Source organism: Paenibacillus agricola (assembly GCF_011440305.1).
Classification (GTDB): Bacteria; Bacillota; Bacilli; order Paenibacillales; family NBRC-103111; genus Paenibacillus_S; species Paenibacillus_S agricola.
This window is the reverse complement of sequence record NZ_JAAOIW010000007.1, coordinates 57,672-115,342: the sequence shown is the minus strand read 5'-3', so window position 1 is coordinate 115,342 and position 57,671 is coordinate 57,672. Positions and strand designations below refer to the sequence as shown.

Sequence of the window (57,671 nt, the reverse complement as noted above, 5' to 3'; positions counted from 1 at the left end):
TTGCGCTCTTCCAAACGAGACAGCAACTGCTCACGCTCCTGCTGCCATTCGGTGCGCTGAAAATAATGGTTAACGCTTAGCAGCAGTGTACAGTGGATTTCCAACGCGCTCATACTAGGCCCCATGAGGCCATCGATGCCTGGATCCATCTTGCACTCATTGCTGGGAAACGTATCCTGGTCACACCACCAAAGCACAGGCAAGCTGCGGACCGCCAGCACCCGCTTGCGCCAGCCCTCTACTTGATCAGGACCTACACATAACAATGCGGCATCGGCTTTACCAATAAGCAGCCCCATTTCTTTTGCGGAAGAGGTGGTTTGGACACGAAAGCCCATATCCATAAGAATTTGTTCAGGCACAGACTCTTTTCGTGCAAGCGCTAGGCCAGGTTTGGTGCCAGAGCGCAGTGGCAAGTTTGATGTGGAACGTACTTTATCAAACTCATCAATAATTAGAAATGATTGTAGCATACAATTCCCCCCATCAAGGAAATGTCATTGACATTATGGCAACTTGTTCAAAACGTGTGAATATATGTAACAACGAATATAGCATAAAGGCGTCGATATTGTCGATATACTAAATTTTTGAATGCTAATAAAATTTCGTGTTATATTTGTTGACATGTAACTCATTTGCATTTACAATAAGCGTATTAGTAATCAAATATATCTCCGACACAATGGTGTGTCAACCTCATGGCAACGATGCCTATCCTTACAGTGATGTAGACGGATAGGCTTTTTATGTTCATTTTTAGAAGAAGTTAGGCAATTTAGTCATAAGCAAGAGATTCAGCAAGTGAAACAAGTGAAATGTAGGGGTTCAGCCACGATGGCGTGGCTGGCAACGGCAATGGGGCCGACTAACTGTTCCGCTTAAGTAGCGGTCTGTTCGTCGGCTTCTTTTTATTCAACCATTATTTGATATGAAGAGGGGAATTAATGTGGTGGATACGAAAAGTTTTTTGCAAAGCGGGCATAAGGGGTCATTATTCAGTTCATTTCTTTATTTTGACATCAGCTTTATGGTGTGGGTATTGCTTGGACCGCTTGCCGTTATTATCAGCAAGGACTTCAATCTGAATGCCGCCCAAATAGCTAATTTAGTCGCTCTTCCTGTATTAGGGGGCTCCATTCTGCGGTTGGTGTTAGGTTTTATGACAGATCGAATCGGTCCCAAGCTAACAGGGCAAATCGGATTAGGCTTAACCTTAGTCCCTTTGTTTGTAGGCTGGCAGTTCGCTACCTCGATGACGGAAATTTACTTCGTTGCTTTAATGCTGGGGATTGCAGGAGCAAGCTTTGCAGCGGCACTTCCACTAGCAAGCCGTTGGTATCCGCCGCAGCATCAAGGGCTCGCCATGGGTATAGCTGGAGCGGGGAATAGCGGCACGATCTTCGCTACCTTGTTCGCTAACCGGCTCGCCCAGCATTACGGAGATTGGCATGTGGTATTCGGCATAGCGATGATTCCTATTGTTATTACGTTTATCGTATTCAGCATTATGGCTAAGGATAGCCCTAACCAGCCTGCGCCCAAGAAACTGGTCGATTACGGCAATGTATTGAAGCAAAAGGATTCGTGGTTGTTCTGTATTTTGTACAGCGTCACCTTCGGGGGCTTTGTGGGGATGTCTACCTACCTAACGATTTTCTTCAACTCCCAGTATGGATTAGCGCCTATACAAGCGGCGGATTTTACAACTATCTGTGTAATTGGCGGCAGCTTCTTCCGTCCGGTGGGTGGATGGCTTGCTGATAAAATTGGTGGCATCCGCATGCTGATGGTTCTATATTCGGTAGTTGCTGTGATGATGGTAGGTATCTCTACATTACCAAGCCTTACCATGACAACTATCATGTTATTCATAGCGATGATGTGCCTAGGGGCAGGGAATGGCTCGGTATTCCAGTTGATTCCCCAACGGTTTGGTGCAGAAATTGGAATTATTACCGGAATCGTGGGTGCAGCAGGTGGCTTAGGTGGGTTCTTCCTTCCCAAAATCCTAGGCAATTTGAAGCTTTCCACAGGCTCCTTCACATCAGGCTTCATGGTTCTAAGCGTGATCGCCATCGCCTCCGTTATTTTGGTAGCCGTCGTTCAAACACAATGGAAACGCACTTGGATTGGTGAGGGTGGAAAAGCGAAAATAGCTTCTGGTGAAGGTTTAAGAGCTGAAGCTTAATGGATGTCTATCTAATGGATGCTTGCAGGTAACTTGTTGCTAAATAGAGGCTTGAACAGGTTCAAATAAGGAAGGATGATCTTGCATGACAAACACAAACAAACAAAAGCTGGTATTAGTAGGAAATGGTATGGCGGGTGTGAATACACTCGAGCATTTGCTCAAGCTGGCTCCTGATAAATACGAAATTACGATTTTCGGCAGCGAACCGCATCCCAACTATAATCGTATTTTGTTATCTTATGTATTAGCCGGTGATTCCACTGTTGATGATATTGTGATCCATCCTTATGACTGGTACAAAGCCAATAACATTACCTTATATACAGGCCAAACCATCACAGATATTGACACCGAAGCACGAACAATAACCAGTGACCAAGGCATCACCGTTTCTTATGATAAATTGCTGTTAGCAACAGGCTCTAACCCGTTTATGCTTCCATTGCCGGGTGCCGACAAGGATGGTGTCATGGCCTACCGGACGATTCGCGATTGCGAGATTATGATAGACGCCGCGAAGAAGTATAAGAAAGCCGTCGTTATTGGCGGCGGGCTTCTGGGGCTTGAAGCTGCAAGGGGCTTCCTTAACTTAGGCATGCAGGTAGATGTTGTGCATATCGTGGATGCGATCATGGAGCGCCAGCTAGACCGCACCGCCTCGAAGATGCTGCAGGAATCATTAGAAGCCCAAGGGATGAATTTCCTGCTGGGCAAGCAATCGGCGGAGATTGTTGGCGGTAAGCGGGTAACGGGTTTGAAATTCAAGGATGGTACCGTAGCCGAGGCTGACCTGGTCGTTATGGCCGTTGGGATTCGCCCCAATGTCGATATTGCCCGCAAAGCAGGGCTGGAGCTGAATCCTGGCATCGTGGTCAACGATTATTTGCAAACGAGCATGCCCGATATTTATGCGGTTGGCGAATGCGCGATGCATCGGGGTGTCGCCTATGGCCTCGTAGCTCCACTGTATGAGCAAGGTGCCGTGCTGGCCAAACATTTGGCAGATGTGGAAACAGGACCGTATGAGGGCTCGCTTGTATATACGAAGCTCAAAGTAGCTGGGGTTGATGTGTTCTCAGGCGGAAAATTTATGGAAGCCGAAGGCACCAAAACGATTCGTGTACATGATGAATTTTCCGGGATTTACAAGAAGGTAGTGATTAAGGACAATAAAATTGTAGGTGCCGTATTATTCGGGGATACAGCAGACGGCACTCGGTTGATGCAAATGATTCGCAGTGGAACCGATATTGCGACTATGGAGAAAACCTCGATCTTAAAGGATTCATCCGATAAAGCCGATGCGGGCATTGGCGAAATGAGTGACGATACGATTATTTGCGGCTGTAACGGCGTGACGAAAGGGACGATTTGCTCCGCTATTAGGGACCAGGGCCTTACTTCTATAGATGAAGTGAAAAACTGTACGACGGCATCTCGCTCCTGTGGAGGCTGTAAGCCGCTTGTGAGTGACCTGCTAGCTTATACCTTGGGCGATTCCTATGATAAAACGGCTGTCAAAGAAACGATGTGCGGCTGTACAGATCATTCCCGGGAGGAAATTGTAGAGGCGATTCGCTCCAAAAATTTAAGCCATGTACGCGAGGTTATGAATGTTCTTGGGTGGAAGAATGAGGAAGGCTGCTCCAAGTGCCGACCAGCGCTTAATTATTATTTGGGGATGGTAACGCCTGCTTCGTATAAAGATGACCCAAGCTCGCGTTTCGTGAATGAACGGATGCATGCTAATATCCAGAAGGATGGAACCTATTCTGTGGTGCCTCGCATATATGGGGGCGTGACCAGCCCAGCTGAATTGAAACGGATCGCTGAGGTGGCGGAGAAATTTAATGTACCTACATTGAAATTTACAGGTGGGCAACGGATCGATTTATTCGGAGTCAAGAAAGAGGATCTTACCAGTATATGGGCAGAGCTGGATATGCCATCGGGTTATGCTTACGGAAAATCACTTCGGACGGTCAAAACCTGCGTAGGCTCCGACTACTGCCGATTCGGCACAGCGGATGCGATGGGAATGGGGATTCAGCTGGAAAAAAGATTCGAACGCCTGAACACACCTGCAAAAGTGAAAATGGCGGTTTCCGGCTGCCCGAGAAATTGCGCAGAATCTGTGATCAAAGACCTTGGTGTTGTAGCGATTGATGGTGGATGGGAGCTTTATGCTGGCGGAAATGGCGGTGTGAAGGTTCGAGCAGGTGATTTGCTGGTAACCATCAAGACGGAGGAAGAGGTTATTGAGTACACTGAAGCCTATCTGCAGTATTACCGCGAAAATGCCAAGTATGGAGAGCGTACAAGTGAATGGGTCAATCGTATTGGCATCGAGCCTATACGTCAGGTTGTTAGGAATGAAGAAATGCGCAAGGAATTATGTGAACGGATGAATCTTGCACTGTCTGTCACATCAGACCCTTGGAAGCAAGCGATCGAAAGTGAAAAGATTCAAAAGGATCTATATGAAGTGGTCGAATTAACATAGAGTGTACTGAAGTGGTTAGGGTGAATCAATTGATCGATCGAAGGTGATGAATACAAGGATGCCAAAAGGAGTGAGGGAAATGGGAATGGATAACCATGTAACCTGGGTAAGTGCGGTTGCGTACGACGGGCTTACTGTTGCCACAGGAAAAACCATACGTTACCAGGGCGAGGAAGTGGCGTTGTTCAAACTAAGCAGCGGCAAGATCAAGGCAATCCAGAATCGGTGTCCACATAAAGAGGGTGTATTGGCGGAAGGGATCGTCTGCGACGACCACGTCTTTTGCCCGATGCATGACCGCAAGATCGACCTTTCCACAGGACTAGTACAAGCGCCAGATACAGGCTGTGTACGCACTTACAGCACCAAGATTGAGAATGGAATCGTGTTTATTGGATTTCCAAAGGCTGAAGAGCTGGCCAGCTAATGAGAATTCAAGCAGGAGTGTGATGAGGGATGGCCGCGATTGTACCTATAGCTGTGACCACAACGAATGTAGCGAATAAAACTTTAACATCCCACTGCTGCTTTTGTAGTATGCAATGTAGCTTGATGCTGCTTCCTAGTGAAAAAAGTCCGGGCCTCGTAGTGAAACCGAGCCCGGACTTTCCGGTAGCAACCGGGCGGCTATGCCAAAAAGGGCTGCTATCCTTGGAGCATGTGCTCCATTCAGAGCGAATATTGGAGCCTCTATATAAGGCTGATCGCTCCCGTCCGCAGGCAGGCGCTTGGCAGCAGGCATCCTGGAAGGACGCCTACAAGGATATCGCCAGCCGAATCCAAGAGATCCAAGCTAAGTATGGCAACGACGCAGTATCCGTCTATGGAGGCGGATCGCTTACGAACGAGGTCAGCTATTTGCTGGGCAAATTTACACGCGTTGCGCTTCGCTCCAAATATATCGATTATAACGGCCGGTATTGCATGTCGTCCGCAGCCGCAGCCAGCAACCAGGCCTTTGGGATTGACCGCGGGATGCCGATGCCGCTTTCGGAAATTCCTCATGCCAAATATATTATATTAGCCGGCACGAATATCGCGGAATGCCAGCCGACGATGATGCCCTATTTAATGGAAGCGAAGAAAAACGGGGCTATCATCGTTACGATAGATCCACGCAATACGATGACCTCCAAGCTGGCTGATATCCATGTTCGGCTGCAGCCTGGTTTTGATTCGGTCTTCATCAATGGACTGCTGAACGTCATCCTGACCGAGCGGCTTCATGCGGAAAGCTTCGTTAGAGAGCGCACTGTTGGACTGGACCAGCTTTCCGAAACCGTAAAGCCGTATACAGCAGCGAGGGTGGAAGCGCTGACTGGTGTTCTGGAAGGTGTTGTCCGTACGATTGCGCGAGGCTTTGCTAAAGCCGAGACAGGTATCGTCTTAACCGCACGCGGGCTGGAGCAGCAGGTCAACGGTGTAGAAAACACCTTGAACTATATCAATCTTGCACTCATTACCGGAAAAATTGGCAGAAAAGGCTGTGGGTTTGGCACGATTACCGGCCAAGCTAATGGTCAAGGCGGCCGTGAGCACGGGCAAAAGGCTGACCAATTGCCAGGGTACCGGCTGATCGAAGATCCGGCGGCACGCGAATATGTGGCGAAGGTATGGGGGATTGAGCCGGAGGAGCTTCCCGGTAAAGGCGTATCAGCATATGAAATGCTGCAAAAGATCGACGAGGGCGAAATTAAAGCGATGATTGTGCTGGGCTCGAATCCAATTGTATCCAGCCCTAACAGCTCCTTGGTCGAAAGGGCTTTGAAAAAGCTGGAGCTGCTGGTTGTCGTAGACCTCTTCGAAAGCGAAACAGCGAAGTATGCGCATTGGCTGCTTCCCGGCTCCTCCTTCCTCGAAGGGGAAGGCACGTTGACCAACCTGGAGGGCCGCGTGTTCCACAGAGCGCAGGTGCTCGAGTCGCCGGGCAACAGCAAGCTGGATTATCGCTTCATCTCTGAGCTTGCCGACGCGCTAGGCCGCGGCCGCTATTTTCAATATGAGGGTATCGAGGATGTATTCAACGAGCTGGCTCTGGCAACAGCAGGCGGCAAGGCCGATTATAGCGGGATCACCTATGAACGATTAATCCAGGAAAAAGGGATCTTTTGGCCATGCCCCGCCAAGGGCCATCCAGGAACCCCCTACATGTTCAAGGATCGATTTAACCATCCAGATGGTAAAGCCCGATTGTTCGGGATCACACCGAAGATGCCGGCTGAGCCGATCGACAAAGACTACCCTTTCGTGCTGACTACAGGGCGGGTGGGCGGCCACTATTTAAGCGGGGTGCAGACGCGCCGCACCGAAGGGCTTAATAAGAAAGCACCCGTTCCGATTGCCGAAATCCATCCTTGGTTAGCCGGTAAGATTGGTCTGGGAACCGACAGCAAGATTCGGATCACGAGCCGCCGTGGGTCACTTGTATTCCAAGTGAAGGTTACCGAGGGCATTCAGCCTCGTACTGTGTTTGTTCCTTTCCATTGGGGCGAGGAGCTATCGATCAACCGGATTACGAATGATGCTTTGGATCCCACAAGCCGGATGCCGGAATTCAAAATTTGCGCTGTACGAATCGAGCGAGTGGATTAAAAGGTTAAAACTGAAGTTATATAAGGAGCACTGTCCAGCGATCTGGGCGGTGCTTTTGTTCTGCATGTAAAAATCCATCTGAGGCTGTGCTGGGATTAGGGTATACTAATGGAAAACCAGATAAGGCGGGTGAAATAATGAAGGTAGAGCAGATTATGGTCAAGCTGGAGCAGCTTGGCTCAGAGCAGACCAAACGGACGTTCATTCGGCACGGAGCTCAGGAGCCCTTATTTGGAGTGAAAGTCGGAGATTTGAAGAAGCTAGTCAAGGAGGTTAAGAAAGACCAAGAATTGGCGGAGGCCTTGTATGCAACGGGAAATAGCGATGCTATGTATTTGGCTGGACTGTCGGTCAACCCTGCCCGGATGTCTAAAGAACTGCTCCAAGCGTGGGCGGTCCAAGCAAATTGGTATATGCTTTCCGAATATACGGTAGGGGGAGTGGCGGCGGAAAGTTATTTTGCAAGGGAGCTGGCTGAGGTATGGATACAGGAAAAAGAGGAAAGAATAGTTTCGAGTGGATGGTGTACATATGCGAACTACATCTCGATAACGGCCGATGCTAAGCTGGATCTACAAGAAATCAGGCACTACCTCCAGCAGGTGAAGGCAACAATCCATGGAGAACGAAACCGTGTGCGTTATTGTATGAACAGCTTTGTAATTGTTGCTGGTACATCCGTCGCTGCTTTATATGAGGAAGCTCTTGAAATTGCCGATCGAATGGGTAAGGTTGAGGTGAACATGGGGCAAACCGCCTGCAAGGTTCCGTTGGCAACGGCTTATATGGAGAAAATGAAAGCAGCAGGAAAGCTCGGGGTGAAGAAAAAGACTTGTATTTGTTAGGATGCTTGACTTAACTTGCCTTCAGCGAATATGTGTGGTATGATGTAATTAATCGTGAAGCCGACACAATATTCGCATATTGCAAAGGGTTAGCATTACAGAATGGAACCTTTTCCAATGTGTGAATTTTTTATTTGTTTAAACAATAAAAACAGCATGTTAATAAAATTTGGAGGTAATACAATAATGGCACAAACAGGTACAGTAAAATGGTTTAACGCAGAAAAAGGCTTTGGTTTTATCGAAATCGAAGGTGGAAATGACGTATTCGTACATTTCTCCGCAATCACTGGCGACGGATTCAAATCTTTAGACGAAGGTCAACAAGTAGAATTCAACGTAGTTCAAGGCAACCGTGGACCCCAAGCTGAGAACGTTGTAAAGCTATAATTTAAAAAGTACCAGAGCTGCCCTTAACTCGTGTTGGGGGCAGATTTTTTTTGAAACCATGGAGGAGGCTAATCATGTATTTTCGGAAAAAGTCGTTAGAGGATATTCCTGAAGAAAATACCGCGATTTGGTCTTGTGAAAATGAAGGCTGTATGGGTTGGATGAGAGATAACTTTGCATTTGCATCGGTACCGATCTGTAGCTCGTGCCAGGCACCTATGGTTAGTAGCATGAGAATGCTGCCCATGTTGTCCAATACGAACAACAATTTTAAGTCCCTCAAAAAAGGTGTTCAGATTTCCTAGCACCCAAAAGGCTGCTATTCGAAATGTTTCTTCATACCGTGAAAAAGGACCGCCCATATGGGCGGTCCTTTTTCGTAGTGCGCCTAGCTTGGGGACTAGCTAGCCCCCAAGCTAGGCGGATCGGCTTACACCGACCGGAGAACCGTCTCACGGTTCTGGATCTGGCGTTTAGGGGCAAGCAGGGCATCCATCGGATGGTCAAGCCCCAAGATGCGGTTACGCAGCATTTCTGCCGCGATCATGCCGTAGACCGTGCCATTGCCACCACATGAAAGAGCGTGGAAGATTCCCGGCTGTTCAGGCGTTTCGCCTAGGAAGGGAAGGTCATCCTCCGATTCGCCGAAGGTGCCACACCAAGCATGCTCGGCTTCCCAATGGTTTCCTGGGAATAGCTTGCGAAGCTCTGCTAATAGCAATTGGGTTCGCTTAACAAGATAATCGGTGTCAGTGACCGGATCGGCTTGGTTTTCATCCATACCCCCGGCAATTAGCCGGCCGTCAGGGGTTGTACGGAAATAGAAGTAAGGACGGGCGGTTTCCCACATCATGCAATCATAGGGCCAGGCATCAGGCAATGAATTAGCAGGGGTGACCAAAGCGTAAGAGCGCTTGAGAATCGGCTTAAGCTGGGTGGAATTAGATACGCCGGGCACATAACCTACTGCGCGGACAACACGATTGGCTATAATTTCACCAAAATCGGTTGTAATCACGAATTTTTCGCCCACACGCTTTACTTCCTGCACCTTTGTATGTTCATAAATAAGTGCACCTTTCTGTGCAGCCTCAGCAATTAATCCATGGGCAAACTTGACTGGATTGATTTCTGCATCCCCGTGTGTGACCAATGCAGCAGGCTTCCGGATCGGCAGGTGGTGTCCCACGTTATGCGGCGAACCCCATTCGACAGGAAACCCATGCTTACGCAGCATTGAATATTCTTTGAATAACTTCGGTACATCACTGGATGTACTGGCACAGTATAGGCTGCTGCGAACGTGGAAGCCGGTCTCGAAAGGGATATCTTCATCCAGCTGGGCTAGGCTCACCAATGCTTTACGGCATTCTCCGTAAAACCGGACGGCTTCAGCCTCTCCAATTTTTTCGGCTAGCTCATTTAGCATAATATCATTGGAAAACTGCAGCAGCCCTGTATTGGCCGCTGTGCTTCCAGAAGCTACACGGTTCCCCTCGACTAATACCGTTTTAATTCCGGATCTCGCCATAACGGCTGCACATAACGCCCCGGTTATACCGCCTCCGATAATCGCCACCTCCGCAGTGATTTGCCCTTCCAACGAAGGGTAGCTGGGGATCTGGGATGGAGGTAAAGTTGTTGGCCAATATAAGCTGCCATGGTGCAATTTTTGGGATTCGATGCCTTCCATAATAAGCCCCCCTTTTCCTATTACAATCCAATTCTAAAAATATGAAAACTATCTATGTTTGGCTCTGGACGATTTACATGAACAAGTAGTTAAATTAGTAGTTACATACAACTTTTAACCATAAGGGTGTCCTGCTGAAACCTTTGAAATAAAAACACTTGACAAATAAGTTCGAATCCGCTATATATTCCACCCGAAAATGATTGTGATATAGTCATGGAAACGTGGACGGGATTGTCGTAATATAGAGGGGAAGTGTCGGCAAGATCAATCGAAAATCCCCACAAAGGAGGAGCATACAATAATGGAGCTTCAAAGAATGGCGTACCCCAAAAGATCAGCTGTCAAAGGAGCCGGATCCCCTAAAATGAGCCTTGCCAAATTGCTAGTTTTTCCAGTTTTGCTGTCTATTGCCGCTGCAATTTTATGGTTTGTTTATTATAGCAATGCCCCAGGTATCACAAGTGCGATAACGGGCAATGGAGCTGGTGTAACCGCTCCCATCACTGCCGCTTCTAAAAGAGAGCTGCTTGATTTCCATATGGCAAATTTCAATCAAGGCTGGGCTCGATACAGCGATGGTGTAGTAGCGACAGAGGATGGTGGCGTGACCTGGTTGCCAGCACCCGCTGAGGCTGCAAGTGTGCCCCAAGCAAACGGCGACGAAGAAACAGCAGCCGTAAGCTGGCTGAGCGGCAAGGATCTAAGCCCGCCTTCGATCCAGGTCCAAGCCCAGGAGTATGCGGTGCATAAGTCACAGTTTCTAAGCCGCAATGTTGGCTGGGCGATGCTTGTGAGCGGGACGGCTGCCGAAGCGCCGCTTTGGGTTACGGTGGATGGAGGCACGAACTGGAGCAGCAAGGTTACGGCCGACATCGCGGTTCAAATACAAGCCGAGCATGGACAGATCCTGGCAGCCGTGAAGGAGACCTCCTTCTATGCAGAGCAAGCGGCAGCCCAAAAAGCGATGGAGGCCAGTTGGACGCTAATGCCAGATACCGCATCCCCTGGGGATGTAGTTCTGGTGCGCCACCAGCAGCCGGGAGAGGTAGAATGGGAAGGCAAAACGTATACGCTTGAGCCGTTCGGGACAGGTTATTTTACTTATTTGCCCATCTCCATTGGACTGAAGGCAGGCAGCTATCCGATCGGGGATACGGTACTTACGATCACAGCCAAGAAGTTCCAAACCCAATATTTGCAGGTGACTAAGCAGATGGAAAGTATGAAGCAGGATACAAGCCGTATCCAAGCGGATCAGAAAAAAATCGATTTGGCGCGCAGCCAATCGCAGGCGGAATTTCTGGGCGTCTCCAATTACATCATTCCAGTTGAAGGGAGATTAACGACCCCTTATGGCTATACCCGTTACGTAAATGGGAAGTTCGACAGCAGCCATCGTGCACTGGATTTGGCGGCTAAGGAAGGTACGCCTATCAAAGCAACCAATGACGGGATCGTTGCATTGTCGGATATGCTTTATTTGACAGGCAACTCGATCTATATCGACCATGGTATGGGGTTATTCTCCCAATATGCCCATATGTCGGAGCTTCTTGTTAGTGCTGGAGACTATGTTAAGCAAGGCGATATTATAGGGCTAGTGGGTACGACGGGTTTTTCCACGGGGCCACATCTTCATTTTACATTCTGGGCCCATAATGTACCGGTCAACCCGAACCTGTTTTTTGATACAACACCTTTCCAATGGACAACACCGGCAGAAGGCCAGTAGACAGGTCGGCATGCGCGTTGGCTTCCGCGACCAAGCGGCATTTGATGCTTATTTATCCAGCGAGCAGCATCAATCTACGGTGAACCGGATCAAGCAGCATTTTGCTGATGTAATCGTCTTCAATTAAACGTGGGGAATAGGCTGATTATCAGCCATCCTCAGCTATCCAGCTATCCTATGCACCCACTTTAGCTAACGAAAGGAGAACACATGACTTCGGCAACGGCTCCAAGCTCCTACCGCATTCCTTTATTTTGTATCGTTACACTATTGTTTTGGTTTTCGATGTATACGTGCGTGCCCATTCTGACAGCCTATGTAGAAAGCCTTGGTGCCTCGCATAAAATGGCCGGCCTAATTGTGGGCATGTATGGTTTCAGCCAAATGCTTCTACGTATTCCTGTAGGTATCATATCCGACCGCTTTCATAAAAGAAAGCTGTTCATCACCTTTGGCCTGGCGTTCTCAGTGCTGGCAGGCGCGGGTATCCTGGTAACAGATAGCCTGACCTGGATCCTCATCTTGCGTGCATTGGCAGGAGCTGCTGCGGCGACTTGGGTCGATTTTACGATCTTGTTTACGAGCTATTACAAGAAGGATGAGACGACCAAGGCGATCGGTACGATCACCGTATACAATACGTTAGGCCAGATGCTGGGCATACTGAGTGGTGGCTGGTTTGCCGATATGTATGGATGGGAATCTTCATTCCTGCTTGGTGCCTGTGTAGGCATGATAGGGATGGCGGCTTCGTTTTTCCTGGTCGAGAAGTTCGATGATAATGCACAGAAGATTACCGCTCGCGGAGTGCTCGAAGTGGCCAGCGACCGCACCTTGATGGTAGTTTCGGTACTGGCGATTTTATTCCAAATTTTAACCTTTGCAACCGTTTTCGGCTTTACTCCGGTATATGCGTTATCGCTTCATGCGACGAAGCTGGATATGGGGCTATTGACGTTTTTCTCGACCTTTCCGACGGCAGTGGCCGCTTGGGTAGGGGGAAGGCATTTGGCGAATCGCTTCGGCGAGAAGTCGATTATTATTTTTGGGTTTATTTTGTGCGGGCTCTTTAGCATGGTCATCCCCTTTACGACGGGATTAGGCTGGCTGATCTTCACACAGGCAATCGCAGGCTTCGGGCGCGGGCTGGCTACGCCGATTCTCATGTCGCTCAGCATCAAGCATATGCATCCTGATAAACGTGCGACAGCGATGGGTTTTTACCAGGCGATTTATGGATTAGGGATGTTCGTCGGACCGTTTTTTATGGGAGTGGCAGGCGACATGCTAACGTTAAAAGAAGGCTTTATTATTATCGGAGCCCTCGGCTGTGCATCGGCGGTACTAACTCACTATATGCTGCGGCAGAAGCCGGCCGCTCCGGTTGCCGTTCACAAAGCGTAAACTATTTTATATGGAAAAAATATGCATTTTAAAAGGATTGAAGATCAAAAGAGTCTCGCTTTGCGGACTCTTTTTTTGTTTTATTTTGACCATAGTGGGTATAGGAAAAATGAATTTTTACAAAAAATGGAAGGTTTAGCCTGCTTCAAATCGGGTAACTCTACTACTAGCAATAGCAAATTATGTGCAGAAGCTATTGCTAGAGAGCTTAAGGTCTATGCTTGCGAATAGATTTTTTGCGAAAAATTGCAGGAGGATTACTAAATATGCTTCAAAAAATACTTGAACACATGCAACAAAACTTGCAACAAAACGTGTTTCAAACGAATGCAAGAGTATTCGGAATGTTTGTGCTTTTTTTGGCACTTGGATTCAATTTAAACCTGCATACCTATGCAATAAGCTTTGATGGAGAATTAAAGGTGGGTTCGTTCGCCTTCAATGAAGACAAGGTACATGGCTCCAATCCTGAAACGGGGAAGGCACAGGTGGAAACCAGGATGGCGCAAGCAGAGGTGGAGCAGTCGCGCGCCATGGAAGTCCCAGCTGCGGAGCAGAGTGCACAGACTGAACAGAGTGCACAGACGGAACAGGCTGCGCAGCCGCAGCCCTTTTCCTATCAAATCAATCCTGGCGATACCCTTGAGCATATATCGCAGACCTTTGGCGTATCCGAAGCTTCGCTTACCGTGGAAAACGAGATTGAAGATCCTTACCGGCTGATTGCGGGCGAGCAGCTGGTTATTCCTGCGGAAGAAGCAGCTATCCAGCTGCCTGATGGCCAGAATAAAATCATCAGGCAGGTGATGAAATCAACCTTGACTGCTTATACAGCTGGGGAAGAGTCTACCGGCAAAACCAAAGAACACGCTGCCTACGGTATCACCTACAGCGGCAGCAGGGCCGAGGAAGGGCGAACCATTGCCGTGGATCCTGCAATTATTCCGATTGGCACCGATGTCTTCATTGACGGCATCGGTGTTCGTACTGCTGAGGATACCGGTTCGGCTGTGCGCGGCGCAAGAATCGACGTATTCATGGAGGACTTAAACCAAGCCGTCCACTTTGGTGTAAAACGGGATGTAAAAGTCTATGTATTATCCACAGAGACTGCTGCTGAATAAGCGGGCTTGCGCAAGCAAAATATAGATTGGCTAAATACTGAGACAAGCGGTTCAATAGACCATCCTAGCCGAACTGGCTGGATGGCCTATTGGTTTTCCGCGTTTTATAGGTATAATGAATTTAGTCAGCATTAACACGGAATACATTCTTTTACGAATCAGGTGGAGACATGAGGATAGCTTTTTTTGATTCGGGACTAGGCGGCATTACGGTTCTGCACGAAGGCATAAGGCGCTTTCCGCAGGAGGACTTTTTGTATTATGCAGATACGCTTCATGTCCCTTACGGAACAAAGCCCAAGGATGAGGTCAAGCAATACATTTTTGACGCTGTGGATACGATGATGAAGTTAGACATTAAAGCGCTGGTCGTCGCCTGTAACACGGCCACAAGCATTGCCATCGCAGAACTGAGGCTCAAGCATCCCTCCATACCGATTATCGGCATGGAGCCAGCAGTCAAGCCAGCGGTACAATTGAGTCGCTTGAACGGAAGGCGCGTGCTGGTGCTTGCCACGCCTTTAACGCTGCGCGAGTCCAAATACATCGAGCTAGTGAACCGCATAGACGATATGAGCATTGTGGATTCACTACCGCTTCCTGAGCTGGTTGAATACTGCGAATCTCTGCAGTTTGACCGTGCCTTGATGGTTGATTATTTCACAGCCAAGTTTGCGCCCTACAGGCTGGAGCATTACGGAACTGTAGTTTTAGGCTGTACACATTATCCCTTTTACAGACAGATTTTATCAGAGCTGCTGCCTAAGCATATTCAGATTATTGACGGCAGCATCGGGACGGTAAATCGCCTTGGTGAGCTGCTGAATGATCGCTCCTTGCGTGAAGGTTCAGGCAGCGGCATGGTGCAATTCGCCTGTTCGGACAACAGCGGAGAATATCGGCTGAGGATGAAGCGGGCGCTGGATATTTATCAAGCTGCTAATACCTGAACAGGAATGCATTTCAAGTGCATTTCAAGGAGTTTACAAGAAATTTCATAGATTCATAGATTCAAGCATTATATTTCGTGGCGTTTTTGTGTATGATAGGGTATAAACTACTGCATGAGAAAGGTTGATTGTAATTGGATAATCCGTCTGCATCCTCCCATTTTATTAAAAATATTGTAATTGACGATTTACAATCGGGCAAGGTTGACCAAATCATCACCCGCTTCCCTCCGGAACCCAACGGTTATTTGCACATTGGCCATGCCAAATCGATTTGCCTTAATTTTGAGCTGGCTGACGAATTCAAGGGGCGAACGAATCTGCGTTTTGACGATACGAATCCTCTTAAAGAGGATAACGAATATGTGGAAGCCATTAAAGAGGACGTCCGGTGGCTGGGCTTCGAGTGGGATGGTTTGTTTTTTGCCTCGGATTATTTCGAAGAAATGTACCAGAGAGCTGTGCTGCTAATTAAAAAAGGAAAAGCTTATATCGATGACCAATCTGCCGAGGAAATGCGCCTTACCCGAGGAACATTGACCCAACCCGGTCAGGATAGCCCTCACCGCAATCGCAGCATCGAGGAGAATTTGGATCTGTTTGCACGTATGCGTGCCGGTGAATTCAAGGATGGCGATAAAATATTGCGCGCCAAAATTGACATGAGCTCGCCCAATATCAACTTGCGGGACCCGGCCTTGTACCGCATTTCACATACGACGCATCACAATACTGGCGACCAATGGTGTATCTATCCCATGTATGCGTATGCCCATCCGTTAGAGGATGCAATTGAAGGCGTAACCCATTCGATTTGCACACTGGAATTTGAAGACCAACGCCCATTTTACGATTGGGTCGTCCAAGAATGCGAGATGGAGCACCAACCGAAGCAATACGAATTTGCACGCCTCAATATTACCAATACGGTAATGAGCAAACGGTTCCTCAAGCAGCTGGTCGATGAGAAAATCGTCGATGCTTGGGATGATCCACGCATGCCAACTATAAGTGGGCTGCGCCGCAAGGGCTTTACACCGGAAGCAATCCGAAGCTTTGTGCGTGAAGTAGGGGTTGCCAGAAGCAACAGCACGGTCGACGAGCGGCTGCTGGAGCATTTTATCCGCGAGGATTTGAAGCTGAAATCTTTGAGAACGATGGCTGTGCTTCGGCCGCTAAAGGTTGTAATCACGAATTATCCAGAAGGTCAGACAGAATTGCTAGAGGCCGAAAATAATTCCGAGAATCCAGAGCTGGGCAATCGTGAAATCCCGTTCTCTCGGGAAATTTATATTGAGCAAGATGATTTTATGGAAAATCCGCCCAACAAATATTTCCGTCTGTTTCCAGGCAACGAGGTACGCCTTAAAAATGCCTATTTTATAAAATGCAATGATTTTGTCAAGGATGAACAGGGGAATGTAATAGAAATCCACTGCACCTACGATATCGAAACGAAAAGTGGCAGCGGGTTTTCGGGACGCAAGGTGAAGGGGACGATCCATTGGGTGGAAGCAAGCCAAGCGCTGCCAGCTGAGTTCCGTTTGTACGAGCCTTTGATTCTGGATGAGGAAAAAGGCGACAGCGATTCATTTATGGAGCACATTAATCCGAATTCTTTGGAGGTCATTCAAGGCTTCGTGGAGCCCAATATGAGTTCAACCCAAGCACATGACAAGCTGCAATTTTTCCGCCATGGTTATTTTAACGTGGATCCTAAGCTTTCAGAGCCTAGCAAGCCCGTGTTTAATCGCATTGTATCTTTGAAAAGCTCGTTTGTTGTTTAAGGTGTGTAAAGGCTAATTGTCTGGGTGCTCATAAATCCATATGGCGATTTGCAGTGCTGCGGCGTCTTTAAAGCTTTGTGGATCGTAGCCAGTCAGCTCCTTGATGCGCTTCAGGCGATAAATTAAAGTATTTCTGTGCACGAACAAGGCCTGCGCCGCTTCCTGAATATTCAGATCGCAATTAAAGAAGGTTTGCAAAGTAAGTACGGATTGCTCTGATAAATCTGGGAAAATCCGTTTAACGAACCGTTGCTTTGTAGCTTCATCAGATTTTTGGACAATGGTTTGCGGCTCCAGCCCAGCATAGCTGCTCCAAGGCTTGTCCTTACTGCCATAACGAAGTGCCGCTTCAGCTTCCTGATAGGCTATAGCAACGGCATCAAGCCCTGTGACCTGCAAGGAGCATCCAATCTGAAACTGGAGACCAGATTGGTAAAGCTCTGCGGAGAGCCAATCCAGCCTGCTGCTCAGGCGGTCCTGGTCCATTTTAGAGAGCAGAATGAATAGCCGATGCGTATCTAATACTCCAACCAGCTCGTGCTTGCCCCCTAGCCAGAGCTCAATTTTGGCAGCAAGCGGATCATTGTAGGAAAAGCTGGATTCTGTTCGCACCATTATCACATAAAAAGGCGCTTGTAGCTGCAATCGAAGTAGCTGCAGGCGCTCTTCTATCTTACGGGCGTCCGAACCGGCTTTAAGCAGCTCCTCGATGACGATTTCTTTGGTGCGGTTGCGCCATTCCTTTTGGGATAAAAGGAAAGCTTGATTCAGCATTAGTTCTGTGGCCATCTTCACCAGTTCGCCAAGCTCTGACACCTCAGCCGGTTGTCCCGTTATACCGATTACACCAACAATTTGCTGGTGAAACAGCACAGGGATGTTAATCCCGCATTGGCATCCCTTCCATTCCTCCCGGTTCGCTTCGTCGATTAGGAGCGGCTGTCCCGTTCGGATCGCTTCGACCGCCCCTTCATGCTGCTCCCCTAGCCGGAAGCGGTCGCCGGAAGCGATGATGCGCCCAGAGGTGTCCATCATATTGATGTTCCTATGTAATCGTTCCATGGTTTCGCGGACAATATGCTCAGCCATTTCAACAGTTAGCATCATGCCAACCCCCCTGCCCTTTTAGCAATTTTCTCATAAATCTACGCTCCACTAACATACAAAAAACCACTCGGATTTCATCCTATTTTTATTGGTAATAACTGAATATTTTTCGATTGCAATCCCTTATACTTAATTATTATAACCAATGCATGTATAGGAAGGTGGATTTCTTATGAAAATTATTATAGCCCCCGATTCATTCAAAGGCAGCATTAGTGCCAATGACGCAACTAAAGCGATTGAACGAGGCATTAAAAGGTACATGCCGCAAGCACAAACCATTCTCGTACCGGTCGCAGATGGCGGGGAAGGCACGCTGGATTGCCTAATTGCCGCAGCTGGCGGCACAAAGGTGCCAGCGACGGTAACCGGGCCGCTCGGCGTCCTCGTTGCAGCCGAGTATGGGCTGCTGGAGCCGGATCAGACGGCTGTTATCGAGATGGCCAGCGCATCCGGCTTATACTTAATCCCTACGGAGAAGCGCAACCCGCTGGTCGCGACTACGTATGGAACTGGCGAGCTGATCCGCAAAGCACTGGATGCGGGCTGCCGCAGCTTTCTATTGGCGCTGGGTGGCAGCGCGACGAATGATGGCGGAGCGGGCATGCTGCAGGCTTTAGGTATGAAGCTGCTGGATGCCGAGGGAAACTCCGTAGGCTATGGGGGCGGTACATTAAGCCGCATTGCTGTGATTGATGATAGCGAGTGGGATCCGCGTATTGCTGAATCCCGCTTTCTAATCGCCTCTGACGTGCAGAATCCGTTCGTGGGTGCGCAAGGGGCATCCCATGTATTCGGTCCGCAAAAAGGTGCGACGCCTGAAATCGTAGAGAAACTAGAGCTGAATATGGTGGCATGGGCTGACCTGATTGCTGCGAAAACGGGTAAACGGGTGCATGAGCTTCCCGGAGCAGGAGCGGCAGGGGGGATCAGTGGAGCTTTTTTAGCATTTTTCGAGGCTTCAATCAAACGAGGGATTGATATCGTAATTGAATATTCGCGTTTGCAGGACCATCTGCAGGGTGCCGATTTGGTTATTACCGGTGAAGGGCAAATCGATTTCCAGACAGCCTCAGGCAAAACACCGATGGGCATCGCCCAAGAAGCCAAGAAATTCGGCGTACCGACGATTTGTTTAGCAGGATCTGTTGGCCGAGGTATTGAGGCCTTATACGAGGTTGGAATCACAAGCGTCCATAGCATAGTGACCGGTCCAATGACACTCCAGGAGGCCATGAGTAGGGCTGCTGAATTGCTGGAACAGACGGCCGAGCAGGTTATCCGTTCCTTTGATGCACAAGCTAAGCAGTAAGCTACAATACGCTATAAACCTACTTATCAATACTTGCATTCTTGTGAGCTATTTGTAGCTAGTTGGTATAAATGTTGATAAATTGTTGATAAGTGGGCTATTTTGTGGACAAATTGTGGATAACCTATGGATAGCTATTATCCTCAGGCTCAGAATCACTGTGATATAATGGGAATTATAAATTTTAACATCCTTTACAAAAGTGAGGAATGATTAAATGCGAGCTTATCAAATGGAATTTCATAATATAGCTGAGCTGGAGGAAAATCCACTTCGTTCGGGCTTAAAGCTGCAACGCTTTCCGCAGTCAATCCGCGCCAGCATGGGTGACCAAGGCCGCATGGCGGCGACTCAATCGAGCGGATGCGAGATCCGTTTTGTGACGGAAGCCGGGAAGATTCGCCTTACTATGGAAGCGCTTGAAACAACGGGTGACTTGATGGTGTTCAAGGGAGATTATGTCCACTCTCACCATAGGCTGCAACCTGGAGTAAGGCATACGATCCTCTTGGAAAAGCCAGAGCTGTTCGATAAAATCAAGCCGGAGCTCCTGCAAGCGGGCCGTTTTTCCACGGATGTATGGCGAATATTTACTTGCCGTTACAATGCCATTTTTCACGAGCTCGATACATTTGGCCATGCTGTACGACCTCCGCATGCAGATGAAGTGCCCAAGCTGCGATGGCTTGCTTACGGATCTTCGATCACACATGGGGGAGCAGCGCTTAATAATGTGAATACTTACATCCAGCAAGCTGCTAGGCTGCTGAAGGTGGACGTTCTAAACCAAGGTCTTAGCGGCGCCTGCTTGTGTGAAACCGAAGTGGTCGACTACTTAGTGGGGCGGGAAGATTGGGACTTGGCTACACTAGAGTTAGGCATCAATATGCGCAGGTGGTTTACACCGGAGGAATTTAAGATGCGAACGACTTATTTGATTGAACAAATCACACGTAAGCATCCAGATAAGCCCATTGTGGTAATTACCACCTATCCGAATTTTTCTAATTGGCTTAAAGAGCCCGATGAGACTTCATTGAGGGACGATGTCTATAGGCAAATTTTAAGGGAACTCGTTGCTGCACAATCCCGCCCGAATTTGCATCTGATCGAGGGAAGCGATATTTTATCGGATAAGGCAGGGCTTAGCTGCGATCTTCTCCATCCGTCTGAAGCGGGGCATATCCAGATGGGTTATAATTTAGCAGGCAAGCTGCAACCTATAATTGAGGCTCATCCTCATCTGTTATGAGCAAAAAGGACAATCATGTTCAGCGAGGGCAATAGTTAGTTTGAATCCTTATAGACAGTATCCCCTTTACACAGGTGGAGCTGTCTTTTCTTTTTTTAATCCCGTTTCTTATTAAAAAACAAACAATATTTGTAAATGGAACATATGTTTGGTATAATTAATGGATAAAGTATCTGGAAGATATGATCAGATGAGATTACTGAAGATGTGTAGTATTCCATAAAGGAGTGTGCATAACATTGACGGATGGGCTGATGATTTTGGAAAAGTTGCTTGATCATTATAGTACGGAGGCAGCATGCATAGAAGCACTGATGGCCACAAAATGGTCAAATGGGTTTACTTGTAGATACTGTGGGCATAACCGTGCTTATAAAATCACAACTCGTAAAATTCCACTATTTGAGTGCGCGGCTTGCCGTCATCAATCTTCACTTCTCGCTGGAACAGTGATGGAAGGCAGTAAAACCTCTCTGCAAAAATGGTTCCATGCTCTGCTCCTTGTCTCATTTCAGCCTACTGGCGTCAATGCTGTTCAGCTTCGTGCTGCTATTAGTGTAACTTATAAAACGGCTTGGTTGATGCTTCATAAAATACGCTACGCTATGAACCAGGATGCTGGAAAGTTGCTTTCAGGTATTGTAAGGATCAATAGTGCTATATATGGGAATCCACATAATGCTTCAGTATTACGGCATCCAAAGGAACAGCCTCTATTGATTGGTGCCTCCATCACCGATAAGGGAGAACCAGCCTGTATTAAAATCAAACTTGTTGCCAATGAGCATCTGCGTGAGCGTTTAGTAGTGCCTGATGGAACAAAAGTATTTATTAAATATCAGGTAGCGCCTGGCACTGTTGATGTACAATGTGTAACTGCCCGTTTTAGTCCGCTTCGCTTTAAAAAACTTGTGGACATTGTACATGAAGCTAGTTGCTGGATTAGCAACAAATTTAATGGGATCGGTCCCAAACATTTACAGGCTTATCTTGATGAGTTTAGTTATCGGATAAATATGAAGCTTGAAAACGCAGGTATTTCAATGTTCACTCATCTAACTCGTCAATGTGTCAGTATACCCACGCTTACTTACTCAGCTTTAATCGGTTAACTGGCACACAAAAATGGGCTGATAATAAGCATGTTTAGGTGACTATCCACGATCAGGTTCGTTACCAGCTAGAGGTATGACCAGTGCATGTAGTTAACGAGGCATAGTTAACATATTTAATAAATGGTTATTGAGTGGTGGAAGTTCCTGAATAATGGGGATAATGCTCATAAGGTAGTAAAGGTAGTAAAGGTAGTAAAGGTAGTAATAACAAGGTGAAATTTAATGGGATCACATCATACATAGTGCTACAATGCGCGTCCAGAATTCGCATGCTTTGGAAATGTTCTGTCTATAATGAATTTACTTGTATCAAATAGCCTTTCGGTAATAGGTTCAGTATGATTTATTTGCTATGATAGGGTCATGGAAATTTTTGCCTAAGCTTAACAAGGGGGTGGGAAGATTGTCGTATGTAGCTACGTTTATTCAAGTCGCTGCTGATTGCCCGGTTGAATATGGTGTTGTTCCAATTTCTAAAAAAGAAGCAAAGCCTGCACACATTATACAATACGAGCTTCTAAAGGAGCATCCTTATTTCTATAACCATGAGGAGTTGCTTTTTCAAGTGTATCTGCTCCACAAGGGTATTCCGCTTGATCAATCAGGGGATATTCTCCGGCAGATTCGAGAAGATCTATTCAAAAAATCACATCCCTGCCTAAGAGCCTCCCAACTTCCGAAGAAATATGGCTGGGGCGTTCACTACAATGAGGTTGGACGAATTGCTATTTATGGCAAAGAAACGCCAGAATATCGGGACTTTCTGGAGCAAGCAGGCAATAAACTGACACTCCTTAAGGCGATGCGTAACAAACGGGTTGCGACTTCGTAAAGCTGTATTTTTAAACTTCAATGTCAACTCCGCCTATAGCAGTTTACTGCTACGAAGGTTTATTATGATAGAAAGGGACTTAAGGATATTATGCCTTAAGTCCCTTTTTGCTGTTGCTGGTTATTTTTCTATGGTATCAAGCAGGCGTTTGATCAGTACTGCCGCTTGGGCGCGGCTGGCTGTATCTTGGGGCTTGAAGCTGCCATCTGGGAAACCGCCCAGCAAACCTACACCATTAGCAAGTCGCACACTATTTTGCGCCCAACTGCTGGTCTGCTCTCCATCGATGAAGTTCACTTCTTGTGTGATGATGATATCACTTTCTTGTTTTCCCGTTCCAAGGCTGTAGGCTCGCATAATCATGGCTGCCATCTGTTCACGCGAGATAAGCTGGCTAGGGGCGAAGGTAGAGGCATCTAACCCTTCAATGAGGCCTGCACCGTACGCTTGGTAGACGACATCATGGTACCAGTCAGTTGGCTGCACATCTTGGAAGGTACCCGTGCCCTTGACTGCTGTTATGCCAAGCGTCCGGACGAGCAATGCCGCGAATTCAGCGCGGGTTAGCTTCTGCTCAGGGGCAAACATGTTATCGGAAATGCCCGTTACGATAAATTTGGTTGCCAGTTGTTCAACCTCGGGTTTGGCCCAATGTGTGGTCATATCCGAAAAGGTTTTGTTGTATTCGAGCACAACGAATTGCGAAAAATGGTTGGTTGTAAATGTAATCATCCCATCGGCATCACTTTTTCCACCGACATAGTCCCAGCTTTGCTTGGACAAGTTAAAGGTGTATACACCCAGCTTCGCGGGCTGAACGTCTTGAGGAAGGTCAACTTTCCACTGGATCGTCAGCGGTTTGGCGAAGGCACTGATGGTATCGGTACCCACAGAAACGCTAAAGTCGAAGACGGAAGAAATGTCCCGTGATTGTCCGGGCTTTTTAATTAAAATGTCAGCTCCTGTGGTTGGGATTACACTGAATTTAACGATAGCACTGCTATCTTGTACTTCAATGGCTCCAGGAGGCAGTTCGAACACTTGCCGTCCCGTATCGATAAAGATTGATTTATTTTTGTCAGTGGCCAGTTGCAGGATGGAAGCACTGAATTGGACTTGGACTCCAGAGCCTGTATTACCCGTTTTGGCGTCTATTGTGATCTTGGTCTGGTCCAAAGCTTCCAGCTCATTCTTTAATTGCTCATTTGAAGCTGTGATAACGACTGCAACAGGAACAGAAATAGTGCCTGTTGTATTTTCGGTGGTCGTTGCGCCACCACCGCCACCACCACCGCCACCGCCGCCACCACCGCCACCACCACCGCCACCGCCGCCACCGCCGCCACCACCGCCGCCGGAAATTACTGCTGGGCGGCGTGTAATCGTGAAGGTGTAGGTTTTGGTAGCGCCATCGATTCCGATTGTAGTTGCCGTGAAGGTGTTATCTCCTACATTTAAAGAGACGTTTACCGGTGTATCGTCAGTCACAGCAATGTTATTTAGCTTAACTGAAGTGGATGGAAGGATAGGCATCAAGTACAAGGATAGATTGGTTATACTATAGTCGACTATTGCTTGATAGCTGTATAATTCTGGGTTGAACAAGGGTGAGGTTACTACCCCGCCACTATTTATTGTAACGTTTTTCAGCATACCTGTGCTTAGTTCTCCGAATAAGCGTACAATGTTGAATACATAATTTCGGGCGGAACCGTCTGGGGCGGTAACAATAACATAAAAAGGATTGCTACCCGTTTGTAACTGCCTTGAGATGTGTAAAGTTGCGTCGGGAGTGGCTGCACCATCGATGACCAGAGTAGCCTCTTTATTTTCTAATAAAGCTGCAAAGGCCAGGTTTTTCGTTGAATTGCTGACGTAAAGTGTATAATGTGATGTCTCTTTATTGAAGGGTGTAACCAATACACCTTCGTCATAGTAAATCTTGCTAATGTAATTGTTGGATGAAGCATATTTCTTGTAAATCAATAGAGTGTAGGTCTGCGTAGTGAAATTCTCCGCAATCACTGTAACCGTAATAAAGTTCTCTCCCTGATTAAGGCTGACGGTACGGGAGCCTGAGGCTGCTTGGAAGGCTTGCCCGTTAATAGTAATAGTAGCCTTGGCAGATGCAGCAGTAGCATTAATGACTACGGATGCAATGGGTGCATCCACTGTCGCCTCGTAATAGCTACGGTTGGGAGTTATCGCGATGGCGCTATTATTGATACTTATTGCCGATAAGGTCGTGTCGGATGCTGGCAAGAATTCTCTGGAATACAATGTGTTTGAGGGGATGTATAGCTTGTCCACAGCGTTAGACTCTGCTATGGCACTTACGCTGTACAATCCTGCGAGCGGAAGCTCGAGCCCTACGAACGCAGCTCCACCACTTAGAGCAACCACCTTGTCAGGTGCTGTATCGGTCGCTACCCATTGACCGCTTGCAGGTATATATTGGCTGACCTTCAATACTACATTTCCCGAAGTGGTAGATTGAAGGCTTGTATTTAAATCGCCATTAAAATCATTGGCATTGATGGTAATTGGCATATACGTATAGGTCGCTGTTGCCACTGTTGCAGGGCTAAGTGTGGGCTCCAGCAATAATCGCGGAGTTTCGAAAGCACGCGCTCCATCGATAAGGCCGTTTCCGTAATTGTTATCTCTGCCGACTGCGCCCAAATCGGTGGCAGTGGCCGTAATAATCGTTTGAAGTTGGCTGGCAGCAAGCGACGGGTCGGCAGCTTTCACCATTGCTGCCAAGCCGGTAACGAATGGTGCTGACATCGAGGTTCCGCTTTTGTTGCCATACGCTCCGCCTAATAATGTGCTATAAATTCTCACTCCTGGGGCGACCAGCTTAAGCTCTGGTCCGACATTCGAGAAATTGGCATAAGTATAGGACTCAGTCTGGTTATTGCTGATGTTTTCAGCGGTTGGCTCATTAATCGCCCCAACACTTATCACGCCGGGATAAGCAGCTGGATAGCTAATAGGAGCATCAAGACCAGCGGCATGGTTGCTTTCATTTCCTGCCGCTGCCACCACAAGCGATCCTAGCTTCTGAGCGTACTGAATCGTATCTTGTAGATAAGGATCCACGGTATCACCGCCTAAGCTTAAATTAATGACGGATGCGCCTTGGTCGGCCGCCCATATGATCCCTTGGCCAATTGTACGGGAATTGCCTGAGCCCTCAGCATTCGTTACTTTGACCGGTAGAATACGGACACCGCCAGCTACGCCAGCAATCCCGACATTATTATTCGTGATTGCTGCTGCGATGCCGGCCACGTGGGTGCCGTGGCCATTATCATCATTGGGTAGGGCAGATGGCGTAATAAAGTTAACGCCTTTGTCCAAGCTGCCTACAAGGTCAGGATGGTCGAAATCCACGCCGGAATCGATAATCGCGATCTTGACCAGCCCACGTTTGCTTGCCGGCACCTTTTCCCACAGGGAATCGAGGTGGGATGCCTTGATGCCCCACTGCTGTGGCTGTAAGTCATCGCCGTATACAACGGCGGAGACGCTAGGGGCAGACAGCTGGTACGTATAAACGGGCTGTGCGTACAGCACATCAGGATTGTTATTTAACTCTTTAATAGTATGGTATACGTCGGAGCCTGCAGACAATTCCAGTTTGATAGCACCAACATGGTCATCGGTTTCCATGGATTTAATGGAGACCATTGGGGATGCACTAAAGGGAGAAGCTGCCGAAGCTGTGCCTGGTTTATATTTCACCAGCACCTGGTTAGGGATAAATGCTTTATGGAAGCTGCTCACTGCGGTATTGTCAACGATTTGGGAAGAGCTGAATAAAGCCTCTGTTTCATTAAGCTGTGCTCCAGCAGTGCCGCTCCATAAGCCACATAAGAGTAAAGTAGATAGCAGAATATGGATGGTTTTTTTCACTAAAAGGCCTCCTTGGGAAATGTTGAAATGTATAATTTAAAAACAATATAGCTTGTTAGTTCGATAAAAAATAGCCAAATCCTTTCTATGCGCAAATAAGGTAGTTATTTGTCATATTTTAATCCATATCACTTCTTGGAGCAGCCTTAGTTTTACGACATCAGGTATGGTATCTTATAAGAATAAGAGTATGCTTAGTTGAGATGAATGATGGGGTGGGCAGAATGCCTTTTATGGAGGATTGGATTATTCCTGTATGGAAGTTTATTAATAACTGGATACCGCTTATTAATCTTTTATTTGCGGTAGTCATTATTTTTTTAGAAAGGCGCAATGTAGGGGTTACATGGGCATGGCTCATGCTGCTGCTGCTGTTGCCACTGATTGGATGTATTATTTATTTGTTCATTGGACAAAATCTCGCACGGCAAAAGGTGTACAGGCTAAAGCCAAGGATGGAGCGGTGGGTGCGAGAGGAGCTTGAAGACCAGCGGGTAGCTATTCATGATGAAACCTATGTGTACCATGATCCCGTAGTGCCCAATTTTCGGCATCTGATTTATATGAATTTGCTTAGCAGCATCTCGCCCTTAACACAAAATAATGAGGTCACCCTGCTTACAGACGGCAAACGTAAATTTGAAATGTTATTGGAGAAAATCGAGCAGGCACAGCAGCACATCCACTTGCTTTATTATAAAATTGGGAATGATGCTACAGGCCGTCGGTTGATTGAAGCATTGACTCGCAAAGCGAAGGCTGGGGTTGAGGTGCGGCTGTTGTACGACGATATCGGGTCATTAGATATCAGCAAAAAAATGCTGCTTCCGTTGCGGCAGGCCGGAGGAATGGTCCACTCCTTTTTTCCTGCCAAAATTCCTTACTTGAACTTTCGTTTCAATTACCGAAACCATCGAAAAATTGCTATTATGGATGGAAAGATTGGGTTTATTGGCGGATTCAATATCGGGGATGAATATCTGGGGCTCAACAAGAAGGTTGGCTATTGGCGGGATACGCACTTGATGATATATGGTGATGCGGTGCACAGGCTGCAAATTCAGTTTATGCGTGATTGGGATGTCGCTTCGAATGAGATGCTCTCTTTCGAGCCTGTGCTCTTTCCAGAGATGAAGGATGTAGCTCGGACTGCGGTGCAGGTCGTATCCAGCGGCCCGAATTCGGATAAGCAGCAGATTAAGAATGGCTACATTAAGATGATTTTTCAGGCCAAAAAAAATATATATGTGCAAACCCCGTATTTTGTTCCTGATGAAGGGGTACTAAATGCACTGCGAATAGCTGCCTTATCGGGCATTGATGTGCGGATTATGATCCCGACTAAAGGCGACCATAGGTTGGTCCATTGGGCCTCTTATGCACATATAGGTGACTTGTTACGCGCCGGAGCCAAATGCTATTTGTATGAAAAAGGATTCCTTCACGCGAAAACGATTGCAGTGGATGGAGAGGCAGCGGCTGTAGGGACGGCCAATATGGATCATCGCAGCTTTGAGCTTAATTTCGAAATCACCGCTTTTTTATACGGTTCCGATGTAGCCGCCAAGCTTGAAGCGACCTTTGAACAGGACATGCTGGACTGCCAAATCTTAACATGCGAGGGCTATGATTGTCGGAACCGGCTGATCCGGGCCACGGAATCCGTAGCGAGGCTGCTTTCTCCCCTTCTATGAGGTAAGGAAAGGAAATGTTAAGATCTTATGGGCTTTATCGGCGTGTTCGATAAGCTCTTTTTTGTCGATAAATGGTTTGGAATTGTGCTTGCGGTTCCGACATTGACTGTAATCTTGTGGTCAAATGGGGAATAGCGATGAGGCATACCGAGGTTTCAATAGCCATCCTTGCTTTCATAGCAAAGCTTAATGCATCGGCGGCAGGGATCCGCGGCAGAATGCAAATCCTAGGTTCGCATGCGGTTTTTTCATATGCTACAATATGCGTATGTGCAATAAAGGAAGCTATTTACAATTCGCTATCAGCCCAAGGCTGGCCATGCAGGGATATGGTGGTTAACAAGGTGGAGGAGCTTTGGCTATGAGTGAGGAACGAATTGAGAAACTAATTGATAAGGTAGAGAAAGAGCTACTGCCACATTTGCATATAGAAAGTGCCGACCCTCGCAACCCAGTCGTCCCACACCATGTCCCTTTTCCGTGGAAGCTGTTGGGTGCTGGTAATTATGCAGCGGTTATGACCCATCCTGAAATGGACGATTTCGTGGTCAAGGTGTATGCTCCAGGGCGTCCGGGAATCCAGGAGGAGGTAGAGGTCTACCGCAGGCTGGGCAACCATCCGGCTTATTCGGAATGCTTGTATGTAGGCTCGCATTATCTAATCCTTCGCCGGCTAAGGGGCCACACCTTTTATGCTTGCCTACTGCGTGGCATTTATATCCCACAGCAGGCCGTTGACGATATTGATGACGCGCTGGACTACGCCCGTGGGCGCGGCTTGTTCCCACATGATGTGCACGGCAAAAATGTAATGCTCCAGAACGAGCGCGGCGTTGTGGTAGATGTCTCAGATTTTCTCAAAGAGGACCCTTGCTCCATGTGGGATGATGTGAAAACGGCGTATAACCGGTTTTATTTTCCGGTTTTCCATAAGCTGCCGATCCCTGAGCATGTTTTGGATTTGGTAAGAAAAAGCTACCGCTGGCTGGACAAGCGGAGCCGCTCACGGGAGGATTCTTAGAGTGACGCATGACTTTCCTGAATTTGGGTATACTTAGCTATAGTTGTTTCAAGTTAGCGCTGGAAGGTTATTTAATAGAGGTAGATTCATTTCAGAAACCTATAAAACCATTCAAGGAGAGTGTCCATTATGGCTAATGCAGTTAAAAACTCAACTGACCAATTACATCAAATTTTGAATCATCAGGTAGCTAACTTTGGTGTTCTATACATTAAGCTGCACAATTTCCATTGGTACGTCAAGGGACCTAATTTCTTCACGCTTCATATTAAGCTTGAGGAATTGTACAACGAAACGACTTTGCATTTTGATGCAATTGCGGAGCGACTGCTTACATTGCATGGCCAACCAATTGCCACTATGGCGGGTATGCTGAAGGAATCCGATATCAAGGAAGCCCAAGGTACGGAAAAGGCAGAAGATATGGTTCGCGAAGTGGTTGCGGACTTTAAGCTAATTAACGACCAACTGAAAGAAGGTATGGAAACTGCTGAGAAAGCCGGCGACGAAACAACTGGCGATATGCTGCTCTCGATCCATGCAAGCTTGGAAAAACACACTTGGATGCTGGAAGCATTCTTGGGTAAATAAATGATATTAAACCCGGGGCACTGCTATAAGCAGTGCTCTTTTTGTTTTATTCGCTCCATTAGCTTTTCAAGCACAGGATTCGGTATAATAAAGAAAAGGCTTAGAATCGCTATCAATTTAGGGGGGATAAATGAATGAATGGAATGAATGGCTTTAATATATGGCTGATTACGGCCGCAATGTCATTAGGGCTTGCTGCGACAGGCTGCACTGACGCCGAGACGAAGTCGCCGGCTTCCGCGACTCAACCGGCAACTGTGGTGCCACAGCCGCCAACCGCAACGATCCCGCCCGCAGCTACCCCGCCCACGGCAACCCCACAAACGCCGGTGGCTCCAGCAACTCCTGCCGCCAATGTAAATGCGGACTTCCCGTATACGCAGGAGGTGCTTGCGAGCAAGCTGGACGTGCCATGGGATATGGATATAGCAGCCGATGGACGCATCTTCTTCACGGAACGTGGCGGGCTTATTCGCGTAATCGATAACGGCAAGCTGTTGGAGCAGCCAGCCTATCGCTTTGAGAAGCCCTTCACCCAGAAAGGGGAGTCCGGCCTGCTGGGACTGGTGCTGGATAAGGATTTCGCCAATAACCACGCAATGTATGTGTACCACACGTACGAGGAGGGTGGAGAAACCCGAAACCAGGTGCTGCGCATGATAGAGAGCGGCAACCAATTAAAGCTGGATAAAGTTATTATAGACAAGCTGCCCGGGGCACAGAATCATGATGGCGGACGGGTCAAAATCGGACCCGATGGCTTGCTCTATATCACAAGCGGTGATGCCGGCAAAGCCTCTATGGCGCAAGAGCTCGACCAGCTAGGTGGAAAAATATTACGCATCCAAACGGACGGCTCCATCCCGAAGGATAACCCGTTTCCGAATTCCCCTGTGTACAGCTTGGGGCATCGTAATCCGCAGGGCTTGTCCTGGCATCCTGTAACGGGCAAGCTGTTCAGCACAGAGCATGGCCAATCGGCCCATGACGAGTTTAACCTGATCGAGCCCGGTGCTAACTATGGCTGGCCGTTGATCGAGGGCGATATAGCCGAGGTTGCAGCCAAAGACAAGACGAAGCTGGGTCCAGGCGCCCTTAAGACGCCGATAGCCCACAGTGCGAAAGAAACCTGGGCGCCATCCGGGATTACTTTCGTAACGAAAGGACCTTGGACGGGTAATCTGCTGGCAGCCAATCTGCGCGGCACCCAGGTGCTCCGCGTGATCTTAGGAAGTGACCAGCAGTCTGTCCAGCAGCTGGTGCCGCTCTTCAAGAATGAACTGGGCCGGGTTCGTAATGTTATGGAAGGGCCGGACGGCTCGATCTATATTATGACGAACAACCGTGATGGCCGTGGCAATCCAGGCGCAGAGGATGATAGGCTGATCCGGCTGAGGCCGACTTTCTGAAGATAGAGCCCGATCTTCCCTTGCGAATGTCGCACATAAAGAATAATCAGAACGGGGAATCAAAGCCAAATGTTATCATTGGAAACTATAATTGATGAGGTAATTAAAAAGAGCACCTTGATCCAAGGGACCTTCAGCCAGCTGCGTACGGGCAGTTCCTCCACCTACAGCAAGGTTACGGTCAAGCCGCTGGAGCTAAAGGGGGAGCTGCATTACCAGTTCAGCTCCTTTGGCGGCAACAAAGTGCTGCATGATAATCTGCTGCCTGCGGCGGCAGCCAGTCGAATCCTTCTGCTGCTGTCCGATACGTACCGACAGGGATTGATACAGGCAGCAACTGCTGATTACCAGGTGCTAATTAATAAAAAGGGCAAGCTCGGCATCCTTGCAAAGCCGCCGACGAAGAAGCCGGCCGCCGTGCTTAGCCATAACCGCAAAAAAAACTATTTGCTGGAGGAGGGCACTCCGGTGCCTTTTCTGGTGGAGCTTGGCATCATGAATGCCGATGGCAAGGTGCTGGCGCCGAAATATGATAAATTTCGGCAAATTAACCGGTTCGTCGAGCTCATAGCCGATATCGTTCCGCATTTGCCGACTGGGCGCACGCTCAACATTGTCGATTTTGGCTGCGGCAAGTCGTACCTGACGTTTGCACTGTACCATTATTTGAAGGAGCTCCAAGGCTTCGATATCCGTGTCATCGGACTTGATTTGAAGGAGGATGTTATCCGCCATTGCAGTGAGCTTGCTGAACGCTTTGGCTATGACGGACTCCAATTTCTAGTCGGGGATATTGCTGACTATAATGGGCTTGCGCAAGTAGATATGGTCGTCACGCTGCATGCTTGTGATACCGCTACAGACGCAGCCTTGGAGAAGGCCATCCGCTGGCAGGCAGGCGTGATTTTATCGGTGCCATGCTGCCAGCATGAGCTGTTCCAGCAGGTGAAGAGCGATGTGCTGGCGCCACTCTTGCAGCATGGCATCCTTAAGGAGCGCTTCTCGGCACTCGCGACCGATGCGATTCGAGCACAATTGCTAGACATCATGGGCTACAGGACGCAGCTGCTGGAGTTTATTGATATGGAGCATACACCCAAAAATATATTAATCCGCGCGGTCAAAGGCAACTCGCTTAAAGCTGAGGAGCAAGCGGCGATGGTTCGCAGCTATCTCGATTTCCGCAGCTTTTTGCATGCAGCCCCTTATCTGGAGCGCGCATTGGGAGCCGAATTGCAGCCGCTGCTGGATACCGCAGGCAAGCTGGAGACGATAGTGGAAGCTTAATAACCTGGGAAGCAAATCACATGCAGGGAGATCCTTTCAAGGATCTCTTTTTCTATAGACAGGTAGGCTGCAGAAGCTGATTTATATGATATAGTAAAAAAGACATATAAATTTGTGGTCATAATAGGCCTTTTTGCTTATTGATCATGTATAATCAATATGGGTGATAATTCAAATATGGGAGGTGCTCTATGCTTAAATGGGTTCACTCATTAACGGCTAGATTTATGTTGTTTGCAGGGATCATTTTGTTGGTGCTGATAGGTGGTATATATGCTTACGAATGGGACAAAATTCGAGCCGATTCGGAAAAGCAGCTTTTTGAAAAAGGAAGTACGATGGCAGTTTCACTCTCCAAAGCGCTGCAGAGCATAACTGAAAATGACATTAGAGATGGAATAATTCTAAAAGATGGAACGAGGCTGTCAGGTGAAGACCTCAAGCGCAATTTGTTTAACGACAATTTGCAGCTAATTCCTGAAAGTGAGCTGGAAGCGCAAAAACGTGCCAAAGATCCTGCATACGCGGCATTGCAGCAAAAGCTTTTTGATGGACGGATGATTCCACTCTCTAAATACGAGCTCAAGTATACAAGCGCTTATGACGCTTACACGGATGACCATTGGCAACGGGTTATTGATGGTTTTTTGACAGATGAAAATGTTATTTTCGTTGTGCCGATTGCTTATTCGGCTAATCCTGATTTTAATGGCTATGTAGGTACTCACAATATGAAAAGTAGCCCACTGGGCGAGGAATCGAAGGATGCTTGGGGCACGACGGGCATAAACAGCCAAAAGTATCGGGCTAATCGTGTATTTAATGATATTGTTGGCTACACGGCAGCCTCTTATAAAGATACATCACAAACGCTGCTGCAAAAATATTCGCAGGTAGTGGAACAGCAGGTCTTTGAAAGATGGGATTTGGCATACCCGCTTGTTATTGATGGCAAGAACTGGGGAGCGGTTCGTGTTGATTTATCGAAGCAAGCCTCGGATGCTTTTATTACCCAGCAACGTCTGAAAGTAGCGCTGGAGTTTGGCGGTTTATACATAGGGGTCTTGTTACTTTTATTCCTCTTATCGGGTGCGATTGTGTCCCGCAAATTAAGATTTGTACTTCAGGCTGCGACGAACTTGAATTCCCAAGAGGCTGACCTTACTTATCGGATTCCCGTTCGAGGCAAGGATGAGATGGCGATGCTCGCCATCGAAATCAATAAATTTATCGCTCATTTACAGGAAATGATGGGAACCATCGGGCGGATGTCTAACCAGGTAGGTGCGATATCTGGCCATTTAACAGATAGTGCGGTACGGTCTACAGCCACAGCGTCGGGAATTTCGCATACCATTGAGTCGCTCAGCCACGGGGCTGGCTCTCAAGCGATTAGTGCCGAGGATAGCGCCAAGGCGATGGGAGAAATGGCTGTCGGCATCCAGCGGATTGCCGAGGCTTCCGCCGAAGTGTCAGAGGCGACCCAGCATTTGGCGCGGGAGGCCGAAGATGGCGACCGGGCGTCCGAGCAGGCGATGCGGCAGATGGTTACGCTCAGCGAATCAGCTAGCGGGGTGGGCCTAGCGATTGACAAGCTGGAGCAAGGCATGGACGCCGTAGGCGGGATGGCGCAGGTCATATCCGGGATTGCTTCGCAAACTGGATTACTGGCGCTGAATGCCGCTATTGAAGCGGCGCGCGCCGGAGAGCAAGGCAAAGGGTTTGCTGTGGTTGCCAGCGAGGTCAGGAAGCTCGCAGACCAATCCGAGGCATCCGCGCGGCAAATTAACGAGCGGATTACCGACATCCAGGCCTCTATGGCAGCGGCTGTACATGCGATGAGCCTAGGCGAGGCGGAAATAAAGGACGGCGTGCTGCAGGTTGGGCAGCTTCGTGAAGTGCTGTCGCGCATGCTAAATTCCGTCAATGACGTATCAACTCAGATGGAGGAAATTTCTGCCGCGGCCGAGCAAATGTCTGCGGGCACGGAGGAAGTGACCGCTGGGATCGAGGAAATAGCGCGGATTGCCGGCAGCGCATCCGACCAAGCGCAGCAGGTAGCCGAGGCTTCGCTGCTCCAACTGCAGGATTCCGAGGCGACCAGCACAAGGTCGCAGGAGCTGATGGAGGCTGCGGGGCAGTTGAAAGCCACCGCGGACAAATTCAAGGTATAAGCGGCAACTGGTTTCGTTTCACTATTACGAATTAACATGATGGGTCGTAAAACGATGAAAAACATCGTTTTACGACCTATTTTTATAAAAAGAGACTCTAATACGATTTAAAACTGGGTTCATGGACGAAGTCCCTATTTTATTGCATTACTCTTGTTTGAGGTAAATCGGAATTGGTTAAGGAGATGGTAAGTGAAAAGGCGGATACATAGTACAAGACTAGATAAAACGGGGAGCTGGTTGGATGCTATTAGAAGGCTTTTACCATATCGCCCAAAACAACTGGGCCTACGCCTACGATAAAGACACAATCCATGTGCGAGTCCGCACAAAACGGGATGATGTGGAAGAAGTCACCGCAGAGACTGGCGACAAATACGACTGGGCTCGATTTTATGAGGAATACCCGTTGAAGAAAACAGGAGCCGATAAAATGTTCGATTACTGGGAGGCGAGTATTCGTCCGCCCAATAAGCGGGTTTCCTACTGCTTCCGCATACGTGCGGGCTCGGAAACGGTGTGGCTCACGGAAAATGGAATCCTCCACTATCGTCCAATGCCAACTGGAGGCTATTATGATATTCCGTATATTCATGAGGTTGACCTTCACATGGTTCCGGAATGGGCGAAAAGGGCGGTATTTTATCAGATTTTCCCCGAGCGCTTTGCTAATGGCGACCCTTCGAATGATCCGGCTAATACGGAGCCGTGGGGCGGTAAGCCGACGTACACCAATTCCTTTGGTGGAGATTTGCAAGGGATCATTAACCATCTCGATTATTTGGAAAACCTCGGCATCACAGCGCTGTACCTAACACCGGTATTTGAGGCGCCCTCTAATCATAAATACGACACCGTCGATTACAAAAAAGTCGATTCCCATTTAGGCAGCAATGAAAAGCTCCATGAGCTTGTAGAGGCCTGCCACCTTCGGGGGATTAAAGTTATGCTGGACGCGGTATTTAACCATTGCAGTGAGCATTTCCCCCCGTTCCAGGATGTGCTTAAAAAAGGGGCGAAATCTGAATACGCCAGCTGGTTCCATATCCATAGCTATCCCTTGAGCATTCATGAAGGAATTCCCAGCTACGATACCTTTGGTTTTTATGGCTATATGCCCAAGCTGAACACGGCTAACCCGGAGGTTAAAAGATACCTGCTTGAGGTAGCTGAATATTGGGTCAAGGAAGTCGGGATTGATGGCTGGCGGCTGGATGTGGCCAACGAGGTCGATCATTATTTTTGGAGGGATTTCCGGGATGTGGTCAAAGCGGCCAATCCAAATGCCTATATTGTGGGCGAGGTATGGAATGATTCGCTGAAATGGTTGCTTGGCGACCAATTTGATTCGGTGATGAACTATCCATTTTCCAACAAGCTGCTAGAGTTTTTCTCCAGCTCACGTATGGATGGCTATAACTTTGCAACAAGTATAAGCGGCCTGCTGATGCGGTATCCGCAGCAAACCAATGAAGTGATTTTCAATCTGCTATGCAGCCATGATACGCCCCGGGTGATGAACCGGGTTGGCGAAAATAAGCGGAGGCTTAAGCTATGTGTCGTGTTTTTGCTTACCTTTATGGGAACCCCATGCATCTTCTATGGAGATGAGATTGGCTTAACGGGAGGGGAAGACCCGGATTGCCGCAAATGTATGGAATGGGATGAGTCCAAGCAGGACCGCGAGCTCTATGACTTCTATAAGCTCTTGATCGCTCTAAGGCGCAAGCATGAGGTATTAGTTTCCGGCAGCTTCCGTTTTCTGAAGGCAGACCATGGAGATAGCCGGATCATTTATGAACGGTTGAACCGTCGTGTCCATTTCACGGTATGGATGAACAATACGGAAGAAAAGACCGTATTAAGCCATCCCATGGAAACCAATGACTGGTATGATGCGCTCACGGGGCAGCCTGTACGCACCAAGGATGGGATGATGAATATCCAGCTTGAGGAATTGGGTTACCGGATTCTTTATCGTTCTCTTCAATAACCAACCGCCTGGGAGTGATCACCTTGCTACAGAACAAGTTTTTTCGGATATGTATCGGTATTATATTGGTGTTGGTCATCTTTAATTTGATGAATATGGTCGGTTTTTTGTTTACTCCATTGCTGGTTATGCTTCAGACCTTATTCGTGCCCATCCTGATATCAGGATTTCTTTACTATATGCTCCGCCCCCTGGTTAACTTTTTGGAGAAAAAAGGCATTGGGCGCGGCGTGGGGACGCTGTTGATTTATTTTGTTATAACCAGCATTGTGGGCCTGTTTATTGTCGCTTTTGGTCCTATGCTGCAAACCCAAATCGAAAATTTCATGGCGAATGCTCCGGAGCTGGTGGAAAGTACAAGGGTGCAGATTGAAAAGCTCCAACAAAATCGGTTACTGGCCGCCTATTTCACAAAGGACCAAGGTGATATTTCGACAAAAATTTCCGAGTATATCAACAGCGCCATTAATTATGCAACAGCTTACTTAAGCGATACCATGAGTTTTTTGACCAGTATTCTATTAATTATTACGACGATTCCGATCATCTTATATTATTTATTAATAAGCGGGCATAAGGCGATGGACAATGCGGTCAGTATGCTGCCCAAGAGTTATACTTATGTCGCCAAAGAAACATTGGAGGAGATCGATAGTGTTTTAAGTGGCTATATCATCGGTCGTATCATTATTTGTATTTGTTTGGGAATCCCGGTTTATCTCGGTTTTTTGTGGATCGGCCTTCCTTATCCGCTGCTACTCGCCATTATCATAGCTGTCACGAACCTGATCCCCTTTATCGGACCGATCATCGGGGCGGTTCCAGCCCTTATTGTCGCATTCACGCAATCCTATCCAATGATGATGTGGGTAGCTCTACTCATTATTGTGGCGCAGCAATTGGATGATACTATACTGGCGCCTCAAGTATTTGGCAAAAAAATGGACGTGCATCCCCTAACGATTGTCCTGCTATTGTTAGTGGGAGAGAAGCTGGCAGGCATTCTCGGTATGCTCTTGGCGATTCCCCTGTACATGGTGCTAAAGATTATTTTATTGCGAATTAATCGCCTGTTTGTTTTTCGTTACGAATAAAAAAGAATGGCCACTCCCCTGGTTTCATTTAGGCGCCTAAACGTTTAATAAAAGATACAAACTTATGGGGAGGCGGCTTTCTATGGTTAAAAAAGATTGCATTGCGATGCTTCTTGCAGGAGGAGAAGGAAGAAGACTATCCCCTCTAACGAACAATTTGGCTAAGCCGGCAGTTCCATTTGGCGGCGAATATAGGATTATCGACTTTCCTTTAAGCAACTGTGCGAATTCAGGGATTCATACTGTAGGTGTCCTTACCCAGTATGCCTCTGAATCGTTGCACACCCATATTGGCGGCGGCGAGCCTTGGGGGCTGTATGGCTCTAACCTCGAAGGCGTTTCTTTGCTGTCTCCATCTCCTGAAGATCCAAGCGGTTATTTGGGGACAGCAGACGCGATCTACAAGAACATCGATTTTATTGATGAACACGATCCGGAAAACGTGCTTATTTTATCTGGTGACCATATTTATTCCATGGATTACCGCAAGCTGATGGAAACCCATATGAGCACTGGTGCAGATGCGACCATCTCGGTGATGGAGGTACCTTGGGCGGAAGCGCACCGATTCGGTATTATAGAAGTAGACAATGACTCATCCATTATTGAATTTATAGAAAAGCCAACCAAGCCGCAGAGCAATCTGGCTTCGATGGGTATTTATTTATTCAAATGGTCCTACCTGCGCGAAATGCTGATAGAGGATTCCCATAATCCGAAGTCCAGCCATGATTTTGGCAAGGATCTTCTTCCGCGCATGCTACGGCTCAATGGTAAGCTGTATGCGCATTCATTTAACGGCTATTGGCGTGATGTGGGTACGGTTTCCAGCTTATGGGAGGCCCATATGGATTTGTTAGAGATCGGAGCGGAGCCACAATTGGAGCCGCAGCCCAATGCATGGCCGACATACAGCCGTGATCAATACCAAGGCGGTGGCCGCTCGCCGATTTCGAGAACGGATGATCATGATTCATCCCTCTCGCATTGGAACAATGCCGTTCTTGGGGACGTGCAGCGCACTGTTGTATTTAATGGCGTCCAGGTTGCCGCTAACAGCGTAGTCAAGGATAGTGTGCTTATGCCCAATGCCAAGATCGGGCGCGACGCTTACGTATCTTTTGCTATTATTGGAGAAGGTGCTATTCTTAAAGAGGGTGTAAGAATTGAAGGCAGTAAGGACAAAATAGAAGTGATAGCACCCCATGCTGTCGTCGAAGTACACTCGTATACGCCTACAAGCTAAGGAATGTCCTACAAACGTAATAATGGATAATGGAGGGACCATGAATGATTAACCCGAATGAAGCGCTAGAGCAAAGTATCCAACCGCGACTGAAAAACAAAGTAGCGATCATTTCCGGAGGAGGCTCCGGAATTGGAAAAGCTAGCGCGATGCTGATGGCTCGTCATGGAGCCAAGGTTTGTTTATTTGACCGCACCTTAGATAATGCAAATGAGGTACGCGATGCTATTAAAGCTGCGGGCGGGGAAGCTACGGTTTTCCGAACAGACATATCGGTAGCAGATAATGTAGAGGAATCCTATAAAGAGGCTCTGAAGGCTTATGGGCGATTGGACATTGTGTTTGCCAACGCAGGCATTAACGGGGTTATGACTTCTATTGAACATATGGAGGTTGATGATTGGCAGAAAACGGTTGATATTAACCTCCGAGGTACCTTCCTGACTGTTAAATATGCGATTCCGCATTTAAAAGAAAGCGGCGGCAGTATCTTGATTAACAGCTCTATTAATGGTAACCGTGTCTTTTCCAATATTGGCTTTAGTGCATACAGCTCTACGAAAGCAGGGCAGGTTGCTTTTATGAAAATGGCTGCGTTAGAGCTGGCCCGGTATAAAATCCGCGTCAATGCCATTTGCCCAGGGGCGATTGAAACATCAATTGACGAAAACACATTTAAAAAGCCTGAATTAAAAGAAGTGCAAATTCCAGTTCAATATCCTGAGGGTGATCAGCCCCTTGCACACAAGTCGGGATCTGCGGAGCAAGTGGCACAATTGGCATTGTTCCTGGCTTCAAGTGACTCCTCACATATTACAGGTACAGAAATTTATATTGATGGCGCCGAATCGCTGATACACGGCTAGAATAGGCTAGCTCATGCTAGCTCACGCTTATATATGGAAAAACCCTAAAGGACAGGCAAGCGCTCTGTAAGCGCCATGCGAGTTCTTTAGGGTTTTTCCTTTCATGAACAACGGCAGCAATGGCAACCTACTTGTTTAAGACTCTGGATCTTGGTCTTCTGGTGGAGAAGGAGGGATTTCTTCCAGCTTCTCCTCTTTATTTTTACCAAAATAAGAACGGACTCTTAAACCCTTGAAGGTTACACTTAGCTCAAATAGTTTCTTAATGGCATCTTCCTTGCTCATAGGCCCGTGCAGTATTTTTTTCTTATACACTATGTAATATTTGTTGCGCATGCTACCCCTCCATAGGATGTGAATCTCATGTTGTTAATGGGTGTTCGTATTAAACCGACATTTGGATCACTTCGACTTTATTTTTTTAGATTACCTAGCTATCATACAATAGATTGAAGTAGAATTGACAAAATATTGTATGTAATGATCAAATTCCTTAAAATGATGTTGGTTTGTTAGTGTTTAACTAGGAGGCGGTTGATTGGATACAATAAAAAAGCCGGAAATTCGCTTGCAGGGGTTCCCTCCTGTGATTAACGAATTATGCCGAACCCTTATACTGGGCTCGATGCCTGGTGCGAGGTCCTTAAGTGAGCAGCAATATTACGGAAATCCACGGAACCACTTCTGGCGGCTGCTTTATGCGGTATATGCGCCTGGCGCCACGCAGGACATCCAATATGGGGATAAACTGGATTTTACCTTAAGGCATGGGGTCGGGCTTTGGGATGTGCTGGCGGGCTGTGAAAGGCAGGGTAGTCTTGATGCCGATATTCGTAATCCAGAGGTGAACGACTTCAGCGAGCTGCTGACCCGCTACCCAGTGGTAGAACGGATATTTTTTAATGGGCAGGCCGCATGGCAGCTGTATCAAAAGCAAGTGCAGCCGAAGCTGCTAAAGCAGGGGATAGGCAGTGAAATCCGCTATGGAACGCTGCCATCCTCTAGTCCGGCAAGAGCGATGCCTTTCGAAGCAAAGCTGGAGGCATGGCGCCTAATAAGTCAGGGGGAGTAGAGATGGCAAAGCATACGAGTCAGGTTCCATTCGGTTATGAGCCAGAGAATGAGCGGGAAGGTGCGCGCGGCAGTATGTGGGTATATGCTAGCTTCGAAGGCTGCAGCAAGCAGGAGCTGGTACGTATCATGGGATGGGCCAAGCGCAAGGAAATGAAGCAATTGGTGCTGTACCCTTTGCATGAAGAGACATTGAAGCGTATGGGCGAACGGGGTGCAACCTCCTACTACCGGAGGGCGGACGGATTGGAGGCATGGCTGGAACAGATCGAGCAGCCGGTAGCTACGGTCATTGACCGATTTGAAGGACGCCGTAAAAAATATACACCGATGGATCTCGCTTTTCGCTTTTTGGAGGAAAAGTATGAAGGCCCTTATTTTGTCTATGTAACTCTGGAAATGGCCAACACGATTGCAGCCTTTGATGACTTTGAAGCATGGATCCGTAAAGTACGCTTATTCATTGATCTGAAATTTTCTGTCGCTGCGAACCTGCATCCCCGTTTGTTGGCAACGGCGCATCGGTGGGAGTCTGTAGAATAAAAAGGTTAAAACCCCCAAATTCGCCTAAGGCTACGAATCTTATAGTAGCTGGACAGGGAGCATCCCTGAAAAAGGAGCGCTATATGATGAAAAAAATAATAACATGGACACTAGTAACTTGCCTAGGAATCGGACTGATTACTTACGGAATCACAACCTTTAGTGGGCAAGAAGCTTCCGCTGAGGTTTCACAGCAAGCCGAAGGAAACTTCATTCGTGTAGAAGCTGGTGGTAAAAACATAGTGATTACTGTAGAGGGTAAAGAGGTGGTCCATCCTTTATCATCTGATGTTTGGGTATATAGGGATATGAAAAAATCTGAAATCGAGCAGCTTCAGTCCGGTGATGCCGTGGATCTGATATTAAACAGCAAGAAGCAAGCGGCTTACATTAAAGCCACTTCGCTTCATTTTGCAGCGGCGCAGCCGCCGGCCGCGGATGCAACCGAAGCTGCAGCTTCGAACAGCATGGCGGCGGCTCTGCCAGCGCCCAGCGCCAGCGAGGTGAAGTCCGCTGAGGCAGCGCCTGCTCCGGTGGCAGGTGCCAGCACCAACCCGCCAGCGCCTGGAGTGGCGGCTCCACCACCAGCGGCTGCTGCTGGTGCGAAGCCAGTTGCTGGGGCTGTGCCGCCAGCGGCTGCAACGTCTCCAGCCACGGCTGTTGCCCCGCCAGCTTCGGAGAAGCTGGAAGCCGCAAAGGCGACGCAGCCCGCCAAGGATGTACGCACCCAGCTGGATAAGCTATCGCTGGAATGGAAAAGCCAAGGCCTGTTGCTGAAGATTAACCGGGAAGGTTCCGGCCAGCCCGGCAAAGCAACGGATGTATACATCCAGTCCAGCGATAAGTCGGTCGTCCATTTGACAGGCTCTTCGGCAGAAGCCTTGGTGCAGCAATTGCTGCAGGGCCTGCCGCTGGAGGAGAAGGCCTTTGAAGAGCAGCTGAAAAGCAGAATATCTACCCACTTCCAGGTTAAGAATGAAAAGGTAGAATGGAAGCTGGATACGAAGTGGCAGCAAGCGGCTGTGCCTTCCTCTAAGGATAAAGGCAAGGATCAAAGCAAGAACAGAGGTAATGAGAAGAATAAAAACGAGGACAGAAATAAAGACCGATAAAGTAGGGACAGATAAGCTGAGCCAACATTCACTAAGTATAATTATAGAAGACAACCCAATTGCCTGTAGAACCATCTACAGAACAAATGGGTTGTTTTGTTTTATCCATTTTTTTGAAATGCTCAGGAAGTTCACAGTTACAGTTCAGCGTGAATTCAGTTAAGGGAGGTAAGATGATCTTGTAAGCAACCAATACAAACTACTGGAGGAATATAAAATGAAAATGAATAAAAAGATGATCGCAACAACTTTAGGTGCCTTGTTTGCAATTAGTGCTATGGGATCCGCTTATGCAGCAGTTGAAGTTTCTACAGCGACTCCAAGCCAAGGAATAGTAAAGCCGTATGCCGATAAAAAAGAAGCGGGAAACAAAGGTGGCTTCCCCGGCGCTGGTGGACAAAATCTTGAGCAACGTGCAGTTGAGAAAGGTATCACAGTGGACGAGCTGAAAGCGCAAATGGAACAAGAGCGCCAAGCCAAGCTGGAGAAGCAAGCCACTGAAAAGGGAATCACTGTTGATGAGCTGAAGGCGCAGATGGAGCTGGAGCATGGAACAAAAGGCGGCCCTGGTGGCGGATATGAGGGTAAAGGTGGTTCTGGCGGTGGTTCAAGAGGACAAAATCTTGAGCAGCTTGCAGCCGAAAAAGGGATGACAGTCGATGCGTTAAAGACGCAAATGGAGCAGGAGCGCCAAACCAGACTTGAAGCGCTAGCCGCGGAAAAAGGAATCACAGTTGATGCGTTAAAAGCACAAATGGAGCAGGAACGTGGAAACAAAGGTCGCTCTGGCGGCGGTCCTGGCGGATTTGGCGGCCCTGGCAACGGTGGTCCAGCTGGACAAACTCTAGAGCAACGCGCTGCTGAAAAAGGCATTACCGTTGACGAGTTGAAAGCGCAAGTGGAGCAGGAGCACCAAGCGAAATTGGAAAAGCAAGCCGCTGAAAAGGGCATTACGGTTGACGAGTTGAAAGCGCAAGTAGAGCAGGAGCACCAAGCAAAATTGGAAAAGCGTGCGGCCGAAAAAGGGATCACAGTTGAGGCGCTGAAGGTGCAATTAGAGCTTGAGCGTGCTAATCACGAAGCGAACGTTGCCAAATAATTAGCATAAGCTACGTAGGTGGGCATCTTAGATGCCCATCTTTTTGTGTGTTTTATACAATATTACCCAAGTGTTTGCATATAACCGCCATGTTCGTTATAATCAAGCTTAATTATGCTGAAGGAGACTACATCTATGAATTTATATGGGCTCACACAACTTCATCATCACAAGCGGCGTTAGCACAACCTGTTACTTTTACAGGGTGGGCTAGCGCTAATCGCGTTAGCCTCCCTGCGATATAGATGGCGCGTGGGACCAGAGGTCCTGCGCGTCTTTTTGTTTTTATTTTAGAAGAAGGGAAGATGAAGCATGCAGAACGTAAAGGGGACATTTGACTATTTAGGACCCGAACGGGCATTGCGTAAACAAGTGCAGGAGGTGATAGAAACGATGTTTGAGCTTTATGACTTCGATTCTATGGAAACTCCTATTTTAAATGAAATGGAGCTATTAGCATCGAAATATGCAGGAGGGGAAGAGATTCTCAAAGAAACGTATCAATTAAGCGACCAAGGCAATAGGCAGCTTGGGCTTCGTTATGATCTAACCATTCCTTTTGCCAAGGTGGTCGCGTTTAACCCAGGTCTGGAAATTCCGTTCAAAAGATACGAGATTGGCAAAGTATTTCGCGATGGTCCTGTAAAACGAGGGCGCCTGCGTGAATTTCTCCAATGTGACGCGGATGTAGTAGGTACAAGCGGACCTGAGGCAGAGATCGAGTTCATGCAGCTTGCTGTGCAGGTATTTAAGAAATTGGATATTCCTATTATTATGGCTTGGAACAATCGGCAATTTCTTGGGCAATTATTAGCTCGCATAGGGGTATGTGCTGAGGAAGAACAGTCCGTTATGCTGACATTGGATAAACTATTCAAAATCGGGCGTGAAGGCGTCCAGCTTGAACTAAGCTCAAAGGGCCTGCGATCAGAGGTTACACAGAAGATATCCGAGCTTGTTGGCAAGGAGAACTTAACCTTTGGAGGGCTCGCCCAACAATATAATCTTGAGCAAAGCCAAGGAGCCAAGGAGGTGGAGGCCCTACAACTGCTTATTGAACAAACAGGGTTAGCTTCTAGCTGTAAATTTGATCCGTTTCTATCGCGCGGCTTATCTTTTTACACAGGGACGGTGTATGAAATTTTTGATCGTACAGGAAGGTTCACTTCCAGCCTTGGAGGGGGCGGGCGGTATGACGCTATTATCGGCCAGCTTGTTGGCAGAGAGGATATCCAATATCCGGCTGTAGGTCTTTCATTCGGTATGGAATCGATCATGGAGCTGCTAAAGGAACGGGAGCTGCCTGCAAAGACTAAGCCAGTGCTGGTGCTTCCAATCGGAGTGGATTTAACCGCACAGGCTCTCCTCATAGCCAGCGGCCTTCGAGCCGACGGAATCCGTATACGGATGGGCGCCAGTGGCCGTAAGCTGAAAAAATCACTGGCATCAGCCGCAGCTAAGGGAGTGCGATTTGTTGTTTTGGTGGGCAGTGAGGAAGCAGCGCTCGGCCAGGCTCGCTTAAAAGATATGCAGGAACAGACCGAGAGCCTTATGAGTATAGAGGATATTATTCTTACCGTGCGTTTCTGTACCACAGCTTCCAATTAGTCCCGACCTCTGTTGCGATCTTTGGGCTTCTCTTTTTGCTCCTTTTCCCGTTCCTTTTCCTGTTCTTTTTGCTCCTTTTCTTTTTCTTTAGAGGTTTCCGGCTTGGAAGGAGCTTTGATTTCTTTGGGGTTCTCCACAGGTGCAGTACTAACTTGGTATCCCTCCGGGACACTAAAAGCGGTGACGGGGACATCACGCAGAACCCGGGTCATAATCTCACGGAACAAGGTGGATGGAACGGCGCCACCTGAGGTAGTGAGATAGTGGTTTTGGTCGGTCTGGGCGTAGCCGAGCCAGATCGCGGCTGTCAGCTCCGGCGTAAAGCCGACGAACCACGCGTCCTTGGCGCCATTCGCGCCAATCGCGCTGAACTCCGGCGTGGCGGGCAGCTGCGTGGTGCCCGTCTTGCCGGCAGCAGGCCGCCCGATCGAGGCGGCCTGGCCCGTTCCCGACTTTACTGCCTCCTGCAGCAGTAAAGTCAGGTCATAAGCCACAGCCGGACGCGTCAGCGTCGTCTGCTGTGGAGCCGCTTCGACCAAGGGAAGCCCCTCCTTGGTCGTGATCTTCAAGATGGCGTGCGCCTGCTGCAGCACGCCTTGGTTGGCGATGGCGCCATAGGCCTGCGCCATCTGCAAGGGCGATACGCCCTCGGATAGCCCACCGAGCGCCAAGCTTAAATTCCGGTCCTCCTTGGTGAGAGGAATGCCGGCCCGTGTTGCAAAATCAATTCCGGCATCGAGGCCGATTTCGTTCAGCAGCCAGACAGCGGGGATGTTCCAAGAGCGGAGCACCGCTTCTTTCAGCGTAACCTGTCCGCGTGTCTTTCCATCCCAGTCTTTAGGCTGATAGCCGCCGATGTTCAGCTCCCCGTCGAATAAGGGGGAGCTTGGCGTGTAGCCGAGCTCCAAGGCGGGGCCGTATACCGCAAGCGGCTTGAACGAAGAGCCCGGCTGGCGGCGCAGCCCCGTAGCGTAATTGAAGCCGCGGTATACTTGGGGACCTCGAGTACCGACCAATGCCTGGATACCGCCGGTTTTGTGGTCGATAATGACAGCACCGCTTTGCATGAGCTGGTCCGGCGGGCTCTCGGGAAACAGCGAGTCATTGCTATATACCTCCTCGGTGGTTTGTTGGATAAGCGGATCCAGATAGGTATATACACGCAAGCCTGATGCCAGTATTTGTCCTTCTGAAAAGCCATATAAAGATACAGCTTCCTCTATCACATAATCCACATAGGAAGGATATTTGCCCTTTAGCGACTCTTCGTTTTGCTGTTTTAGCACGATTGGCTTGGCAACAGCTTGCGTATAGGCCGCATCTGAAATAAATTGCTGCTCCTTCATAAGAGCTAGCACAAGATTGCGCCGTTCGAGTGCCTTGTCTTTATTTTTGACAGGTGAATAGGTGGATGGGGCTTTAGGCAAAGCGGCCAGCATCGCGGCTTCATCAAGAGTCAGCTGCGCAACGGGTTTGGCAAAATACTCCTGAGCAGCTCCTTCAACACCCCAACGCCCTTCGCCAAAATAAATGCTGTTTAAGTATAGCTCCAGAATTTCATCCTTGCTGTAAGCCATATTGATTTTGATAGCATAGCCGGCTTCCTTTAGCTTGCGGCTGATGGTCTTGTCCGCTTCGAGAAAAAGGTTTTTAGCCAGCTGCTGCGTGAGCGTACTGCCGCCTTCTTTCATGGAACCAGCTTGCAAATCACGAAATAAGGCGCGGGTGATTGACCATAAATCTACGCCCGAATGCTCGTAAAAACGTTTATCCTCTACAGCGATTACAGCATTGCGCAGATCTAGGGGGATTTGCTGAATTGTCACCGGAATAATGCGTGACGAAGAGAGCTGGGAAACCGACTGCCCGCCACGGTCCATAATAAGCGTGGGCTCAGGTAATGGATGCTCCAGCTTGCTAATATCCAGCCGACTGATCCAGAGGGAAGAGAGGCCGGCGGCCAGCACACTGCCTAATAGCAGAAGCCCTAAGATCCCCCAAACCAGCTTGCGACGCCAGCGCGGGCGTTTAGGTTTGGAAGTGGCGGGTATGCCTCCAGTCCGCTGCGTGTCCTGCATCCTAGCTTGCCCTCCAGCTTGCGCCATCTGCCCTCGCGTCTCTAGCCCTTGGTTATCTTGCCCCAGCTGCCGTCCAGCCACTATGACCTTCACTTTTTTCGCATTTGGGGGATTCATTGTAGATGGGTTTTGCCGTAGGCTCCGTAGCCAGGCTCCTATCGAAAATTGCCGCATATGTATTCCCCTCAATCTATTTCTATCTATTTTAAATACTTGCATGGATACAGAGTCCTAAGAGCTGAATTAGACGCTTCCTACCTCTATATGCTATTCGCAGCTAGCCAGCTCTTTCGGCACGTAGTGAATAAATTCACAACTAAAACAGGTTAACTGCATGGAAGCCAAACGCCCAGCGCACACAAATAAACCTGGAAGTACCTTAAGAGCACTGCCAGATTATATGCCTACAACAAGCGCAAAGCCTGCCGCAGGACAAGTCAAGTAGTACATGTTTACCCGACACCGCTTGGAGTGAAACAATGGGGCTGGTGAGTGAAAATTAGATTGGAGTCCATAGTTTTTTTTGTTGAAAGGAATCGACGTGGTATACTAGAGGGAACTTATTGACAAGTGGAGTGACGGACATGAGAATTAATAAATTTATTAGTGAAACGGGCTTTTCCTCGCGTCGTGGTGTAGATAAATTGATAGAAGCACAACGGGTAACGATTAACGGAAAGCTGGCCGAATTAGGCAGCAAGGTTGAAGAAGGCGATGAGGTATGTGTGGACGGACAGCCAGTCCTTGCGAAGAAGCCGCCTGTGTACATTGCTTTGAACAAGCCTGTAGGGATTACAAGCACGACTGAGCTGCACATTGAAGGTAATATTGTCGATTTTGTAGGGCATACGGAGCGTATATTTCCTATTGGTCGATTGGACAAAGATTCGGAGGGCCTGATTTTACTTACAAATGACGGGGATATCGTTAATAAAATTTTGCGTGCAGAGAACGGGCATGACAAGGAGTACATCGTTACCGTAGACAAGCCAATCACTCCGATGTTTCTACAGGCCATGGCAAGTGGAGTGCGGATCCTGGGGACGATGACCAACCCCTGCGCTATCTTTCCATTAGAGAACCGTGGCTTTCGAATCATCCTAAAGCAGGGGCTAAACCGGCAAATCCGCCGGATGTGTGCTGCTTTAGGCTATGAAGTAAGAAAGCTGAAGCGAATCCGGATTATGAATATACGGCTTGAGGGGCTTGGCGTTGGGCAGTGGCGCGATTTAACGAAGCAGGAGATGGACGAATTGCTGCTAAGCATCGCCCATGACCGCAAATAGCTGTACGACTTTATATGTAAGTGTCCGGTATCCTGTATTCAGGTAAGGCTGGTAAGGCTGTTAAATTTGTAGCCAATACCACGTACGGTCTGCACATAGGTTGGCTCTGCCGGGTTTGGTTCGATCTTTTTACGAAGGTTGCTTATATGGACAAGCAGCGTACGGGTATCGCCGTTGCTGTCGACCCCCCAGGTTTTTTTGTAAAGATGCTCGATTGGAATGACCGTATTCGGCTTCTTGGCCATCAGCGCCAGCAGGTCAAACTCCTTTGAGGATATAGGTGCAAGCTTTCCGCCAGCCCATACATTACGGGTTAATAGATCGATCTCAAGTCCGGGAAAAGCCAGCTGCTGGGACTCCTCTTTTTGTTGGTCCAGCAGTTGCTTGCGCCGTAAATGCGCTTGGACTCTGGCCACCAGCTGGCTTGGGCTAAACGGCTTCGTCATATAATCGTCGCCACCCGTATTGAGGCCTAGGATAATATCGGCGTCCTCTTTTTTACATGAAATAAACAAAATGGGGATGTTAATCGTCCTCCGCAGCTGGCGGCAAATTTCGATGCCATCTATTCCCGGCAGCAATATATCTAAGATGACTAAATCTGGTTTAAATTGGTCCATATATTCAAACACGCTTGGACCGTTATGGGTGCTCTTGACTTGATAACCTTCCCTGATTAGATACATTTGGATAAGCTCGACTATTTCCGGCTCATCATCTACTATCAGTATTTTTTCCCCTGCCATAAAATCCTCCTTGTGTCTATCGAAGATGTCCTTCAGTGGTTTTCAAATTTTACAAATTAAGCTACGATAGTAAGAAATCAGGTAGAGAAAGTAAGTGGTATCAATTTCCAGATTATATCATCATTATATATGGATCCCCGTCCTTTTTGCTATCCTTTTATTGACAGCTTACGCGTCAATTACACAAATTTCTCCTCAGCAGCGGATAAACGGCTGGGAAGCGGTTCAAGGTGTACAGGATTTAACAGGGTGGGAGTTCGATAGCAAAAATGTCGTTGCACTAAATGGAGAATGGAACCTGTATTGGAGCCAACTGCTGGATCCAACGCAAATTGCCCAAAACCGGCAGGAGGCAGGCAGCCACAGATGGATTCAATTTCCAATCGTATGGAAACAGCAGGAGCTGGGCGGGATATTATTGTCCGGCACAGGTTATGCAACCATGCATCTGGAGGTGAAATTACAGCCATCCTCCCGGGTGCTTGCCTTAGAACTGCCTTTGATCCGCACAGCTTACGCACTGTGGATTAATGGGAAGCCTGTAGCCAATGTCGGCACAGTAGGTACGGACAGGGACAGCTCTAACCCGGCTAAGCTGCCCCAGCTAATATTATTCCCCCAGGCGGATGCCGCAAAGCTGGATATTGTGCTGCAGGTATCCAACTTCCATCATAAGTTTGGTGGTGTCAGCAATGAGCTGATACTGGGTAATGCGGAGGAAATGGTCTCCCGCCATGACAAGCGTATGGGGCTGGACATGCTGTTGGTCGGCAGCCTTCTGTTAATGGGCTGCTATAACTTGGGCTTATTCTTGATTCGGATCAGGGAAAAAACCTCCTTATATTTGAGTTTATATTGTTTCTTAATCGGTATACGCGCGATGCTCGTGGGCGAAGGGTCGATGTTCATGCTATTCCCAAGGCTAGAGTGGCTGACAAGTCTGCGGATTGAATATATATGCTTTTATATGAGCATGGCTACGGTATTTATATTTTGCCGAGTGTTGTATCCGGGCCAAACGAGTGTGCGCATGGTGCATATAGCTGGTTGGAGCTTCACAGCCTGCTCGCTCTCCACATTGATACTGCCACCGTGGATTTTTACTGCGATGCTTCAAGTGTACTTATTGATCACGACATTTGTCTGGGGTTATGCGGGCTTAGTGCTAATAAAGGCCCGCTTGGCAAAAAAGGAAGGCTCGTTATTCCTTTTGATGGGTATCCTTGTGTATGGTATTGCAGTAGGCATTGATATCGCGAATAATAACCAATGGATTTATATGCAGGGCGTTTCCTCAATAGGGCAGTTTTATGCGATTTTTATGGCTTCTTTTATTGTTAGCGTCAAATCCTTTAAAGCCTTCTCATCCGTGGAAATTTTATCCCGGCAGCTTCGGGACCTGAACATAGGCTTGGAGAGCCGAATCCAAGAGCGGACTGCGGAGCTTGAGGAAACTAACCATGCCCTGGAAAAAATTAACGATGACCTGGAACGTCTCGAAACGTCGCGCCGCCATTTATTAAGCAATATTTCACATGACCTGGGGACGCCTATGACCTTAATCCAGGGTTACATAGAGGCATTAATCGATAAGGTAGTTGTAGGACCGGAGCAGCAGGATAAATATTTGCGGCTGGTGTTGAACCGGATCAACGGCTTGAATCGGCTGATAGCCGATTTGTTTCACCTCTCCAAGCTGGAGGCTCGCCAAATTGACTTTTCGATGCAGGAGCTGACAGTTGACCAATTTATTGAGTGCTTCAGCGAGCGCTACGTAGTGGAGGTTAATAACGCTGGTATCCATTTCAACATGATAACCTTGCTTCCAGAGCAGAATGGGCGATCCTTGCAGCGGCTCATCATCGACATTAACCGGATCGATCAAGTATTCACGAATATCGTTTTTAACGCAATTAAGCACACGCCACGAGGGGGCTCCATACAATTGGGGCTTGAAGCGGATGAGCATTCCATTCAGTTGAAGGTGCAGGATACAGGTGTTGGAATTGCGCCAGAGGATTTGCCTTTTATATTCGACCGATTTTATAAAAAGGATAAATCACGCAATTCCGCAGCCGGAGGCAGTGGGTTAGGGCTCTCGATCGCCAAAGAAATTGTCGAGTTTCATGGTGGGCGGATTTGGGCGGAAAGCACCTTGGGCAAGGGGGCAAGCATTTACTTTGAGCTTCCGTTCAATGAGGCTGGGCGTTATTCCGATGTTTCATCCAGTCCGATCCAATAAGCATCATCCATAATGAGCAGTCACAGCCGGTTCATAGCATCCCTGTATTCGGTGGGGGGCATCCCATACAACCTTTTGAATTGCTTGGAGAAATACAGCGGGTCCAAGAAGCCGACAGAGGAGGCAATCTGCTGGGTTGTAAGCTCCTGCCGTTCTCGCAGCAGCAAGCGTGCTTTATCAATCCGCAGCCGCAGCAGGAATGTGGCCGGAGTCAGGCCCGTATGCTTCTTGAAAAGCGCAGACAAATACGCTCGACTGTAGCCAAACGTCTCCGCCATCAGCTCGATTGTAATCGGCTCGGCGTATTGCGTGGATAAATAATGAAGCGCCTGCTGGGCAAGCTGCTCGCCAGTGCTGCCTGTTAACTGCGGATCGTTGTGCTGCTTGGGCTGCAAGGCTTGGGCGTATTCGGCCAGCAGCAGATGGAGATAGCCAACCGCTTTGAGCCCAGCGTGGGACAGCCTGGATTGGAAGGCGGCCTGGATCTGGTGGTAAATCACCGGGATATGCCGTTTGCCACTCGTATGGACAATCGGCTGCTGTGAAGACAGGCCTGTGGCCTCGAGCAAGCGGGCGGCCTGCCCCCCTTCAAAGGCGAGCCAGCGATAACGCCAAGGGTCGCGCTCATCGGCAGCATAGCTAATCAGCCTGCCGGGCTCGATCAGGAAGCTATCGCCTGCCCTTAGCGGGTAAGTTTTACCTTGGCTGGTGTAGGTGCCGCAGCCAGATTGAATATAGTGCAGCAAATAATAATCGACGACCTTTGGCCCCAGCTTATGCCCGGGCTTTGTTTGGCTGCTGCCGGTGAACAATACAGCCAGCTCCTCCTGCTGCTTGGGCTGGGGATTGGAAACCACGTAGTAGCTTTCTTGGTTAAGGGCAGGGGGGGCGTCTGTATCTGCCCTCTCATGGCTAGAAATAGGGAAGTCGGACATAAGGGAACGCCTCCAATTTTGCAGTTTGATTAAAGAAAGTATACCATGGAGGTATAGCTTAGGCATAAAAAATCTAACATTTATCCATGTGGTGCTAACATCCTTCCATAGTGAAAGTACTGGCATGGATTTATACTAAGGATGACTGAAGCAGCTGTGAAGCAAGTTATTACCTATTATGATAGAGGCGGTGTAAGGATGGCAGATTTACAAGCATTAAAGCGTATATTCCTTGAAAAATTCGGAAGCAGCGATGAAGAATCAATCCGTATTTTTCATGCCCCAGGGCGTGTCAATTTAATTGGTGAGCATACGGATTATAATGGCGGTTATGTTTTTCCTGCGGCACTTACCTTCGGAACCATGATGCTGGTACGCAAGCGTCTGGATCAGCAGCTTGGTTTTGCTTCCACAAATTTCCCGTTACACAAACATATTTCCATTCAAGGAATTGCCTTTGATCAATCCGATGATTGGATCAATTATCCGAAAGGAATTATTGTGCAGCTCCAGCAGCAGGGAGTAGCAGTTGGTGGCTATGATATTTTGTATAGCGGAGCTATTCCGAATGGCTCGGGGCTTTCTTCCTCGGCATCGATTGAGGTCGTTACTGCATTTGCGTTATTGACACTTGAGCAGCAGCCAATCGACAAGGTAAAGATTGCATTGCTTTCACAAAAATCCGAAAACGAATTTATGGGCGTCAATTGTGGCATCATGGACCAATTCGCTGTAGCGATGGGCAAGCAGGACCATGCGATTCTGCTGATGTGCGATACGCTGGAATATAAGCATGTTCCATTTGATAGCGGTGCTTATAAGCTCGTTATTGGCAATACAAACAAAAAACGCGGGCTTGTCGATTCCGCTTATAATGAAAGACGCTCGCAATGTGAGCAGGCGGTTAAGGATTTACAGAGCCAATTCCCTGAATTAACGCTGCTAGGCCAGCTGACACTTGCACAATTTAATGAATTCAAGCATTTAATCCCTGACGAAACCGTCCGCAGGCGTGCCCAGCATGTAGTGGAGGAAATTGATCGTGTGCTTGAGTCGATGAAGGTTCTGAAACAAGGCAACTTGGCGGCGTTCGGACAGTTGATGATTGGCTCCCACGAATCGTTGCGTGACTTATATGAAGTAACAGGCCTGGAGCTCGATACCATGGTAGAAGAAGCGTTACAAGTTCCAGGTGTATTGGGCTCACGGATGACGGGTGCAGGCTTTGGCGGCTGTACGGTTTCCCTCGTGCATGAAGACAGCATCCAACTGTTCATCGACCAAGTAGGTGCCAATTACCAAGCCAAAACCGGCCTGGCTGCCGATTTTTATGTATGTACCATCGGTGATGGCGTTAAAGAAATAACGGACTGAAACTGCGATGAATCCTAAGCGGCGCATCATGGCCGCGAGCTGCACGTATTCACCGCACTTATTTCAATATATATAAGGAGGAATCATCTTGGCGATATTAGTAACAGGCGGCGCTGGTTATATCGGTTCACATACAGTAGCGGAGCTATTGGCGCGTAACGAAGAGGTAGTGATAGTCGACAATTTGCAGCAGGGGCATCGGGAAGCGCTGCTGGGCGGCAAGCTGTACGAAGGCGACATCCGCGACGGGGCATTTATGGATACCGTATTTCAGGAAAATGAGATTGAAGCGGTTATCCATTTCGCAGCGCATTCGTTGGTCGGCGAAAGCATGCAAAATCCGGCCAAATATTACCACAATAATGTATACGGAACTTTATGCTTATTGGAAAAAATGACAGCCTATAATGTCAAAAAAATCGTGTTTTCCTCTACGGCGGCAACCTATGGGGAGCCCGAGCATGTGCCGATTCTTGAAACCGACCGCACCTTGCCAACCAATGCTTACGGCGAAACCAAGCTGGCGATGGAAAAAATGATGCGTTGGTTTGATACCGCACACCAAATTAAATTCGTGTCGTTGCGTTATTTTAATGCGGCAGGCGCCCATGAAAGCGGGCGGATTGGCGAGGACCATGCACCGGAATCGCATTTGATCCCGATTATTCTGCAGGTGGCGCTCGGCCAACGCCCGCATATTTCGGTCTTTGGCGATGACTATGCGACACCGGATGGAACCTGCGTCCGTGATTATATTCATGTGACCGACCTGTCGGATGCTCATATTTTGGCGGTGGAAAAGCTGCGTAAAGGCGGAGACAGCAGCATTTACAATTTGGGCAATGGTACTGGCTTTTCAGTTAAGGAAGTGATCGAAATCGCCCGCAAAGTAACTGGCCATCCGATCCCTGCTGTGATGGAAGCACGCCGCGCAGGAGATCCGGCCACCTTGGTAGCTTCCTCAGAACGCACGAAGGCGGAGCTGGGTTGGAAGCCGCGGCATGCCCATCTGGAGCAAATTATGGAAACCGCATGGAACTGGCACCAAACCCACCCGAACGGATACAGCCTATAACAAACATTAAAGGCTAGGCTGGTAGGCTAGGGTATTGGATAGGTATCGGATAGGAGAGAAATAACATGGCAGAAGTAAGGAACGAAATACCAAATAGCGAATGGGAACGACAAGCGGCAGCAGCGCTTGCGATAGAACGGTTGCTCTTGTTTGGTGTCCGGCAGCAACTGCTGGAGCCGCTTGATGGTTATGCAGCCCGCAACGAGCTTCTGGAGTTATTGCGGATTCCAGAGCCTTACGCAGGTGAGGTGGATGAAGCGCCTGGGGCTGCTAGTGTAGTTGAGCTGCTAGAGCCGTTGCTGGATTATGCAGCTAGTATAGGAGTGCTGGAGGCTGACACCACGACACAACGCGATTTGCTGGATGCCCGAATCATGGGCATCCTGATGCCTCGCCCATCGCAGGTGGCGAGCACTTTCTGGAAAACAGCAAGACGGGATCGCATAGAGCAGGCCACGGCTGATTTTTATAAGCAGTGTGTGGATTCCAACTATATTCGGCTGGACCGGATCGCCAAGAACCAATATTGGTTAGCGCCGACCGAATATGGGGAACTGGAAATCACGGTTAACCTCTCCAAGCCGGAGAAGGACCCGAAGGAAATTGCTATGCTCAAACTTGCACCGCAGAGCGCCTACCCGAAATGCCTGCTTTGCATCGACAATGTAGGTTACGCCGGAAGGCTGAACCATCCTGCCCGCCAAAACCTGCGGGTAATACCGCTAGAGCTGGATGGCGATCCTTGGTATTTCCAATACTCGCCTTATGTGTATTATAACGAGCACAGCATTATTTTTGACGAAAAGCACCGGCCTATGAAGATGTCGAAGGCGACCTTTTACCGGTTGTTCGATTTCATCGACCAATTTCCGCATTATTTTATCGGCTCGAATGCCGATTTGCCGATTGTCGGTGGCTCCATTCTGAACCATGACCATTTTCAAGGGGGCAGGCATCAGTTTGCGATGGAAAAAGCGCAGGTTGAGCAAAGCTTCACACACCCCGACTATGCGAATGTACGGCTCGGAATCGTGAAATGGCCGATGTCGGTCATCCGCATATCGGGACATAACAAGCAGCTCCTATTAAAGCTCGCTGATAACATCCTGAATGCATGGGGGGCATATAGCAATCCAGAGCTTGATATTCTTGCTTATACCGAGCGAGAAGGCAGCCAGATTCCTCATAATACGGTGACACCGATCGCACGTAATAATGAACGAAATGAATACGAGCTCGATTTGGTATTAAGGAATAACCGGACAAGCGATGAGCATCCAGACGGTATTTTCCACCCTCATCAGGAGCTTCATCATGTAAAGAAGGAGAATATCGGCTTGATCGAGGTCATGGGTCTCGCGGTACTGCCCGGAAGGCTTGATGATGAGCTGGGCATGCTTGCCCAGGTACTGACTGGGGAGCTTGCCTTTGATACACAGATTACGGCTAATCCGGGACATTTGCTGTTTAAGCATAGCGCTTGGATGAAGGAATTGGCAGCAATTCATGGATTGTCGCTCTCGGCGGAAGCAGCCGAGCAGGCTTTACGAGTGGCGGTTGGCCATAAATTTGCAGATGTGCTGCGCGACGCTGGAGTTTTCAAGCGAGATGAAGAAGGGATAAAAGGCTTTCACACCTTCCTTAAAATGTTAGGTTTTCAGTAATATTTCAAGCATTTACCTTTACGGGTGAATGCTTTTTTATATAAATAGTTAATTGTTCGTATTTTCTGTCAATTTCGATAATGTCGAAGGCGGTTTCTATAAAAAAACAACTAGTTGATGAATTATATAGGAAAAAAGTCTCACATATGGCTAAACTTTGTGTTATAGTTGTTAACACTATAAGTTACGTAGATCTCTATGAGATGGGGGAGAGGCTTATGTTTGACTGGTTAGGGTTTAAAAAAGGGCTGCCGCTCTGGTGGTCCTATCGACTTAATCGGGGTTTGAAAGCAGATGTGGAAGATATTTTCGAAGGAATCGCCCACACCCGCAAGGAGTTGCTGACAAACTGGACAAGCGAGTACTGGTCTCATTTGGAACGGTTGTCAGATCAAATGCTGCTCATAGCCGAGGAACGGACGAAGTCCGTGGAGTCCTGGTGCTTATCGATGGACAAGCTTTTTGCTTCAACGCGTAATAGGGCTATGGACTTATCCGAGATTTTTTTACTGGATGAACAGGCAACAGTTATTTTTTCCTCCTACTCCAAGCATGTGGGTGTTCGTTACGGTGCAGGTACCTTGATTACGGAAGGCTTGGATTATTCGCGCAAGGGGAGTAAGTGCTTGTATGGACCTTTTGGCGACCCGCTGACCTTGGCTATCGGTCCTAGCACCTCAGCCTTTCATGATAAGATGACACTTCTTTAC

At 48.2% G+C, this 57,671-nt stretch carries 46 protein-coding genes (2 of these 46 cut by a window edge); 38 read left to right on the top strand and 8 right to left on the bottom strand.

What is annotated here, in order from left to right; genetic code table 11:
- Positions 1-473: the 5' portion of an ANTAR domain-containing response regulator gene (locus G9U52_RS19660; protein ID WP_243767450.1), read on the bottom strand. It extends 175 nt beyond the left edge of the window; 473 of the gene's 648 nt are visible here — the first part of the coding sequence; the start codon lies at positions 471-473; the stop codon falls past the left edge of the window.
- Between the two features lie 479 nt (positions 474-952).
- On the opposite strand from G9U52_RS19660, the gene G9U52_RS19655 reads away from it, so the two are divergent.
- From G9U52_RS19655 to G9U52_RS19625, 7 genes are all read left to right on the top strand, one after another.
- Positions 953-2,191: a nitrate/nitrite transporter gene (locus tag G9U52_RS19655; RefSeq protein ID WP_166152350.1), complete on the top strand. Its 1,239-nt coding sequence runs from the start codon at positions 953-955 to the stop codon at positions 2,189-2,191.
- A gap of 85 nt (positions 2,192-2,276) precedes the next feature.
- Positions 2,277-4,697 carry a nitrite reductase large subunit NirB gene (gene nirB / locus G9U52_RS19650; protein ID WP_166152349.1) on the top strand — a complete coding sequence of 807 codons (2,421 nt, stop codon included), beginning with the start codon at positions 2,277-2,279 and terminating at the stop codon, positions 4,695-4,697.
- Between the two features lie 85 nt (positions 4,698-4,782).
- Positions 4,783-5,124, top strand: coding sequence for a nitrite reductase small subunit NirD (nirD, locus tag G9U52_RS19645; protein ID WP_166152558.1), 342 nt, complete (start codon positions 4,783-4,785; stop codon positions 5,122-5,124).
- Positions 5,125-5,153: 29 nt separating this feature from the next.
- Positions 5,154-7,289 (top strand): molybdopterin oxidoreductase family protein, encoded by a 2,136-nt coding sequence (locus G9U52_RS19640; RefSeq protein ID WP_166152348.1) that lies wholly within the window; start codon positions 5,154-5,156, stop codon positions 7,287-7,289.
- 137 nt (positions 7,290-7,426) lie between these two features.
- Positions 7,427-8,134: a DNA alkylation repair protein gene (locus tag G9U52_RS19635; RefSeq protein ID WP_166152347.1), complete on the top strand. Its 708-nt coding sequence runs from the start codon at positions 7,427-7,429 to the stop codon at positions 8,132-8,134.
- Positions 8,135-8,320: 186 nt separating this feature from the next.
- The gene (locus G9U52_RS19630; RefSeq protein WP_166152346.1) at positions 8,321-8,524 is read left to right on the top strand and encodes a cold-shock protein; all 204 of its coding nucleotides are present in this window, start codon (positions 8,321-8,323) and stop codon (positions 8,522-8,524) included.
- Between the two features lie 74 nt (positions 8,525-8,598).
- Positions 8,599-8,829 carry a cold-shock protein gene (locus tag G9U52_RS19625; RefSeq protein ID WP_166152345.1) on the top strand — a complete coding sequence of 77 codons (231 nt, stop codon included), beginning with the start codon at positions 8,599-8,601 and terminating at the stop codon, positions 8,827-8,829.
- 125 nt (positions 8,830-8,954) lie between these two features.
- Here the strand turns inward: G9U52_RS19625 and G9U52_RS19620 are convergent, their stop codons facing one another.
- Positions 8,955-10,217: an NAD(P)/FAD-dependent oxidoreductase gene (locus tag G9U52_RS19620; protein ID WP_166152344.1), complete on the bottom strand. Its 1,263-nt coding sequence runs from the start codon at positions 10,215-10,217 to the stop codon at positions 8,955-8,957.
- Between the two features lie 304 nt (positions 10,218-10,521).
- Here G9U52_RS19620 and G9U52_RS19615 point away from each other — a divergent pair, with 304 nt between their 5' ends.
- The 6 genes from G9U52_RS19615 to G9U52_RS19590 all read left to right on the top strand — a co-directional run bounded on the left by G9U52_RS19615 (position 10,522) and on the right by G9U52_RS19590 (position 17,217).
- Positions 10,522-11,952 (top strand): M23 family metallopeptidase, encoded by a 1,431-nt coding sequence (locus tag G9U52_RS19615; RefSeq protein WP_243767449.1) that lies wholly within the window; start codon positions 10,522-10,524, stop codon positions 11,950-11,952.
- A 10-nt stretch (positions 11,953-11,962) separates the two neighbouring features.
- Positions 11,963-12,079 (top strand): Dabb family protein, encoded by a 117-nt coding sequence (locus G9U52_RS19610; protein WP_166152343.1) that lies wholly within the window; start codon positions 11,963-11,965, stop codon positions 12,077-12,079.
- A gap of 83 nt (positions 12,080-12,162) precedes the next feature.
- Positions 12,163-13,356: an MFS transporter gene (locus tag G9U52_RS19605; RefSeq protein WP_166152342.1), complete on the top strand. Its 1,194-nt coding sequence runs from the start codon at positions 12,163-12,165 to the stop codon at positions 13,354-13,356.
- 266 nt (positions 13,357-13,622) lie between these two features.
- Positions 13,623-14,480, top strand: a complete 858-nt coding sequence (locus G9U52_RS19600; protein WP_243767448.1) for a 3D domain-containing protein — start codon at positions 13,623-13,625, stop codon at positions 14,478-14,480.
- A 170-nt stretch (positions 14,481-14,650) separates the two neighbouring features.
- On the top strand, positions 14,651-15,430 hold the full coding sequence (gene murI / locus G9U52_RS19595) for a glutamate racemase (RefSeq protein WP_166152341.1): 780 nt from the start codon (positions 14,651-14,653) through the stop codon (positions 15,428-15,430).
- Between the two features lie 134 nt (positions 15,431-15,564).
- Positions 15,565-17,217: a glutamine--tRNA ligase/YqeY domain fusion protein gene (locus tag G9U52_RS19590; RefSeq protein ID WP_166152340.1), complete on the top strand. Its 1,653-nt coding sequence runs from the start codon at positions 15,565-15,567 to the stop codon at positions 17,215-17,217.
- Positions 17,218-17,229: 12 nt separating this feature from the next.
- Here G9U52_RS19590 and G9U52_RS19585 read toward each other — a convergent pair whose 3' ends face one another.
- Entirely contained in the window at positions 17,230-18,324 is a 1,095-nt protein-coding gene (locus G9U52_RS19585) for a CdaR family transcriptional regulator (RefSeq protein WP_166152339.1), read from the bottom strand.
- 172 nt (positions 18,325-18,496) lie between these two features.
- Between G9U52_RS19585 and G9U52_RS19580 the strand changes: the two genes are divergently transcribed.
- The 4 genes from G9U52_RS19580 to G9U52_RS19565 all read left to right on the top strand — a co-directional run bounded on the left by G9U52_RS19580 (position 18,497) and on the right by G9U52_RS19565 (position 22,835).
- Complete coding sequence (locus G9U52_RS19580) at positions 18,497-19,636, top strand: glycerate kinase family protein (RefSeq protein WP_166152338.1); 1,140 nt, start codon at positions 18,497-18,499, stop codon at positions 19,634-19,636.
- A 232-nt stretch (positions 19,637-19,868) separates the two neighbouring features.
- On the top strand, positions 19,869-20,888 hold the full coding sequence (locus G9U52_RS19575; protein WP_207953081.1) for an SGNH/GDSL hydrolase family protein: 1,020 nt from the start codon (positions 19,869-19,871) through the stop codon (positions 20,886-20,888).
- Between the two features lie 239 nt (positions 20,889-21,127).
- Positions 21,128-22,000, top strand: coding sequence for a transposase (locus G9U52_RS19570; RefSeq protein WP_166152336.1), 873 nt, complete (start codon positions 21,128-21,130; stop codon positions 21,998-22,000).
- Positions 22,001-22,406: 406 nt separating this feature from the next.
- On the top strand, positions 22,407-22,835 hold the full coding sequence (locus tag G9U52_RS19565) for a DUF6157 family protein (RefSeq protein ID WP_243767447.1): 429 nt from the start codon (positions 22,407-22,409) through the stop codon (positions 22,833-22,835).
- Between the two features lie 120 nt (positions 22,836-22,955).
- Here G9U52_RS19565 and G9U52_RS19560 read toward each other — a convergent pair whose 3' ends face one another.
- Positions 22,956-26,753 carry a S8 family serine peptidase gene (locus G9U52_RS19560; protein WP_166152334.1) on the bottom strand — a complete coding sequence of 1,266 codons (3,798 nt, stop codon included), beginning with the start codon at positions 26,751-26,753 and terminating at the stop codon, positions 22,956-22,958.
- A gap of 203 nt (positions 26,754-26,956) precedes the next feature.
- Between G9U52_RS19560 and cls the strand changes: the two genes are divergently transcribed.
- The 10 genes from cls (at position 26,957) to G9U52_RS19510 (ending at position 40,128) form a co-directional block, all read left to right on the top strand.
- On the top strand, positions 26,957-28,447 hold the full coding sequence (gene cls / locus G9U52_RS19555; RefSeq protein WP_243767446.1) for a cardiolipin synthase: 1,491 nt from the start codon (positions 26,957-26,959) through the stop codon (positions 28,445-28,447).
- 361 nt (positions 28,448-28,808) lie between these two features.
- Positions 28,809-29,468, top strand: coding sequence for a protein kinase family protein (locus tag G9U52_RS19550; RefSeq protein ID WP_166152333.1), 660 nt, complete (start codon positions 28,809-28,811; stop codon positions 29,466-29,468).
- Positions 29,469-29,597: 129 nt separating this feature from the next.
- Positions 29,598-30,059 (top strand): Dps family protein, encoded by a 462-nt coding sequence (locus G9U52_RS19545; protein WP_166152332.1) that lies wholly within the window; start codon positions 29,598-29,600, stop codon positions 30,057-30,059.
- A gap of 134 nt (positions 30,060-30,193) precedes the next feature.
- Positions 30,194-31,468, top strand: a complete 1,275-nt coding sequence (locus tag G9U52_RS19540) for a PQQ-dependent sugar dehydrogenase (protein WP_166152331.1) — start codon at positions 30,194-30,196, stop codon at positions 31,466-31,468.
- 69 nt (positions 31,469-31,537) lie between these two features.
- Positions 31,538-32,755: a class I SAM-dependent methyltransferase gene (locus G9U52_RS19535; protein ID WP_166152330.1), complete on the top strand. Its 1,218-nt coding sequence runs from the start codon at positions 31,538-31,540 to the stop codon at positions 32,753-32,755.
- A gap of 191 nt (positions 32,756-32,946) precedes the next feature.
- On the top strand, positions 32,947-34,929 hold the full coding sequence (locus G9U52_RS19530; protein ID WP_166152329.1) for a methyl-accepting chemotaxis protein: 1,983 nt from the start codon (positions 32,947-32,949) through the stop codon (positions 34,927-34,929).
- 244 nt (positions 34,930-35,173) lie between these two features.
- Positions 35,174-36,922: an alpha-glycosidase gene (locus tag G9U52_RS19525; protein ID WP_166152328.1), complete on the top strand. Its 1,749-nt coding sequence runs from the start codon at positions 35,174-35,176 to the stop codon at positions 36,920-36,922.
- A 14-nt stretch (positions 36,923-36,936) separates the two neighbouring features.
- Positions 36,937-38,016 (top strand): AI-2E family transporter, encoded by a 1,080-nt coding sequence (locus tag G9U52_RS19520; protein WP_311764895.1) that lies wholly within the window; start codon positions 36,937-36,939, stop codon positions 38,014-38,016.
- Positions 38,017-38,098: 82 nt separating this feature from the next.
- Positions 38,099-39,262, top strand: coding sequence for a glucose-1-phosphate adenylyltransferase (locus G9U52_RS19515; RefSeq protein ID WP_166152326.1), 1,164 nt, complete (start codon positions 38,099-38,101; stop codon positions 39,260-39,262).
- Positions 39,263-39,306: 44 nt separating this feature from the next.
- The gene (locus G9U52_RS19510; protein ID WP_166152325.1) at positions 39,307-40,128 is read left to right on the top strand and encodes an SDR family oxidoreductase; all 822 of its coding nucleotides are present in this window, start codon (positions 39,307-39,309) and stop codon (positions 40,126-40,128) included.
- A 135-nt stretch (positions 40,129-40,263) separates the two neighbouring features.
- On the opposite strand, the gene G9U52_RS19505 is transcribed toward G9U52_RS19510, so the two are convergent.
- On the bottom strand, positions 40,264-40,413 hold the full coding sequence (locus tag G9U52_RS19505) for a hypothetical protein (protein ID WP_207953080.1): 150 nt from the start codon (positions 40,411-40,413) through the stop codon (positions 40,264-40,266).
- 253 nt (positions 40,414-40,666) lie between these two features.
- On the opposite strand from G9U52_RS19505, the gene G9U52_RS19500 reads away from it, so the two are divergent.
- The 5 genes from G9U52_RS19500 (at position 40,667) to G9U52_RS19480 (ending at position 45,561) form a co-directional block, all read left to right on the top strand.
- Complete coding sequence (locus G9U52_RS19500; protein WP_243767445.1) at positions 40,667-41,200, top strand: DNA-deoxyinosine glycosylase; 534 nt, start codon at positions 40,667-40,669, stop codon at positions 41,198-41,200.
- A 2-nt stretch (positions 41,201-41,202) separates the two neighbouring features.
- Positions 41,203-41,742 (top strand): hypothetical protein, encoded by a 540-nt coding sequence (locus G9U52_RS19495; RefSeq protein ID WP_166152323.1) that lies wholly within the window; start codon positions 41,203-41,205, stop codon positions 41,740-41,742.
- An 83-nt stretch (positions 41,743-41,825) separates the two neighbouring features.
- Positions 41,826-42,854, top strand: coding sequence for a hypothetical protein (locus G9U52_RS19490; RefSeq protein ID WP_166152322.1), 1,029 nt, complete (start codon positions 41,826-41,828; stop codon positions 42,852-42,854).
- Positions 42,855-43,071: 217 nt separating this feature from the next.
- Entirely contained in the window at positions 43,072-43,953 is an 882-nt protein-coding gene (locus G9U52_RS19485) for a hypothetical protein (RefSeq protein ID WP_166152321.1), read from the top strand.
- Positions 43,954-44,265: 312 nt separating this feature from the next.
- The gene (locus G9U52_RS19480; RefSeq protein WP_166152320.1) at positions 44,266-45,561 is read left to right on the top strand and encodes a histidine--tRNA ligase; all 1,296 of its coding nucleotides are present in this window, start codon (positions 44,266-44,268) and stop codon (positions 45,559-45,561) included.
- On the opposite strand, the gene G9U52_RS19475 is transcribed toward G9U52_RS19480, so the two are convergent.
- On the bottom strand, positions 45,558-47,756 hold the full coding sequence (locus G9U52_RS19475) for a transglycosylase domain-containing protein (protein WP_243767444.1): 2,199 nt from the start codon (positions 47,754-47,756) through the stop codon (positions 45,558-45,560). The genes G9U52_RS19480 and G9U52_RS19475 overlap by 4 nt on opposite strands.
- A gap of 467 nt (positions 47,757-48,223) precedes the next feature.
- On the opposite strand from G9U52_RS19475, the gene rluF reads away from it, so the two are divergent.
- The gene (rluF, locus tag G9U52_RS19470) at positions 48,224-48,925 is read left to right on the top strand and encodes a 23S rRNA pseudouridine(2604) synthase RluF (protein WP_166152318.1); all 702 of its coding nucleotides are present in this window, start codon (positions 48,224-48,226) and stop codon (positions 48,923-48,925) included.
- Positions 48,926-48,963: 38 nt separating this feature from the next.
- On the opposite strand, the gene G9U52_RS19465 is transcribed toward rluF, so the two are convergent.
- Positions 48,964-49,671, bottom strand: coding sequence for a response regulator (locus G9U52_RS19465; RefSeq protein WP_166152317.1), 708 nt, complete (start codon positions 49,669-49,671; stop codon positions 48,964-48,966).
- A gap of 160 nt (positions 49,672-49,831) precedes the next feature.
- Here G9U52_RS19465 and G9U52_RS19460 point away from each other — a divergent pair, with 160 nt between their 5' ends.
- On the top strand, positions 49,832-51,913 hold the full coding sequence (locus G9U52_RS19460) for a sensor histidine kinase (protein WP_207953079.1): 2,082 nt from the start codon (positions 49,832-49,834) through the stop codon (positions 51,911-51,913).
- Positions 51,914-51,933: 20 nt separating this feature from the next.
- Here the strand turns inward: G9U52_RS19460 and G9U52_RS19455 are convergent, their stop codons facing one another.
- On the bottom strand, positions 51,934-52,848 hold the full coding sequence (locus G9U52_RS19455) for an AraC family transcriptional regulator (protein ID WP_166152316.1): 915 nt from the start codon (positions 52,846-52,848) through the stop codon (positions 51,934-51,936).
- 198 nt (positions 52,849-53,046) lie between these two features.
- Between G9U52_RS19455 and G9U52_RS19450 the strand changes: the two genes are divergently transcribed.
- The 4 genes from G9U52_RS19450 to G9U52_RS19435 all read left to right on the top strand — a co-directional run.
- On the top strand, positions 53,047-54,222 hold the full coding sequence (locus G9U52_RS19450; RefSeq protein ID WP_166152315.1) for a galactokinase: 1,176 nt from the start codon (positions 53,047-53,049) through the stop codon (positions 54,220-54,222).
- Between the two features lie 88 nt (positions 54,223-54,310).
- A complete protein-coding gene (gene galE / locus G9U52_RS19445) occupies positions 54,311-55,297 on the top strand; it encodes a UDP-glucose 4-epimerase GalE (RefSeq protein ID WP_166152314.1) in 987 nt (328 codons plus the stop codon).
- Positions 55,298-55,362: 65 nt separating this feature from the next.
- A complete protein-coding gene (locus G9U52_RS19440) occupies positions 55,363-56,961 on the top strand; it encodes a UDP-glucose--hexose-1-phosphate uridylyltransferase (protein ID WP_166152313.1) in 1,599 nt (532 codons plus the stop codon).
- 218 nt (positions 56,962-57,179) lie between these two features.
- Positions 57,180-57,671, top strand: the beginning of a protein-coding gene (locus G9U52_RS19435) for a methyl-accepting chemotaxis protein (protein WP_166152312.1). 1,719 nt of this gene lie beyond the right edge of the window; the window shows 492 of its 2,211 coding nt (coding positions 1-492); the start codon lies at positions 57,180-57,182; the stop codon falls past the right edge of the window.

What these genes read in the sequence shown, in the direction of transcription:
- nirB (WP_166152349.1), top strand. Translation starts at nt 2,277, where the DNA reads ATGACAAACACAAACAAACAAAAGCTGGTATTAGTAGGAAATGGTATG.
- G9U52_RS19505 (WP_207953080.1), bottom strand. Translation starts at nt 40,413, where the DNA reads ATGAGCAAGGAAGATGCCATTAAGAAACTATTTGAGCTAAGTGTAACC.
- G9U52_RS19495 (WP_166152323.1), top strand. Translation starts at nt 41,203, where the DNA reads ATGGCAAAGCATACGAGTCAGGTTCCATTCGGTTATGAGCCAGAGAAT.
- G9U52_RS19605 (WP_166152342.1), top strand. Translation starts at nt 12,163, where the DNA reads ATGACTTCGGCAACGGCTCCAAGCTCCTACCGCATTCCTTTATTTTGT.
- nirD (WP_166152558.1), top strand. Translation starts at nt 4,783, where the DNA reads ATGGATAACCATGTAACCTGGGTAAGTGCGGTTGCGTACGACGGGCTT.
- G9U52_RS19615 (WP_243767449.1), top strand. Translation starts at nt 10,522, where the DNA reads ATGGAGCTTCAAAGAATGGCGTACCCCAAAAGATCAGCTGTCAAAGGA.
- G9U52_RS19455 (WP_166152316.1), bottom strand. Translation starts at nt 52,848, where the DNA reads ATGTCCGACTTCCCTATTTCTAGCCATGAGAGGGCAGATACAGACGCC.
- G9U52_RS19525 (WP_166152328.1), top strand. Translation starts at nt 35,174, where the DNA reads ATGCTATTAGAAGGCTTTTACCATATCGCCCAAAACAACTGGGCCTAC.
- G9U52_RS19475 (WP_243767444.1), bottom strand. Translation starts at nt 47,756, where the DNA reads ATGAATCCCCCAAATGCGAAAAAAGTGAAGGTCATAGTGGCTGGACGG.
- G9U52_RS19545 (WP_166152332.1), top strand. Translation starts at nt 29,598, where the DNA reads ATGGCTAATGCAGTTAAAAACTCAACTGACCAATTACATCAAATTTTG.
- G9U52_RS19450 (WP_166152315.1), top strand. Translation starts at nt 53,047, where the DNA reads ATGGCAGATTTACAAGCATTAAAGCGTATATTCCTTGAAAAATTCGGA.
- G9U52_RS19550 (WP_166152333.1), top strand. Translation starts at nt 28,809, where the DNA reads ATGAGTGAGGAACGAATTGAGAAACTAATTGATAAGGTAGAGAAAGAG.
- G9U52_RS19600 (WP_243767448.1), top strand. Translation starts at nt 13,623, where the DNA reads ATGCTTCAAAAAATACTTGAACACATGCAACAAAACTTGCAACAAAAC.
- G9U52_RS19610 (WP_166152343.1), top strand. Translation starts at nt 11,963, where the DNA reads ATGCGCGTTGGCTTCCGCGACCAAGCGGCATTTGATGCTTATTTATCC.
- G9U52_RS19640 (WP_166152348.1), top strand. Translation starts at nt 5,154, where the DNA reads ATGGCCGCGATTGTACCTATAGCTGTGACCACAACGAATGTAGCGAAT.
- G9U52_RS19485 (WP_166152321.1), top strand. Translation starts at nt 43,072, where the DNA reads ATGAAAATGAATAAAAAGATGATCGCAACAACTTTAGGTGCCTTGTTT.
- G9U52_RS19585 (WP_166152339.1), bottom strand. Translation starts at nt 18,324, where the DNA reads ATGATGCTAACTGTTGAAATGGCTGAGCATATTGTCCGCGAAACCATG.
- G9U52_RS19465 (WP_166152317.1), bottom strand. Translation starts at nt 49,671, where the DNA reads ATGGCAGGGGAAAAAATACTGATAGTAGATGATGAGCCGGAAATAGTC.
- G9U52_RS19530 (WP_166152329.1), top strand. Translation starts at nt 32,947, where the DNA reads ATGCTTAAATGGGTTCACTCATTAACGGCTAGATTTATGTTGTTTGCA.
- G9U52_RS19620 (WP_166152344.1), bottom strand. Translation starts at nt 10,217, where the DNA reads ATGGAAGGCATCGAATCCCAAAAATTGCACCATGGCAGCTTATATTGG.
- G9U52_RS19440 (WP_166152313.1), top strand. Translation starts at nt 55,363, where the DNA reads ATGGCAGAAGTAAGGAACGAAATACCAAATAGCGAATGGGAACGACAA.
- murI (WP_166152341.1), top strand. Translation starts at nt 14,651, where the DNA reads ATGAGGATAGCTTTTTTTGATTCGGGACTAGGCGGCATTACGGTTCTG.
- G9U52_RS19515 (WP_166152326.1), top strand. Translation starts at nt 38,099, where the DNA reads ATGGTTAAAAAAGATTGCATTGCGATGCTTCTTGCAGGAGGAGAAGGA.
- G9U52_RS19580 (WP_166152338.1), top strand. Translation starts at nt 18,497, where the DNA reads ATGAAAATTATTATAGCCCCCGATTCATTCAAAGGCAGCATTAGTGCC.
- G9U52_RS19625 (WP_166152345.1), top strand. Translation starts at nt 8,599, where the DNA reads ATGTATTTTCGGAAAAAGTCGTTAGAGGATATTCCTGAAGAAAATACC.
- G9U52_RS19510 (WP_166152325.1), top strand. Translation starts at nt 39,307, where the DNA reads ATGATTAACCCGAATGAAGCGCTAGAGCAAAGTATCCAACCGCGACTG.
- G9U52_RS19635 (WP_166152347.1), top strand. Translation starts at nt 7,427, where the DNA reads ATGAAGGTAGAGCAGATTATGGTCAAGCTGGAGCAGCTTGGCTCAGAG.
- G9U52_RS19490 (WP_166152322.1), top strand. Translation starts at nt 41,826, where the DNA reads ATGATGAAAAAAATAATAACATGGACACTAGTAACTTGCCTAGGAATC.
- G9U52_RS19480 (WP_166152320.1), top strand. Translation starts at nt 44,266, where the DNA reads ATGCAGAACGTAAAGGGGACATTTGACTATTTAGGACCCGAACGGGCA.
- rluF (WP_166152318.1), top strand. Translation starts at nt 48,224, where the DNA reads ATGAGAATTAATAAATTTATTAGTGAAACGGGCTTTTCCTCGCGTCGT.
- cls (WP_243767446.1), top strand. Translation starts at nt 26,957, where the DNA reads ATGAATGATGGGGTGGGCAGAATGCCTTTTATGGAGGATTGGATTATT.
- G9U52_RS19540 (WP_166152331.1), top strand. Translation starts at nt 30,194, where the DNA reads ATGAATGGAATGAATGGCTTTAATATATGGCTGATTACGGCCGCAATG.
- G9U52_RS19535 (WP_166152330.1), top strand. Translation starts at nt 31,538, where the DNA reads ATGTTATCATTGGAAACTATAATTGATGAGGTAATTAAAAAGAGCACC.
- G9U52_RS19575 (WP_207953081.1), top strand. Translation starts at nt 19,869, where the DNA reads ATGGAATTTCATAATATAGCTGAGCTGGAGGAAAATCCACTTCGTTCG.
- G9U52_RS19630 (WP_166152346.1), top strand. Translation starts at nt 8,321, where the DNA reads ATGGCACAAACAGGTACAGTAAAATGGTTTAACGCAGAAAAAGGCTTT.